Origin of the sequence: Pararhizobium sp. A13 (assembly GCF_040126305.1) — a bacterium.
Classification (GTDB): Bacteria; Pseudomonadota; Alphaproteobacteria; order Rhizobiales; family Rhizobiaceae; genus Pararhizobium.
In genome coordinates, this window is the sequence record NZ_CP149512.1 from 344918 (window position 1) to 402588 (window position 57671).

The window sequence follows — 57671 nt, forward strand, 5'->3', positions numbered from 1 at the left end:
TCCGCGCCAGGGTGAATATGGACGAGGGTCTGCTTGGGAACCGGAATATCGATCAGCGTGTAGGCTCCAGTCGTCATCTCGCCGAGACGTGCGCCGATGGAGATCAAAAGATCGCAATCCCCCATGTGCTTGATCAGTTTCGGCCCTGCTGCGAGACCCAGGTCACCAGCATAGTTCGGATGCGTATTGTCGAAAAGGTCCTGGCAACGGAAGGAGGCGGCGATCGGCAGGGTGAAAGCCTCCGAGAAGGTCCTGAGATCGGCTACGGCCTGTGCCGTCCAGCCGCCACCGCCGGCAACCACCATGGGGCGTTCCGCCTTGGACAACAGGCCCAAGAGTTCTTCGAGCTGCGGCTCGCCTACATAAGTCTCGACGCGCTTGTAGGCCGGCGTATCAGCCACCGACACCTTGTCGGTCAGCATATCCTCCGGCAGGGCAACGACCACCGGTCCCGGACGGCCGTTGACGGCGCGGTGAAACGCCTGGCTCAGCAGTTCGGGAATGCGGGAGGCATCGTCGATTTCGACAACCCACTTGGCCATCTGGCCGAACATGCGCCGATAGTCGATTTCCTGGAAGGCTTCACGTTCCATTTGGTCGCGGGCGACTTGACCGATGAAGAGGATCATCGGGGTGGAATCCTGGAAGGCGGTGTGAACACCCACGGAGGCATTGGTGGCGCCAGGGCCACGGGTAACGAAGCAGATGCCGGGTTTTCCTGTCATCTTGCCGTAGGCTTCCGCCATGTAAGCAGCGCCACCTTCCTGCCGGCAAATGATCAATTCGATGTCGTCGGCCGCGTCATGCAAAGCGTTCAAGACGTCGAGATAGCTTTCACCAGGCACGCAGAAAGCGCGCTCGACGCCATGGATTCGCAACGCATCGACCAGAACCTGGCCGCCGCTGCGGGTTGAAACTTCGGCTTTCATGGAGTTCCCCTATGCTTTTCGATCAGATGACGGCGTCTTCGAGGAATGGGCGGCGGGCCACCACCCGCTCGTAGCCGAAGGGCGAAAGGTCGAGCGTTTTGAAGCCGCCATAGGTAATAAATTCACTCAAACCACGCCCCATCGCCGGCGATTGCTGCAATCCATGACCGGAAAAACCGTTGGCGAAGAGGAAGTTCTTTACGGTCGTGTGCGGTCCCAGAATGACGTTGTGATCCAGCGTGCAGTAGTCGTAGTGACCTGCCCAGCTATTGACGACCTTGATTGCTTCGAAGGCAGGCACACGGTTTGCGAGGATCGGCCAGATTTCTTCCTCGAACTCGTCATGCATCACGTCGAAATCGTTCGGGTCGACCTCCGGGTCGTGCTTGGGATAGGTTCCCATCAGGTAGAACTTGCCTTCAGGGCGGAAGAAGACACCCGTCGGATCGATCGTCAAACCGACCTTGCCTTCAAGCGGCGCGCGGCAATCGACGACGAACAGCGAGCGGCGGCGCGGCTCCACCGGGATGTCGAGGTCGGCCATGCGGGCGACCTTCTTGCCGTTCGTGCCGGAAGTATTGACCATCGTGCCGCAGGAAATCGTCTGGCCGTTTTTTGTTGTAACGGAAACGATGCTTTCACCCTCGCGGTTCACCGCGACCACCTCGTCTTCGATATACTCGACGCCGAGCGAACGGGCTTTCTTGCGCAAGCCCTGCATCAGGCCAACGCTGTCGAACCAGCCCTCGCCCCGCTCTCCAGTGCTGCCGAGCGTGAGCCCCTTAAGATTGAGCCAGGGAAACCGGCGGCCGAGTCCTTCCGGATCGAGCAGCGTCACTTCCGCCCCGCAGGATATCTGGGTCTCGTGGTTGCGCCGCAGTACCTGCTCGCCGCGCTCGTCCTCGGCCAGGAACAAGTAGCCCGCCTCGTGAAAGCCGATTTCAGGTGTATCGTCATCCACGGTCACATGCTTCTTGAATTCGCGGATGAATTCCGTGCCGAACTGCGAGACCTGGACGTTGATCGCGTTGGAGAATTGATGGCGGATGGAGCTTGACGACAGTGCTGTCGCCGAGCGCTGGTAGGTCCAGTCTTTCTCGATCACCAAAACCGAGCCCTTGAAATCCGGATTGGTCGCAAGGAAAAAAGCGGTCGCACTGCCGACGACAGCGCCGCCGACGATCACCACATCATAGGACGTTTTTGAAGCCTGCATGGCTAGGCCTCACTTGTTTTCGTCTTCGTAATGGCCGGCGGCGCAGAAGCTGCCGCCCTGGAAGCGCACTGCCGGGTCATTCGGATCGCCCTGTGTCGTCTTTGCGAAAACTTGCTCGCGGAAGTCGTCGGCGCTGTCTTGCGGCTTGTACCCAAGAACGGCGGCCGTACGGTTGTCCCAGAAAGCTTCCGAATTGTTCGACATGCCGTAGGCTATCATGAAGCCTACGCGCGGAGCGCTAAGCGCCTTTTCCACGAGCTGGCGGCAATCGCGATACGAGAGCCAGGTGATCAGGTGGCGGCGGTCGGTTGGCTCCGGGAAAGAGGAACCGATACGCAGACAAACGGTCTCGATGCCGAACTTGTCGAAATAGTATCGTCCGAGATTTTCGACAAAGGTCTTGGACACCCCGTAGAGGCTGTCGGGCCGGGTTGGTACATTCCCGTCGATCATTTCGGTCCGTTCGTAGAAGCCGATCGCGTGAACGGAACTCGCGTAGACGATGCGCTTCACTCCGTGCTGCCGCGCGGCTTCGTATATGTTGTAGCCGCCTGTGATGTTGGCGTCGAGAATGGTCTTCCATGGACCTTCTAGACTCTGGCCACCCATGTGAATGATGGCATCGCAACCTTTGACCGCCTTCGACACCTCATCGAAGTCCGCAAGGTTCGCTGGAAAATCCTCTTCATGGGCCTCTAGGTTTTCACACGGCCCGAGGGCCGAAAGCCGGACGACCTTACCAAGACGGGTCCCGGATTTGCGAAGCTGTGTTCCGAGCGCGCCGCCGGCGCCTGTCAGGAGTGTACGTTGAAAGTCGGTCATGTATCGATCCCTGATTAATTTAGCTTCGCCAACGCATCAGCGATCCGCTCAATGGCGATGGCGAGATTGTCACGAGACGTCGCAAAAGACAGGCGGATGTAAGGTTCGACGCCGAAAGCAGCACCTGGCACTGTGGCAACCTTACCCGCCGTCAGAAGGTAGGAGGCGAGCGCCGTGTCGTTGTCAATCCTCGTTCCGTCAGGCGCCGTCCGGCCGATATAGGCCGCGCATTTCGGGAAGAGGTAGAAGGCGCCTTCCGGTGCGCGTACCTCAAGGCCCGGGATTGCACTGAACCCTTCCGTGACGATCTCGCCGCGGGCCTTGTATTCGGCGACCGCCCGGGTGACGAATTCCTGCGGACCATTAAGCGCTGCGGCTGCCGCAACCTGTGTTATCGAGGACGGGCAAGTCGTGCTCTGCGACTGCAGCTTGTTCAGCACCTTGGTGAGGTCCTTCGGACCGACCGCGTAGCCGAGGCGCCAACCGGTCATGGCATAGGCCTTGGAGACGCCGTTGATGATCAACGTCCGGTCCTTGAGATCCGGGCAGGCATTGGCAAACGAGGTAAAAGGCACCGACCCGCAGACGATATGTTCGTAGATTTCGTCCGACATGACGGCGATGCGGGGATGGCGCGCCAAGACCGCACCGAGCGCCTTCAGTTCCTCTACCGTGTAGATCGCGCCCGTCGGGTTGGAGGGCGAATTGAACAGGAGCCAGCGCGTCTTCGGCGTGATCGCCGCTTCCAGCCGTTCGGGTGTGATCTTGAAGGCATCCTCGACGCCGCAGGGGACGATCTTCGGAGTCCCCCCATGCAGGATAACGATATCCGTATACGAGACCCAATAGGGTGCGGGAACGATCACCTCGTCGCCCGGCTCCAGCGTCCCGAGAAAGGCATTGAAGAGTATCTGCTTGGCGCCGTTGCCGATCGAAATCTCGTCCATGGCATAGTCGAGGCCATTCTCGCGCTTGAACTTGGCGGCAATTGCCACGCGCAGTTCGGGTAGGCCATCGGGCGCCGTGTAACGTGTCACGCCGCGACGCATAGCGTCGATCGCAGCCTCGACAATATGCACTGGCGTGTCGAAGTCCGGCTCGCCAAGAGACAGATCGACGACGTTCTCGCCCTTGGCGCGCATGGCCTTGGCTGCCATCGAAATGGCCATTGAGGGCGAAGACTTGATGGTCGCCGCCCGCGCGCTTTCAAATGTTATCATGTTCATGCCTTTCCTCCCGCCTTGGCGTAGAGCCCGGCCTGTTCATGCGTGATGTAACCCTGCTTCAAATCGTGCTCGACGGCAGCCGCCGGACGATCTCCGGGAATGCCGAAGCCGCCGCCTCCTGGAAGCTCAAGCACGAGCTTGCGTCCCTCCGGCACGAATTGCAGTCCCTTGCCTTTCAACGTGGTACCGTCATCGAGGGAAACGGAGCCCGAGGCGCCGTCCTTGCCACCGTCGCGACCGCGTGCCGGGTGGTTCAAGCGGTCGAACATGGCGGAGAAACGGAAGCTATAGCCTTCGGCCGCCTCGATCTCGATCACCTGACCGAGACCGCCGCGTTGCGCGCCGGCGCCGCCGGAGCCCTCGCGCAACTCTTTGCGCCAGACAATGACCGGTCCTACATTCTCGGTCGCTTCGATCGGCATGGTATGGACGCCGCTCGGGAAAGCGGTGGCGTTGAGGCCGTCAAGCGCCGCGCGCGCGCCGGAGCCACCGGAGTTGAACATTAGGATTTCCGCGCCCTTGCCGCCGATCTGGTCGGAGACCGGGCGCACGCTCATATGGAGGTTCCAAAGAGCGCTGGCTCCTTCCGCCGGTACCTGGCCGGGAAGCGCCTGATGCAATGCACCGAGCACGAGGTCCGGAACAAAGTGACCAAGGACATGGCGGACTGCAACGGGAGCCGGCCGCTTGGCGTTGAGGATGCAGCCTTCCGGAGCAACAACGTCAAACGGGGCGAGCGAGGCGAAATTGTTGGGAATTTCTGGCGCGACCACGCATTTGATGCCGTAGCAGGCATAGGCCTTGGCATAGACCAGCGGCACGTTGATGCCGAACTTGCTCATGCCGGAGGTACCGTCGAAATCAACGACCACACCATCAGGGCTAATCGTCAACTTTGCGGCCAGATGCACCGGCTCGTCATAGCCGTCGAGATCGAGGCTGTAGGACCAAGAGCCATGTGGCAGGTTTTGTAGTCGCTCCAGCGTCGCCTCACGGCTGTGCTTCAGGATGAAGCCGCCGATCATCGACAGATCGTCCAGGTTGAACTCGACTAGCATGTCGATAAGACGGCGATGCCCGGTCTCGTTGCAGGCGGCAAGCGCGTGGAAGTCGCCGACCACCTTGTCGTTTTCGCGGACATTGTTGCGCACGATCTCGATCAGCGTGCGATTGAGTTCGCCGCGTTCGAAGAACTTCATGATCGGGATGAAGATGCCTTCCTCATACACCTCGCGCGCATCAGGCCCGAAGCCGCGGCCACCGATATCGACGACGTGAGCGGTCGAGGCAAAGTAGCCGACGAGCTTGCCGTGATGGAAAGACGGCGTCACGACGGTGATGTCGTGCAAATGGCCGGTGCCCTTCCAGGGATCGTTGGTAATGTAGACATCCCCCTCGAAGATGTTCTCCGGGCCGATGTCACGAATGAAGTGCGCGACGGATTCGGCCATGGCATTGACATGGCCTGGTGTGCCGGTCACCGCTTGGGCGAGCATGCGTCCTTGAAGGTCGAAGACGCCGGCCGACAGGTCACCCGCCTCACGCACGGAGGTGGAGAAAGCGGTGCGGATCAGCGTCTGGGCCTGCTCTTCTACGACAGAGATCAGGCGGTTCCACATGACCTGCATATGGATATCGATCATGGACTGATTCATGTATTGATCCTTAAAGCCGTGTTACGAGGAGGCAACCGTCGTTCTGGACGATGGCCTTGAAGGATGAGGTGAGAACAGCCGAGGTCTCCCGCTCGACAACAACAGCGGGGCCTTTGATGACGTCGCCAGGTTTCAGACTATCGCGCTCGTGAATTCCGGCTTCGAGGTAGGCGCCTTGCGAGGCCTCGAACAGGCGACGGGTCTTGGCTGGCTTCACATCGTCGCCTTCGACAACCGCGGGAACGCGCGCGACCGGCGCCAGCGGTGAGCTCGCCTTTACCGACCAACTGACAATCTCGACATCGAGGCCCTCAATGGCGCGACCGAAAAAGCGCGCATATTCTGTCTCAAACAGGGCGGAGACCCCTCCGGCGCTATCAGCATCGAAGCGATCGGTCGCAAGCGGCACGGGAATGTCCCATCCCTGTCCGGCATAGCGCATAAACAGCGTCCGCTCGATCACCGGCGCACCTGCATCGAGCCCGCCTTCCACGAAGCCGAGGGCTTCGGCTTGCATCGCATCTATCAGTCGGTTCGCCTCGGAGAAATCGAAGCTCGACAGGCTGAACACGGCGCTGCGGACCGATTCATAACCGAAAGGTGCCCGCAGGAAGCCGATCGCTGAACCGACGCCCGCACCGGGAGGAACGAGGAAGGTGGAGATACCCATCTTCTCACACAGGCGCGCGGCATGCAGAGGGCCGGCTCCACCGAAGGTAATCATGGTGAAATCAGAGATGTTCTTTCCGTTTTCCACCGTGTGGACACGGCCGGCATTGGCCATGTTCTCGTCCACCATCTCACAGGTTCCGTAGGCAGCAGCTTCGGGATCCAGTGAGATGACCGACCCGATATCGTCGGCCATTGCCTGGCGACTTGCCTCGACAGAGAGTGGTATGGCACCACCAGCGAAGTTGTCTGGATCGAGCTTGCCGAGGATCAGGTCTGCGTCCGTGATGGTCGGGTTCTTGCCGCCACGCTGGTAGCAGGCCGGCCCCGGCTCGGACGCGGCGCTATGCGGCCCGACACGAATCTGGCGCATGGCGTCAACGCTGGCAATCGAACCGCCACCCGCGCCGATCTCTACCATTTCGACCACCGGAATGGATATCGGCATACCCGAGCCTTTGCGGAAGCGGTAAGTGCGGGCAACTTCGAAGGTTTTTGCCGTCTTCGGCACCTGGTTCTCGATCAGGCAAATCTTGGCGGTCGTACCACCCATGTCGAAGGAGAGCACCGTGTCGAGGCCATGATGGCGAGCGATGTCAGCCGCGAAGATCGCCCCGCCTGCTGGTCCGGATTCGACCAGGCGAACGGGAAATTCCGAAGCGCTTTCGACCGAGACGATGCCGCCACCGGAGTGAATCATAAAGACCGGGCAGCCGACACCGATCTCCTTCAGCGAGACGACGAGACGGTCGAGATAGGATTTGATTGCCGGCTTGACATAGGCATTGGCGCAAACGGTATTGAAGCGCTCGAATTCGCGCATCTGCGGCGAGACTTCTGAGGAGATGGAGACGGAGAGGTTCGGAAGACGTTTCAACAGGGCGTCCCGCACCCGCACCTCATGCGCACCATTGACGTAGGCGTGAATGAAGCCGATCGCCACGCTCTCATAACCGCCCTCCGCGATCTTTTCGACCATGGCTGAGACCGACGCCTCATCCAGGGGCAAAAGTACCCGGCCCGCGGCATCGATCCGCTCGCGTACGACGAAGCGGTCAGCGCGTGCGATGAGGGCCGGAGGCAGTGTTATATTGAGATCGTATTGCTCAAAGCGGTTCTCGGTGCGCATTTCCAGCACATCGCGGAAGCCTTGGGTCGTGACGAAAGCCGTCTTTGCGCCGCGCCGCTCAATCAGTGCATTTGTGGCGAGTGTCGTGCCGTGGATCAGGATGTCGATCTCGGACAGGGCAATCCCCGCCGTCTCAGCGACGGCTTTCACTCCCGTCAGGATCGCCCTCTCTGGTGCGGTGTAGTCTGTCAGCACCTTCGTGGAATGGAGCGCCCCATCAAGATCGAGCGCGATGTCGGTAAAGGTTCCGCCGATATCTACGCCTACACGGCAGTTTCGTGGTGTGTTGTTCACCGTCTTGTTCCCCACTTTTCGTCCGCCTGAGGCTTCTGATCGCGTTTGAGATCGTCTTTGCGCGGCCATGCGGCCAATCCTGACCTGCCATTCTCCACCGTCGGAAGCGGCGCCGCAACATTTCCGCTTGACGTTTTTTGGATATATCACTTATCATACATGTGTCAACTGCAGAGCGAAGTAAAAAAGCAGCATTACCCACTCCGCTGCCAAGGACCAAAAGGGAGAAATTGCCTAACGTTTCTCGGCAGTTCGTCCGACCAAAAGCACTTGAATGTTGGCCGAATCCGCGTCATAGCGGAGCTGGAAGAAAAGCTCTGGTCAAAGCAGTCTCTCATATCCCAAGCCTCGGACACACCACGGCCAACGACGACGTAACTGTGATTGAATTGCATGTTGCGCGTCGCCGTTGTACCTTACGACAGTGCGCAGTGTTTAGCCGGAGTCAAAGTCCGGTCGCACGTTTCAACCCGTTGAATAAGTAGCGGCGCATCATGGAGCTTATCGTCGCCCTTGGCCTGATCGTCTTCAAGGTCGCGTTTCTGATTGCGATCCTGCTGCTGCTGCCCTTGCCGCTAACCTGGCTGGAGCGCAAGATCGCAGGGCACATGCAGCAGCGGATGGGGCCGATGCGCGTGGGGTGGCATGGGCTGCTGCAGCCGGTGGCGGACGGAATCAAGCTCTTGACCAAAGAGGACCACATCCCGGCCGAGGCCGACCGCTTCCTGTTCAAACTGGCGCCGATCCTGGCGCTCGCCCCGCCCTTTGTGGTCTTCGTCGCGATCCCCTTCGGCGAAACCGTCTCGGTCCTCGGTAACGAGATCACGCTCTACGTCTCCAACATGAATGTGGCCCTCCTTTTCGTCTTCGCGGTGATCGGGATCGAAGTCTATGGCGTCATCTTCGGCGGCTGGGCCGCCAACAGCAAATACGCTGTCCTGGGCAGCCTCAGAACCTGCGCGCAGATGATCAGCTACGAGATCCCGATGGGGTTCGCGGTCATCGGCGTGGTAATGTTGGCGCAATCCATGAGCCTGCTCGAGATCGTGCGGGCGCAAGCCGATCTCTGGAACATCGTCTACCAACCGGTCGGATTCTTCGTGTTCTTCGTCGCCGGACTGGCCGAAGCCCAGCGCATTCCCTTCGACCTGGCGGAAGCGGAAGGCGACCTGGGGGCCGGGTTCCATACCGAATACAGCGGTATCCGCTTTGCCTTCTTCATGGTCAGCGAATATGCCATCGTGTTGCTGGTATCGGTCCTGGTGGTGATCCTGTTCTTCGGCGGCTGGAACGGAGTACTGATCCCCTTGCCACCGCTCCTCTGGTTTCTGCTCAAGGTCGCCTTCTTCGTCTATGTGTTTATATGGTTCCGCTTCACTTTCCCCCGTTACCGCTACGACCAACTGATGGCGATCGGATGGAAAGTCTTGCTTCCTCTTTCGATGGCGAACATAATTATCACTGGTGTACTTTTAGGGGCCGTAGCGGCTCCGTAGCGAGGCGGCAATGTCGCGCGCACATGACAGAGTTGGAACATGGATCGGCTGGGCGTTCTTCGCCGATCTGGCGAACGGTTTGGCTCTGACGTTCGGCTACATGTTCTCCAAGCCCGTCACCATGCAGTATCCGGACCAGGAAAAATGGTTGCCCTACGCGCGCCATCGCGGGCACCACTTCCTGACGCGCGACGAAGAGGGCGAGATCAAGTGCGTGGCCTGCGAACTCTGCGCGCGAATCTGTCCCTGCGACTGCATCGAAGTCGTCCCCTACGAGGACGAGAAGGGCAACCGTCACCCGGCCAAATTCGAGATCGACACGGCCCGGTGCCTGTTCTGCGGGCTGTGCGAGGACGCCTGTCCGGCGGACGCGATCGCACTTGGCCAGCAATACGAATTTTCCAGTTTTTCCTCGCGTGATCTGGTGATCGGTCGCGACGATCTGCTCGCCAAGCCGGGCAAGGCGGCAACCGGCGGCGGCGTGGTTGCCGCGCGCTTGAATACGAAGAAGGACGTGCTCGTCGAAACGAAAGAGACGCAGGGCTACAACTGGTGGCGGAATATCCGGAGAACGTGAACGCGCGCCAGCTGTCAAACCGAAGCGCTCGGATAGGAGGCTCAGATGTTTGTCGGCGAAATCATGAAGAACAAGGGTGTCGGCGTCATCGCGGTCCCTCCCGATCAGACGATGGTGGAAGTCCTGAGGCTGTTTCGCGACAACAATATCGGCTTCGTCGTCGTCAGCCAATCGAACAGCGAATACCTGGGTACGCTGTCGGAGCGGGACTGCTGCAATGCGGTGGCGGAATATGGGGCCGAGGCGGCGATGATGCGAGTCGCGGACATCATGAACCGCAATGTGGCGACCTGTTCGACACGGGATTTGCTGCCCGTCGCGATGGGGATCATGACCCAGCGGCGTACGCGTCATGTGCTGGTCATGGATGAGGACGACGTTGTCGGCGTGGTTAGCATCGGTGATGTGGTTAAACACAGGCTCGACGAAGCGCAGCGCACGGAGCAGGATCTGCAGGATTACATCTGCGGGACCAGGTATCACTGACGTCGCCAGCTCGGTGTGAAGACGCTGGGTCGGGCAGCTTGCCGGGAGCCTTGCGGTGCCTTGGCCCCAAATCTTCAGACCCCACGCCAGATCCGACTCGGGCGGTCGACCTCAAGAGCGGCGTGCACCTTCTGGACCTCCACCGGGCATGGGTATTCGCCCCGTCGCATCAGGCTGTTGAGACGCAAGGCTCTGTAGTTTTCCGGTACGAAGACGAGGCCCTTGGGAAACCGCCTGTCGACCTTGAGCTGCGCCGTCAGTTCGCCCCGGGCGGAACGCACGACCACCTGATCGCCATCCGAAAGGCCAAGCTGCGCGGCATCCTGCGCGCTCATCGCGACGTAGGGGTCGTTGGCGACCGAATTCAGGATCTCCGACCTTTCGGAAAGATAGCCGTTGTGGAACAGGCAGTCGCCGGTGATCAGCATGAGCCGGCCGGCTGCTGTCGGGGCGGGCGGCGGCGCGAAGAACGCGCCAACCGGTGGCGCCGGCACCGCCTTGGTAAATGCGCCGTCGGCGCCAAGCCCGTCCTGCATCAGCCCCTGATAGGCCGGAACCAGCTGGGCGATCTCGTCGAAAATTTCGCCTTGTGTCGAGGGCTGCAGCGCCTGGTTGCGGAGCGCCGCGACGAAGTCGAAGATCGCCAGATTGCCTCGCGCCTCGAAACCGGGCTCACGGAATTTTCGAACCTTCTGGATCCGGCCCTCATTGTTGGTGAACGTGCCGGATTCCTCGCCGTAGCCCGCCGCGGGCAGGACGACCTCTGCCAGACCCGCCGTATCCGTGAGGAAGGCGTCCTGTACGATCAGGAGATCGGCGGCGCCAAGCGCCCGCGTCACGAAATCCCTGTCGGGATAGGCGATCAGGGGGTCGGTTCCGGCGATGTAGAGCGCGCCCATCCGCCCGCTGACGCAGAGCTCCAGCATGGCGCCGAGATCCGCGCCGGGTTCAGACGGGATTTCGGCGCGCCAGTTCCGTGCAAGAGTGCGCGTCGCATCATCGGTGACTGCCTGCAGCCCCGGCAGAGCCGCCGGCAGAACCCCCATGTCCCAGGCGCCCATCTGGTTGGCACGGTCAAAGAGAAACTGCATCGCCGGAGCCTTGCCGAGCAGGCGGAGAACCTGCAGCAGGTTGTTGAGTTGCTGCAGTGTCGCGCGCGCTTCGGGTGATCTCAGGAGGTCGACGCTAACAAGCACGGTGACGCTTCGGCCTTCCTTGAGTGCAGTCGCCAGACGATCCGGCCCGTCACTGCCGGTATTCACCGCCGGTCCGCCGATGGTCGCTTCGATGGTCGCAAAAACGTCGCCCGGCAAGGCCTGACCAGCCGCCACCATGAGCTCGGCTACCACCGCCGCAAGGCTCGCCGCTTCTCCGCCCGGCGGCACGCGAACCACCACCCGGGCATCGGCGTCCAGACGGGATGGCCGCGGCGAGAGCATGAGCAATCCGGTCTGCCGTCGCCGCGCGCCGTCCCGCAGCAGGTACTCGGTGACCGGGTTTTCCTCGGTCACGTTGCCGCCGACGACGAGCACGCAGTCGCTGGCGATCACTTCGTCCAGCGGCGCGCGGCTGTAGAAGCCTGCCACTAAGGGACCGAGCGTATCGAAGGGCGTGGACCAGCGCGTCGAACAGTCGATGCTGTTGGTCCGGAACACCGTCCGCATCAGCTTCTGGAACTGATAAAGCACCTCGTTGGGCAGGCGCGGCGAAGCCAGCCCACCGGCAGCATTTCCCTCGACGGCCGACAGCCGCCGGCGCAGATAGTCTCCCGCTTCGTCCCAGGAAACCGGCATCAGGGCGCCGTCACGACGGATCATCGGCCGCTTGATCCGGTCGCGGCTGTTGACGAAATCGAGGCCGAAGCGTCCCCGCACGCAGAGCGTTTCGCGGTTGACGCCCTCGTCCCACTTCGAGCGCACCCGCATGAACTCGCCCTTGCGCGTACCCACCGTCAGCTGGCAACCGGTGCCACAATGAGGGCAGATCGTATCGGTCTCGACCAGATCCCAGGGCCGCGCCTTGTAGCGATAGGGGAAGCTCATCAGCGCGCCGACCGGGCAGACCTCGACGCAATTGCCGCACTGGTCGCAACTCGCGAGGCTGCCCTCGAAGCCGGTGACGGCGGTATCCATGCCTTTTTCGATCGTACCCAACGCGACCGCGCCGACGACCTCCTCGCACATCCGCACACAGCGCTGACACTGGATGCAGCGATTGACGTTCATGATGATGACCGGGCTGAGACGGATGTCCTTGGAGTGGAACACACGCTTGGGATCATGGAACTCGCTTTTGCGGGGCCCGTAGGCCATCACCATGTCCTGAAGCTCGCATTCGCCGCCTTTGTCGCAAATCGGGCAGTCGAGGGGGTGATTGGCGAGCAGCATGTCGAGCATGGAAGAGCGCGTTTCCTCGATCAGCGGCGTGTTCGTCCGCACCACCATGCCGTCGGTGACCGCGGTGGCGCACGAAGGCTGCAACCGCCGCAGGCCCTCGATCTCCACTAGGCACATGCGGCACGAAGCCAGCGGCGGCAGGCGCTTCAGATAGCAGAAGGTCGGGATATCTATGCCCAAACGCTGGGCGGCCTGCAGCACTGTGGAGCCAGCCTCGACTTCCAGAGTTTGTTTATCGATCGTGACGCTAACCATGGTTTCCTCGAAGTCTATCCCAGCGCACTCCTTCAGTGAAACGGGCACCTTCGCTCCTCGATATGGGTGACGAATTCAGGTTCGAAATGCTCCAGCGCGGCCCGCAAGCCCATGGCCGCCCCGTCGCCCAGAGCGCAGAACGTGTTGCCGAAAATGCCCTTGCACAGCGTCTTTAGCTGTTCCAAATCGCCCGGCGCGCCCTGGCCCGCTTCGATCCGGCGCAGCACTTTCACGGCCCAGTTCAGCCCCTCGCGGCAAGGGGTGCACTTGCCGCAGGACTCATGGTGGAAGAACTCGATGATCCGCGTCGCGACCTTGACCATGCAGGTCGAGTCGTCGATCACGATCACCCCGGCCGAGCCGAGCATGGAGCCGATGGCGGAGAGCGAGTCGAAGTCCATTCCCACGTCCAGACCGCGCTCCGGGATCACCGGCGCCGAGACCCCGCCGGGGATCACCGCCTTGATCTTGCGCCCTGGCAGCGGCCCGCCGGCATACTCCTCGACCAGTTCACGCAACGGTATGCCCATCGGCAACTCGTAGAGGCCGGGTTTGCGCACTTGCCCGCTGAGGCAGTAGAGCTTCGGACCGGGGCTCTTCACCGGGCCGATGCCGCGGAACCACTCAAGCCCCCGCAAGACGATATGCGGCACGCAGACGAGCGTCTCGACGTTGTTGATCACGGTCGGGCTGGCGTAGAGCCCCTCGACCGCCGGAAACGGCGGTTTCAGACGCGGCTGTGCCCGCTTGCCTTCGAGCGAGTCGAGCATCGCCGTCTCCTCGCCGCAGATATAGGCGCCGGCGCCGCAGTGGATGTGGACGGCGAAACTGAAATCCGAGCCCAGAATCCGCGTTCCGAGGTAACCCTTCGCACGAGCCTCGGCAATCGCCTGCTCCAGCCGCCGGATCGCCGTCACATATTCCCCGCGGATGTAGACATAGGCGATTTCAGCCCCGATCGCGTAGCCACTGATCGCCATGCCCTCGATCAGTTGGTGCGGGTCACGCTCCATGAGGATCCGGTCCTTGAAGGTGCCGGGCTCACCCTCGTCGGCGTTGCAGCAGAGATATTTCGGCTTGCCGGCCCTTTTCGGCACGAAGCTCCATTTCATGCCCGTAGGGAATCCGGCACCGCCGCGACCGCGCAGGTTGGATTGTTTGACGAGGTCGATAATCTCGTCGGGTGTGTGTTCCCGCAGCGCTTTAGCCAGCGCCCGGTAACCACCGCCGGCCTCATAGGTTGCGAGCAGATGGCCATCCGGCACGTCCACGTTCCTGAGAAGGACCGGTTCGAACATGGCTCTACTCTCCCTGCGGTGCTGCGGCGAGGAGGGCGGCGCCAGTCGCTTGCCCCGCCACCGTCGCGCGCAGCTTGTCCAGCAGCGCGTCGATCCGCGCGATGTCGAGGTCGCCGTGATAATCGTCGCCGACCTGCATCACCGGGGCCATCTCGCAAGCGCCGAGGCACTCGACGGTAGAAAGCGTGAACAGCCGGTCAGGGGTGGTTTCGCCCTTCTTGATCCCCAGGGCCATTTCCAAATGCTTCAGCAGAGCCTCGGATCCACACAGCATACAGGAGACGTTGTCGCAGAGCTGAAGGTGAAACATCCCCACCGGGTCGGTATGGAAGAGGGTGTAGAAGGTCGCAAGTTCATAGACCCAGATCCGCTCGACACCGAGGATGTCGGCGACCTCTTCCAGCACCGGACCAGGCAGATGGCCATGCTCCCTCTGCGCGATCAGAAGCGCGGGCATGATCGCCGAGCGCTGGTCGGGATACCGCGCCGCTGCCTCTTCGATCTTTTCGCGCATGGTCATCGCATCAAATCCTTGCTACTTGTCCACCTCCGCCATTACCGGATCGAGGCTGCCGAGCACGGCGATCATGTCCGCCAGGTAGCGGGCGTTGGTGACGCCGAAGAGTGCCTGAAGGTTGACGAACGAGGGTGCCCGCACCTTCATGCGGAACGGTTTTGGCGACCCGTCGCTGATGATGTAGAAGCCGAGCTCTCCCTTTGGCGCCTCGATCGCCGAATAGACCTCGCCCTTCGGCACCTTGAAGCCATAGGCCGACAGGTCGAAATGCTGGATCAGCGCCTCCATCGAGCAGTGCACTCGATCCTTGTCCAGCGGGAAGGCGATCGTCGGCATGTCGATCTGGAACGGCCCCTCGGGCATCTGGTCGAGGCATTGCTCGATGATCCGGACGCTCTCGCGCATCTCCTCGACCCGGCACTGCCAGCGCGCATAGCAGTCGCCCTCCTTGCGGGTAATGACGTTGAAGTCGAGCCGATCGTAGATCTCGTAGGGCTCGTCGCGGCGGATGTCCCAATCGACGCCCGAGGCGCGCAGGTTCGGGCCGCTCAGGCCGAGATCGATGGCGTCCTCGGCGGAGATCACGCCGATCCCCTGCGTGCGCTTCAGGAACACCCGATTGTTATCGATCAGCCGCTCATAGTCGCGGATCCGGTTCGGGAAGATGTCGCAGAACTCCCTGATCTTGGGAAAAAAACCGTCGGGCAGGTCCTCGCGCACGCCACCGACTCGGCAGAAGGAGGTGTGCATCCGCGCGCCGCTGATCATCTCCAACAAGTCCATGATCATTTCGCGCTCGCGCATGACGTAAAGCAACGCGGTCATGGCGCCCAGGTCCAGCGGCAGCGCGCCAGTGATCAGGAGATGTCCGGAGATCCGCGCCAGCTCGGCCATCAGCACGCGGATATATTGCGCGCGGATCGGCGCTTTGATGCCCAGGAGCTTCTCTACCGCCAGCGCGAAGGCCAGGTTGTTCGACGGTGGGCAGAGGTAGTCGAGCCGGTCTGTCAGCGGAAAAATCTGGGTGTAGGTGAAGCTCTCAGCCAGTTTTTCTGTGCCGCGGTGGAGGTAGCCGATATGCGGGTCCACCCGTGCGACATACTCGCCGTCCAACTCGAGGACAAGCCGCAGCACCCCATGCGTGCTGGGATGCTGCGGGCCGAGATTGAGAAGCACCTCCTTGGTGTCGAGCGCTTCGCCTTGCGGCCTTCTCAGTTCCGTGACTTCGGTCATTTCAAGTTCCCGGCGTGGAGCGGCCTCCCCTATGGAATGTTCTTGGTGGCAAGGTCTGGCTGCGTCGGCGGCGGGCCTTCGACACCAAACGGGTTCAGCTTGTCCTTGTAGCCGCGGAGCGGAAAGTCCTTGCGCTGCGGGAAGCCCTCGAACCCTTCCCACATGTAGATCCGGCGCAAGTCGGGGTGGCCCTCGAACCTTATCCCGTACATGTCCCAGGCTTCGCGCTCATGCCAATTGGCGGTCCGCCAGACCCCCGTCACCGACGGGACCCGCGGCGGATCGCTAAGGCGGCACTTGATGCGAACGCGCCATTTGTTCGGCAGCGAATAGAGGTGGTACACGGCCTCGTAGCGCGGCACCTCGGGGTAATGATCGACCCCGCAGATGTCTGACAGGAAATTGAACCGCAGCGCCGGGTGTTCCTTCAGAAACCGGCAAAGCTCGACGATCATTTCGGGGGGAGCGGCGAAGGCATGAACACCATGCGCAAAGCCAAGATCGTCGATCGCCTCGCCGAAACGCTCCGTAATCGGAGCGCGGTTGAGGGGTGTCTCGACACTCATGGCACCGCGACCCGGTCCAGAGGTGTCCCGGCTAGCGCTCGGGATTTTTTGATCTTCTCCTGAAGCAGTAGGAAGCCATGCATCAGCGCCTCGGGTCGCGGCGGGCAACCGGGCACATATACGTCCACCGGCACGAAGGTCTCCGCTCCCTGCACCACGGCGTAGGTGTTGTAGACCCCGCCCGAGATAGCGCAGGTGCCCATCGCGATAACCCAGCGCGGCTCCGGCATCTGGTCATAGAGCCGGCGCACGACGGGAGCGAATTTCCGCGTCACGGTGCCGGCGATAATCATCACGTCGGACTGGCGGGGCGAAGGCCGGAACACCACGCCGAACCGGTCGAGATCGTAGCGCGCACAACCCGCGGAGATCATCTCGATGGCGCAGCAGGCAATACCGAACGTCTCGGGCCACAGCGCCGATTTTCGGCTCCAGTTGATAACGCTCTCGGCCGTGGTGAACAGCACACTGTCGCGGATTGCATTGTTTACGCCTCCCATTCCAGCGCTCCCTTCAGCCAGGCGTAGGCAAAGCCTACAAGAAGCAGCAATATGAAGACGAACATCTCGACATAACCGACCAAGCCGATGTCTTTCAGGACGACGGCCCACGGAAAGAGGAACATCGTCTCGACATCGAAGACCACCAACAGGATCGCGAGAATAAAGAACTGCACCCTGAAGCGCCCCCCGGCGGCCTCGCCAGCCGGGTCCATTCCGCATTCATAGGGCATGTTCTTTTCGGGATAGGGATTGGACGGACGCAGTAGCGAGGAGACAAATAGCGTCGCCCCGGCCACCAGAACAATTCCGGCAACCATGACAAGAACCGGGAGGAATTCCGTTGCAGCCATATCGCGTTGCCCCGGTCACCCACCGAGGGCTTTCCTCAGGCCGCGCAACCGACCCCATTCAGGACCGGTAATGCGTCGCCTCGGAAAGGGACTTGGGCTATCCTTTCTTGAACTACCAGTCTATTCCGTCGGGCGGATCATTGCAAATCCAATCGATTAGCCGCCAAAAGCCGAATGTTGGGCAAGCCTCAGAAACCACGCCGGAAATAAGCCGATGCCGATGGTGCCTAAGGCGGTGAAGGCGAGCGTGGCTCGGACCAAGGGCGTCAGCGCCGGGTCAAACGCCCTCGCCGGCTCGCGCATGTAGATCACCATGACGATGCGGATGTAAAAGTATGCGGCAACAACGCTCAGCAGCACCGCGATCACCGCCAGCATGACGAAACCTCGCTCAACGAGGGCGACCAGCACGTAGAACTTGGCGAAGAACCCGGCCGTCGGCGGAATGCCGGCCAGCGAGAACAGATAAAGCAGCATCAGAAGCGCCAGCCCGGGATGCGACTTGGCGAAACCCGCGTAATCTTCGATAACCTCCCCTGAGAAATCGCCGTTCCGCATCATGATGACGGTGCCGAAAATGCCGAGATTCATGAAACAGTAGATCAGCATGTAGAGCATCACGCTGGCGATCCCGTCGGCACCGCCGGCCACCACGCCGAAAGTGGCGAACCCGGCATGGGCGATGCTGGAATAGGCCAAGAGGCGCTTGAAATTATCCTGCACCAGCGCCACGAAACTGCCGAGCGCCATCGTCACCACCGCAATCACCGCGACGATGATCCAAACGTCCGAGGCTGCGACCAGCGGGTTGAGGAACACCCGCAGGATCACTGCGAACCCTGCCGCCTTGGGCCCCACCGACATGAAGGCGGTGATTGTCGTCGGCGCGCCTTCATAAACGTCCGGTACCCACATATGGAACGGCACCGCGCCGACCTTGAAGACCAGCCCCGCGACGATGAAGACCACCGCCAACAGCAATCCTGGATCGCGCGGATCGCCGGTCACGGCCTGAGCCATCCCGTCCAGTTGCGTCGTGCCGGTGAGCCCGTAGACCAGCGAAACGCCGTAAAGGAATATCCCGGTCGAGACTGAACCGAGGATGACATATTTCAGCGCCGCTTCGTTCGATCGGCGCTCTCGCCGCAGGAAACCGGTCAGCACATAGGTGCAGAGCACCATCAATTCGAGGCCCACGTAGATCGACAGGAGATCGGTCGCCGAGGCCATGATCATCATTCCCGAAAGCGCGAAGAGCAGCAGCACATAGTATTCGCTGCTCCCGATCCCTTCGATGTCGGCATATTTTCGCGAAAGGAGGAATGTCAGAACGGTGGCCAAGTAGAACACGAACTTGAAGAAGACCGCGAAGCGGTCGGCGATGAACATGCCCGTGTAGGCCGTCCGCACCTCGCTCGCCAGCAAGAGTGTCCCCAAGGCGGCAATCAGCACCACCGCGACGGAAGCCCAGACAAGGAAATGTTCTTGCCCCTTCCGCACAAACTGTCCCAGGATCAGCAGAATGCAGGCCCCGGTGACCACCACGATCTCGGGCAGGCTCGCCAGGACCGACTGGAAAAGCGCGGCGGCGGTCATTGGCCGCTCCCTTTATCATGCACCTGCGCCAGCAGATGCTTCACCGAGGCGTCGATGATGTTGAGAAGGGGTTTCGGATAGAGCCCGACCCAAAGCACGAAGACGGCCAGCGGCAGGATCGCGGCCATTTCGCGGGCGTTCACATCGCGTATCTTGAACCGGGCGCCGACGCTGGCCGGACCAAGCGCGACCTTCCTATACATGCCAAGCAAATAGGCCGCTCCCAGCAATGCGCCCAAAACGGCGGCCGCGCCGACGGCCAGGTTGGCCGCAAATCCGCCCGACAGCACGAGCAACTCGCCCACGAACGAATTCGTTCCCGGCAGCGCCATCGCCGACAGGGTGAACAGCGCAAGAGACGCCGTATAGACCGGCGCCGCCTTCATCAACCCGCCATATTCCGCTATGCTGCGCGTATGTGTCCGCTCGTAGATCAGGCCGACGAGCAGGAACAACGCGCCCGTTGTTACGCCATGATTGAACATTTGCAGGATTCCGCCCTCGAGCCCGCGGAGGTTCAGCGCAAAAATCCCCAGCGTCACGAAGCCCATGTGGCTGATGCTCGAATAGGCCACCAGCTTCTTCAGGTCGTCCTGCGCCAGCGCCAGCAACCCGCCATAGACGATCGCAAGCGCCGAGAGCACCAGCATCAGCGTCGAGTAATGCACCGACGCCTCCGGCAGCATCGGCAGCGAGAACCGCAAGAATCCATAGGCGCCCATCTTCAGGAGCACTCCGGCAAGGATGATGCTGCCCGCCGTCGGCGCCTGCACATGGGCGTCCGGCAGCCAGGTATGGACCGGGACCATCGGCACCTTGACCGCGAAGGCAATCAGGAAGGCGAAAAACAGCCAGGACTGGATCTGGAACGGCAAATCCTGCGCTGTCAGGGCGAGGATGTCGAAGGTCTCACCGCCGTGGAAATAGAGCACGATGACACCGATTAGGAACAGGAGGCTGCCCGCCAGCGTGTATAGGAAGAACTTGAACGCCGCATAGACTCGGCCTTCGCCGCCCCAGACGCCGATGATCAGGTACATCGGGATCAGCATCGCCTCCCAGAAGACGTAGAACAGGAACAGATCCAGCGCGCAGAACACCCCCAGCATCAGCGCCTGCATGACCAGCAGACTGACCATGAACTCCTTCACCTTGCGGTCGATCGCGACCCACGAGGCAAGCACGCAGATCCAGCCCAACAGCGCGGTCAGGAACACGAAGAGCGCGCTTATCCCGTCGATGCCAAGCGCATAAGTGATCCCGAGCGCGGGCACCCACGGGTGCGTCTCGGTGAACTGCATCCCGTGGGTCGTGGTGTCAAAGCTGGCCAGCATAGCGATGCACAGAGCAAGGTCGATGACGGTGACACCCAGCGCTGTCCACCGCACGGCATCGTCGCTGCGCAGAAACATCAGAACCGCTGCCCCGGCGGCAGGCGTGAATACGATGAGACTAAGTAGAGGCAACTCCATAACACCCCCTACCGCCACGCCACGGCGAAGACGACGGTGGCTGCGATCACACCAACGACCATCGCCAGTGCGTAATGGGTCACGACGCCGGTCTGGAGCCGCCGCAGCGCGCCGCCGCAGCGCAGGATCGCGCGGGCGACGCCGTTTACAACGGCGTCCACACCGGTGAGATCGACCGACAGTCCCGCCCGTGCCGCCCCATGCAGGAAGGGCAGCGCCGCGGTCTCGGACACGTCGCTCACCGTCTTCTCGTAGCGCGCCAGCGGTTTTTCGGCGAGCCACATGAAGTGTCGCGCGCCCTTGCGGTAGAACCAGTCGGTGTCGATGCTGATCGTGTTCTCGGGATCGAGCGCCCTGAGGAACACGACAAAGCCCAAGGCGGTGAACATCAGCACGCCGAGGCTCTCGGTGACATGGACCCCGGTGTAGGGTTCGAAGTCGACCGGATAAGGCAGAAGCGCGTAAAGTGGCTGGGGGAACACCCCGATCGCGATGCACAGCACCGCCGCCATGCCCATCGCAACGAGCATGTTGCGGGGAGGTTCCCGTGCCTCCAGCCTCTGGTCCGTGCCGAAGAACATGTAATACGGGAGCTTGAGTCCGGTGTGCAAGAACGTCCCCGACGACGCCATCGTCAGTGCAAGAACCACCAGCGCGCGGTGATCGTGTCCGGCGGCGGCCACCACCATCGACTTGGTGACGAAGCCCGAGAAGAATGGAAATGCCGAAATCGCAAAAGCGCCGACCATGTAGAGCGCAACGGTCAGCGGCATGGTCCTGTAAAGTCCGCCAAGCTCGGTGAGCTTGCGCCGCCCGGTGACGTAGATCACCGCCCCCGCGCCCATGAACAGGAGCGCCTTGTAAAGGATATGTGCGAAGGCATGGCTGACAGCCCCGTTCACCGCCATCTCGGTCCCGATGCCGATGCCCGCCACCATGTAGCCCACCTGACTGACGATGTGATAGGCCAACAGCCGCCGGCAGTCGTTTTCCAGCACCGCGTAGATGACGCCGTAGAGTGCCATCGCCGTACCGAGCCAGACTAAAAGCTCGGTTCCGGGAAACGCCCGGGCCAGCACATAGACGGCGGTTTTGGTGGTGAAGGCGCTCATGAACACCGCCCCGGTGACGGTTGCCTCCGGGTAAGCATCGGTCAGCCAGGCGTTGAGCGGCGGCACCGCGGCATTGAGGAGGAACCCGGCGAGGATCAGGTAGGCGGCGACGCCCATCTCCCCCCCGATCGGGCCGAAGAGCAGCGAACCTGCGGCGAGCCCGTGGAGAATGACGCCACCGAGCAGAACGACGCCGCCAGTGATGTGGACCATGAGGTAGCGGAAGCCGGCAGCGACCGCCTGCCGGCCGCCCTGGGCAAAGACCAGATAGGCAGAGGCAAACGCCATACCTTCCCAGAACAGGTACAGGGTCAGATAGTCGCCGGCAAAAACGACGCCAAGCGCGCTGCCGACGTAGACGAACGCAGCGACGTGCTGGCCGGCGCGCGTCAGGTGCAGCGCGTAGACCATTCCGATCAGCGCCATAATGGTGAAAACGGTGGCGAAGACGATGCTCAGCTTGTCCACCTTCGCGATGAGGATTTCCTCCCCGATGAACGATGCCGCGCCGTAGCTGCCCGGCGGCATCGTGAGCACGGCGAGGATTGCAAGCACCGGGATCAGTAGCAGATAGGCCGTACGGGTCGCGCCCTTCAGAAAGGGGATCGGCAGGGCGCCGAGAATGAACAAAAGGGCGGGATGGACGAAGTCAGTCATAATAGTCCTCGCGCCGCATGAGCCCACCCCGATGGCCGAGGAACTTGGAAACGAAAATCAGCAGCACGCAGGATAGGAAGCCGTAGACGGCCGACCAGCCCGGCAGGCGGTCCCACAGGTATTCGGCGTGTTCGCGGGAGACCAGGAAGTCGGCGATGACGATCAGAACGAGCACCAGATAGAACAAGCGGCGTCGCTGGTTCGCATATTTTCCGTCACCAAAGAAATCGACCACGCGCGTTATCATCTGACAACTCCTTCCGCCAGGGCGAGGAAATAGTCGGGGAAGATGCCCATCGACACCGACAGGATGGCGGTCGCAACCAGCGGGATCGTCATCATCGGAATTTCACGGACCGTCGTCGGGCTCTCCTGCGCCTCCGTCCCGAAAAAAGCGACATAGCTGACCGGCAAGAAATAGGCGGCGTTCAGGACCGAGCTCACCAAGAGCACGATCAGAAACGCGGTTTCCCCCGCCTCCACCGAGCCCCGCGCCAGATACCACTTGCTCACGAAACCCGCAGTCGGTGGCACCCCGATCATACTGAGCGAGCCGACGAAGAACGCCCCCATCGTCCAGGGCAGTCTGCGCCCGATACCGGCCATGTCGCTGATGTTCCGCTTGCCAGACGCGCAATAGATTGACCCGGCGCAGAAAAAGAGCGTGATCTTGGAGAACGCATGAACCGCAATGTGGATGATCCCGCCGACCATCGCGACCGGCGAGAGCAGAACCGCCCCAAGCACGATGTAGGAGAGCTGGCTGACCGTCGAATAGGCGAGCCTCGCCTTCAGGTCGTCCCGTGTCAGGGCGTAGACGGACGCCATCAGGATCGTGAACGAGACCAGATAGGCCGTGACGATGCCGAGCTCCAGCCGGTCCACCAGTCCCGTGCCGAAAACATGGAACACCACCCGCAGCACGCAGAACACGCCCATCTTGACCACGGCCACCGCATGCAGGAGCGCACTGACCGGTGTCGGCGCCACCATCGCGGCTGGCAGCCAGGCGTGCATTGGCATCACCGCAGCCTTGGCGAAGCCGAAGAGGTAGCAGAAATAGACGACCGTCAGCATCGGGGCCGAGGCATCGACGCGCGAGAGCAGCCCCCCCGCCACAAAATCGAGCGACCCCGCAATGTGGTAGGTCAGCGCCAGCGCGGCGAGAAGCACGCTTTTCGACGCGCCCATCAAATAGACGAGGTACTTGCGGCTGCCCGCCCATCCCTCTTCGTCCTCGTGGTGGTAAACGAGCGGATAGGTCACGAGGCTGAGCACCTCGTAGAAGATCACCAGCGTGAACAGATTGGCGGCGAAGGCACCTCCGACCGCAGCCGCGAGACTGGTGGCAAAGCAGGCAAAGAATCGAGTCTGCGCGTGCTCGTTCAAGTGCCGCATGTAGCCGATGGAATAGATTGCGGCCACGATCCACAGCAGCGACGAGACTGTGGCAAACACCATGCCGAGCGCATCGACGCGGAAAGCGAAGTCAATCCCCGGCAAAATCTCGAACAGGCGCAGATCGACTGTCCTGCCCGCCAGCACTGTGGGCGCCATCGAGGTGACAATTGCGAACATGGCGACCGCCGCCAGCGGCGAGACGACATCACGGAGTTTCTCGCGGTTGTTCAGAAAGAGAACCGCAAGGGCCGCCAGGCCTGCGACGGCGACGGCAAGCAGCGGCCGGATCGATATCACCGGGTCCAAGCCGCTATCCTTTCATCATGGTCACTTCGTCGACCTTGAGGGTGGATTTGTTCCTCACGAGGGCGACCAAGATACCGAGAGCGACGGCAACCTCCGCCGCAGTGATTGCGATGACGAAGATCGCGAAGATCTGCCCGCGGAAATCGCCGTAGTAACGCCCGAAAGCGATAAAGTTAATATTGACCGAGTTGAGCAGCAGCTCCAGTGACATCAGCACGACCAGAATATTGCGCCTGACCAGCACGCCCGCCGCTCCGATCACGAACAGGACCACTCCGAGCAAAATATACCACCAGAGAGGAACCATCACCGCTGCTCCTTCCGCGCCAACACGATGGCGCCGACCAGGGCGGCGAGCAGGATGACGGAGGCGACTTCAAACGGCAGCAGATAGTCGGCGAAGAGTGTCGTGCTGAGCTGCCTGATCTCATCGCCACCGCCCACAGCGACGGGCTCAGTGACCGAAAAACGGTTGCTCCAGAGCACCAACACAAACATCTCGACCCCAAGCAGGACGAGCAGCACCAGAGCCGGCAAGTTGCCACCCGGCAAGAACCGCTGCAACACCGCTTCGCGTACATCGATCATCATGATCACGAATAGAAACAGGACCATGATCGCGCCGACATAGACGAAGATCTGGATGACCGCGAGCAACGGCGCTTCGAGCAAGACGAAGATTGCCGAGATCTGCAGGAAACACGCCATCAGCGCCAATGCGCTGTGAACCGGATTCCGCGCCAGGACCACCGTCAGGGCCGTAATCACGGACACCGTAGCGAACAGAAGAAAGAACCCCTGATCCATCGACGCCGACCCTCCGACGCGAACCGTCATCCGGCGCGAGACGGCCGGATTTGAGATAGCGCCGCACTCACAAATTGTGCCCTAATATCGGATTTTTCACAAGATTATTGTCATCGGCGGGGCAAAGCCAGGCTGATGTGGCGAAGGCCGCTCGCGAAAGCGCGCTCTTTTGATGGATGGTACCTCAGGCAGAATCGGGCACTATCCAAATCATCGTCCAGCTGAGAGACGCGACGAGCCCGCCGCGTCGCCCTCACTCGGAAAAACGAACTCCTCAGTTGAACCAAGATGCGACAGCCGACCAAGCCAAGGTGAGGGCATGGTCGATCACCGCGATCCCCATGACGACGACGAACACGACCCCGAATACGGTCGCGATCCCGTCGATCGCCTTGCGATCATCTTCGACGACAATGATGCGCCTATCGTCACCAGACATCAGACCTGTTCCTACCGTTCCCGATCATCATGTTCATTTCGCGCCTTCGTGTCGCCGTCGATCCGGCGGTTTTGCACGTCTGCCTCCCGTCCGGATCCACCCGCTGGAGCACCGCGCTCCGGATTGGCAGCCGGCTCGGATCGTTCGGATCTTGCTGCGGTCTTTTCGCGGTCGGCTTTCTGCCGTTGACGTTCGACCGCCTGCAACATATTCCTGAGCGCCTCGTCGACGTCGGCGACGTCGCGGATCAGCCCGTTGCCGGCAGCCCCGAGCTCGGCTGCCTTCAGCAACTGCGTATCGAGCGCCTGCTTCAACGCCCGGATCGTGTCAGGCGCCCCGGTCTCCGCCCGCTCCAGTGCGTCGCGAGACCGTTCGACATCAACGAGAACCGTGTTTGCCGCTTCGGCAGCCGCGCGGCCGTAGCGTGCAACCGCATCGTTCCATCGTTGTCTTTCATCTTCGCGGTCGCTGCCAGCCGTGCTGCGATCCTGCTGATCGCCGCCGCGATCTCTGTGCTCGACGAGTTCGACGAGTTCTCGCCGCACATTGACATGCTCGCGGGCCGCCGTCGCGATCTCGTCGAAACCGGCGCGCTCCGCCGCCGGCATTATCCGTTCCGCCTGCAACAGTGCGGTCTCGACCCGCTTCTCGTAAGCCTCGAATTCAGGTCGTGTCATGTGGCGCATATCGTCACCCTCCGAAACAAGTTCGACCAACGTCAGCAAATCTGTTCTGAATTGCGCACCAGAATTGGATTTCTCACCCTGTCCCGACAGCTGCGGGTCAGCCGCCACGCCGCGATCGTCAAGCCGGCTCAGCTGAGCGTCAACAAACTCTCGTACGGGCTGAGACAGCTGCGACCGCCCGAATTCGAGCCATTCCTGTTGGGCGGCTCTGGTATAGGTCTGGCTGCGAGCGGTATGGGGAATGCTGCTTTGCAGATCTGCCCGCTTCGCGTCGTAGCGCCGCTGTGCCGCCTCACTGGTTGCCTCATGGTCGGTGCGACCGATGGTGTTCACCGGCCGCACCTGGTTTTTGGAATAGGCCGCCGGGCTGGCCCGATCCCGGCGATCGGTCATTTCCATGGCAATGCCGTGCATCCGGGCCTTCTCGGCCATCGTCAGCCGCCATTGCCGAAACGTCGAAATGGTCGTCTCGATCCGGTCGCCGCCATCCGAGCGCATCGCGACGATGGCATGCACATGCACATGCGGACGTTTGCCCCCCGCCTCCTGCGCCTTGGGATCGCTTACAGCGTCGTGCAGCGAAAACACATACCGGTGGCCGGCAAACTGGCTCCCGAGAAAGTCGCGGGCCGCATCCTGGAAGGCCGTCACATCGGTGCCCGCCCGTGCCGACAGGATGAGATGCATGACATCGCGCGGCTTGCGGCTATGCAGCTGATGCCGCCATTCCAGCTGGACGAGATCGCCGGCTTGTTTGGCGTCGGAGATCGACCGCCCCTGCTCATCCTGAACATTGCCCGTGTGGGTTTCAACAAGCGACCGCAGACGGCTGGTGCCGTAGTCCGTGCCATTGCCATAGCCGGTGAATTGGAACTTTGCGCTCGCGTCTTCGGCAAGGCTCGCATCCAGACGCTGCTGCACGATTGCGCTTGAAGCACAGCCATTCCTTCGATATCGAAGCCACTACCATCCGAGCGCTCGCTCACCGCAAAGGCAAAGGCACGGTCGCCGAGACCCTGCGTCACGATCTGCCGCGCCCGCGCGAACACGTCATCACCGCCACGGCCGTCCTCTGTGACGGCGACATGAAACAACCCGATGTCCCGGCTCTCGGCCCGGTTGTTCATCAGGTGATCCCACTCGCCGCCCACCGCGGAAAGCTGGTCACGCCCCCGGAGCTGCTCGCCGCGTTCGTTCTCGACCACGACATCGCCGTTGCGCGAGACATAGGTGATCATCGCCGCCACTCGCCCGCCGCCGCCGAACGATGCCATCTTCACCACGGCCGGCTGACTGCCGGAGGCAAGGCCGGCAAATCGCGCCCGCATCGGCCGATCGGCGCGACGATGCATGCCGGCTCCCAATCCCGGGCGATCCCTTCCTCCCGCCCGGAATCCGCCTCCCCGACCTTTCGATCCACCTACCAGCTCCGAAGTGCCGGCAGCCCCTCCCCGACGGCGGCGCTCGTCCTCGTCCGACGATGGCCGCCGCCCCAGCGACAGATCATGGAGAAAGGCTGCCTTGCGGCTCTCCCATTCGGCGGTGAACGCTCCCAGGAAAAACTCCATCAGGCTCTCCCCACCCGCATTCGAGCGCCACGCGCGGCGAATGACCGGAGCTCAAGCAGCAGTGCGGCGACGGCACGCTGACCATCAGCGATCACCGCCCTCTCCGCCTCGGGCCGACCGGGTTCTCTCCGGTTTGCCGCCCGCGCCAGCTGGTTGAGGTTGACGCCGACGGCTTGGAGATCGGACAGAAGCAGGCCAAGGATGGCGCGATCCTCCGGCGTCAGGAAGGGACGCACGCCGGCCCCCTCCAGCGTCAGCGACCGCATGAACGCCGAAATCGTCAGTCCCGCCCTTGCGGCAGCATCGTCGATCCTGGCCATGTCGCTGGCGCTGAAGCGGGCGTGAACCACCCTGTTCTTGCGCTCGGTTCGCCCGTCCCGTCCAGAGCCAACACGAGCGCCGGCGGTACCGCTTTCCCTGGGTGTCAACGCGCGCATCGGACCTTCCTCGAAGCCGGCCGCAGGCCCATCGACGGCCCGTCCGTCGATCGTCAGCAAATTTGTATCACAAATTTGCGTATCCTGCCAAAAACGATAGTACCGATTCGGTAACATATGTTCAAGTCGATACATAACGATCCACGCCCGACCTCCGGCCGTCGACAGCCATGCGCGCGCCGCACAGCCGAACCGATCGCCGCAGGCCAGGTGCAAGGACCGACGCGACCAGCACCACCTACATCCGCCATAACGATTTGATTTGTATGAATGTAGTGATCAACCCTACATCCACTCGCTCCAATGCGACAATGTGTTTGTGGTGTGCAATTGGGGAGTGTGGAATATAGTCCACACTGTAGGCCGGACCTGTAGTTCAAAAACATCCGCGTCATCGATATGAATATGATGTATTCACCATTTTCTTGCCTGGATCCCGGCGTTCGAGGCATGAGTGCAGGGAATAGAGCCGCTCCGGAGGGGGCACCCAAGAACCTTCACGCTCACCCAACCGAAGGCGCTCAGCTCTCCGTTCAGCCGACCTTGTTCGGCAGTCATAAAGGATTCGCCGCGGGCGGTCAGGCAAGGGTCAGGACCTTCGACATGGCGCTGGCGCGGCTGGAGGGTTCGGAGCGACGCAAGGGTCGGCAGGAAGAATGCCTTCCTGAACCGGCCGATCGGCGGCCCAGATAGAACGACCGTCCGATGACGTCGGTGTTGAACTCGTCCAGTGTGGTGTACGGTCATTCATCAAAGATGTGAATCGATTGGTCGCAATCGATTCACATATGTCGTTGGACGGCGAGTCCGGTTCAGGCGACGCTGGCCTCATGCACCGGCATCGTTATCGCCTCCATGTCCAACGCATCGACGCCACCAAGAACATGGCGCGCTTTTATCTGCTGTCGATCGAGCCAACACTGTTCGGCAATATATCCCTGGTTCGAAACTGGGGCCGGATGGGAACGCGTGGCCAGGAGCGCGTGCATTTCTTTGAAAATGAAAAGGAGGCTCTTACCCTCTTCCTCGATATTCTCCGCGAGAAACGGAAAAAGGGCTATCGACCCGCGCCGCGCTGTGGAAATCATCGCCTTTGATTGCAGTTTTCAGTATTGGGCCGATGACAACTATATCCGGTGGTGACAAGGATTTGCGGTCAACATGAGGGGAAAACATCAGTGACAACGACGAATGAAATCGCGGATAAAGTCGCAGGCGATCATGGCCTGACTAAAGTTCAGAGCAAGGCCATCGTGGAGGCCGTGTTTGCGGCGATCACCACGGCCGCCACCTCGGGCGCCGAAACATCGATCCCTGGCTTCGGCAAGTTCAAAGTCAAGGACACGGCGGAGCGCGAAGCGCGCAATCCGGCGACCGGCGCCACGATCAAAGTGGCCGCGGCAAAGAAGCTGGCCTTTACCCCGGCCAAGGCATTGAAGGACACGCTGAACAAGTAATCCGTCGGATCGCAGGGGGCCCCGCCTTTTGGCAGGGCCCTCGCTGCCATTAGTCCCGGTTAGACCGGGACCAGATCAGGGAGAGGCCTTCCTCGCCTTCGACCTCGATAAGGGTTGCGTAGATCGGAGCGGGGAAGCTCGGATCGTCGAGCTTGACCGAGAGGTAGTCGCGGCCTTCGTTCGACGTCTTCTTCCAGGCGGCGCCGAACTCGACATTGCCTGCGAAGATACGGAAGTCAGGGCCTTTCTCGGTGGAGCGCTCGACTGCGCGGATTGTTGCCTTGACGTTGAGGTTGAGGGTCTTGATGGTGCCGTTGAAGCCGTTGCCCGAAGCGGAGAAAGAGCCGATGGTTGCCATTGTCGTGTTCCTTTTCTGTTATTCGGGCCGCGCCCATCGCGGCCTCATATGAGGAGCCACTCGTCAAGTTGCTGTTTCGAGCCGCGGGTGGCGGGTTTTGGTGACGCCCCAGGTGCGGGGCGTCGTATCGAGCGCGGTCAGTCGCCAGAACGGCGGTTCGGCCGCGACCAGATAAGGCTGAAGCCCTTGCCATCTTCGTCTTCGACCAGATTGGCGTAGAGCGGAGCGGTGAAGCTCGGATCGTCGAGTTTGAGACCGAGATAGTTGCGGCCCTCGTTGGACTGCTTGGACCAGGCGGCTCCGATTTCGATGCGACCGACGAAGACGCGGTGACTGGGAGCGTTTTCGCCGCTGGAGCGCGTATCGGAAACGATGCGGACGTTTTTGGTCTGGAGGGAAAGAGTGACGATCTCGCCGCTGAAGTCGTTGCCGGATTGTTGGAAGGTTCCGATGGTAGCCATTGTCGTTCTCCTGACTGGGTTGCCGAAGCCGCCCCTTGCGGCCTCGATAGCGGTCGTGAGGCGCCGATCGGGCCGACTGCATCCCAACGGGACCGCAGCGCTAAGCGCAGGGCGGCGAAAGCCGAACTTGTTGTCTCGCGAGGAATGCGGCGAAGCCGCAGGGGAAGAAGTTCGGCGAAGCCGTTGCAGGATCAGGACAGATTGGCGTCAGACCCGCCTGAAGAGAGGTCGTAAGGGGCGGCTTCCGGACACCGGTCTCGCGAGAACGATGCTGGGCAACGGTTTTCCAACTATGAGCCGGCACTGGTGGCGCGTCGGAGTTCGCCTTTTGAACCTGCGGTCTGAGCCCGTTCCTTGATCCGCGCCCTGCACGTATCAACCTCATATCCGGTCGCCGTTTGAACGGCCGCACCATAATCCCGCCTGCGGCGGCTAGGGCTCAGGAGGACGAGACCATTCTCGATGACGGCGTTTGAAGCCATGCCGCGTTTCGGTCGTCCACCTGGTTCCGGCGAGGCTGATCAGGCCTGTGCCGAACTGGTATGCGCTTAAACGGTCACGGTCTGATCACCGCGCCCTCGATCACGACGCCCGCGCTGGCGTACTTCCACAACGCCACAACCAGCTTGCGCGCCAGCGCCGTGATCATCACCTTCTTGAAGCGGCCGCCATTTTGCGCGACCCGTTCATTGAACCAACGACTGAGCGTTGATGCTGGCTGATGCCTTAGCCAAAGCCAGGCCATTTCCAACAGGGTCGATCGAAGCCGAGGATTCCCGGACTTGCCGATCCCTTGTTCCCGGTCAATCGATCCGCTCTGCCAAGGCGTTGGCGCTAGCCCTGCGTACGCGGCGACCTGCCGCCGATTGTCGAAGCGTCGGAACAAGCCCTCACCCCAGAGAACGGCGGCAAACTCGGGTCCGATACCGACGACCTTCGACAGCAACACCACCTGGCGAGCAGATTGCCGTTCCTCCGCAAGCATGTCGTCGCGCTCTGCCTCGACATCCTTGATCTGGTCGATGAGCAGCTCCATTCGGGCCAGCTCGCGTAGAACCTGCCGCTTCATGTGTAGCGGCAGAGCCCGTCCATCGCCCGTACGAAGGGTCTCCAGCTGCTCGTGTCGATCACGTCGCAGGGGATCGTAGCCGGTGATGCCCTGTGAGAAGAGCAGACCCTTGATACGGTTGCTATGTCGGATACGCTCTTCCATCAGAACTTTCCGCTCTCGGACGATGCGACGGCGATCTTCTTCATCGGGGGTCGGCACCCGCAACATCGAGCAGACCCGCGGCTCTCCCCGTTTGAAAGCGAGCAGCGCACGGATCAAAGTCTCGCCGTCTAACCTATCGGTCTTCACCCGCCGCTTGCGACGTGATGTGGCAATCGAGGCTGCGTCAACGACATGACTCTCATAGCCCTCTGCTGTCAGCGCCCGGTGGACCCAAAATCCATCGAGACCAGCTTCCTGGATGATGATGAACGGATATTGGCGGCCGGTTCGATCGTGTGCTTTTCGGCGCAGTAGCCCAAGTTGGGCAAATAGAGCGGCGATGTCGCCTCCGGCAATAATATGCCGAGACATCTTCTCACCGGCGCCGGGCGAGATAGACGTGAGCAGCCATGTCTTTTTGCTCAGTTCGATTGAGGCGTAAATTGCTGCGAGCTCAATGTGATCACCTGCTTGGACCTTATCTCGCGTCATCGTCCTGCTCCTTTCCGCAACGGCATTGACGTCAACCAGATCACAACAGATCGCCGCCACTACTCATAGGATCTCGATGGCTGTCGATCAGACCGGGGACGATCGGCACGCACCCGCAGGGCCGAAACGCAAGTGGAGGACGGCTGGGCCGAGGCTTTCTTGGCTCGCGAGGAATGATGGCGATCCGGGGTTCCCGCGTGACCTGTCACGTGGGGTGGTCGCTGGCAGGGGAAGAAAACGAGGCGGCCGTTGCGGACGCCGACCGAGCCGAGCATCGCGAGGCGGTCTTCGGTCAGACATGCCCCATCGAGACCGTAGAGGGCGAGCCAGCTGACAGACGGACAAGAATATGGCAAATGGCATCATCTGGCGGTGATCGGTTGCTCCAACACGCCAAAGTGGCCTATGCCAAGCTCAATCGCCGTCTCGAAGCACCGCTGGCTGGGACCAAGCCCTTCCTTTCTACCTCTTGGTTGCCACTTGATCCTGCACCGGGGGCTGTCCAGTAGCTAAATGGCCGACTGCTGTGGCGGGCTGATTGCTCGCCTGAAGAACTTGGCGCAGACATTTGAGGCTTACGAAGCCGAGCCAGCGGTTGCGCTCAGTGGTGTAGCCACTCGGACGGCCGGCGATCTTGGGAACCAACCCATGCCTCAGTTTGCGGTACTTAGTACGGCGCGCGGTCAGACTCCAATGGAGATAATATTGCAAATCTTGAGGTTAAGTCGGCGCAAACATTCTACATAACTGTATCCGCCGATCAAGATTCTGCAGAAATACGCGAATTATGCCGTCCAGCCTGAAATCTGATCTTCAGTGGCAACGACCTTGCCATAGGCAAAAGCAAGTGCTGACATGAAGGCAGCGTGGACCTGAGCGGCCGGCACCACATTGCCGTTGAATTCGATGTCGCGTGTCGCGCAAGCGTCTTCCACGATAGTGGTGTTATAGCCGAGGTCGACCGCGGCACGGCTCGTCGCATCAATACACATATGGCTCATCGCGCCTACGATGACGACATCCTCGATGGTCTCTGCATCCAAGACTTCCTTCAACTCCGTTTGACGAAAGGCGTTTGGATAGTTCTTGGTAATCACCAGCTCGCCATCAACGGGTTCGACGGCCGGAATGATCTCCGCCCCTTCCGTGCCAACAGCGAAAAACGGCGCGTCGGCCGGGCTCTCGTGCCTGACATGAATGACCTTGTCACCTGATGAACGGGCGGCCTCGACCACTCTGACTGCGTTGGCAATTGCCTTATCGATACCGACAAGCGCGAACTTGCCATTGGTCAGATAGTCTTTTTGAAGATCGATAACGATCACTGCGCGCTTGTTCATTGGCCCCATCCATTCTTGCCGTTGCAGATGACGTCTAGATATTTTATCCACGACTAGCGCATAATCGGCGAATTCGACAAATTCAGAGGCGATATGGCCATCTCTCAAAAACTACCCGAAATCGGGATCGTGTCCTATCCTGGCGCACAGGCTGCGTCGGTGCTCGGAATGACGGACATTCTGATTTACGCCGACGGGTGTGCCAGGAAGAAGCTTGCAGGCGACAGACCTTTGTTGCGCGTCAGCCATTGGCGGATGGACGCGGAGGAAGTACCCGTTCGCATCTTCGACACGGTCCCAGATGCGCAGGAAAGCCCGACCGTTCTCATCATCCCGCCAGGCCTCGGCGATCCGATACCAAGGGAGATTGCCTCCTCGTACGCCCGATGGCTATGTTTGCAGCATGCGGCGGGCACTTGCCTGTCCTCCATCTGCAAGGGCGCGTTTCTGCTCGGCGAGACAGGTTTGATCGCAGGGCGAACTGTGACAACGCATTGGACCTATGAGGAGGCGCTTTTGTCGCGGTTTCCCGATGCCAGGGTGAATACCGACAGGCTAATCATCGATGATGGTGACATCATAACTGTGGGGGGCATGATGGCTTGGCTCGACCTCAGTCTGAAGTTCATTGATCGTTATCTTGGGCCTGTCGTGATGATCGAAACCGCCCGTACCTTCCTTGTGGACCCTCCCGGTCGCGAGCAAAGTTACTACAGCGCCTTTTCTCCTCGGCTCAACCATGGTGACATGCCGATTCTGAAGGTTCAGCATTGGCTTCAGACAACTGGAGCCAGGGAGACAAGCCTTGCCATTCTGGCTGCGCAAGCGGGATTGGAGCAACGGACGTTCATCCGGCGCTTCCGGAAGGCGACCGGGCTCACGACAGGCGACTACATCCAGCGCATCCGGGTCGCGAAAGCTCAAGAGCTGCTGCAGTTCACCAAAACCTCGATTGAACAGATCGCTTGGGACGTCGCCTACACAGACCAAAGCGCGTTCCGGAAAGTATTCGGCAAAATCGTTGGGCTCACACCAGGTGAATACCGCCAACGGTTTGGAACATAGGGGTCGTTTGCGGGAGGGGGCGAAAATACTACCTTAAGCCTCCCCCGAGAAAACCGCCCGGCTTGGTCGGATGGGATGCAGTTAGTTTCTGACGCCCAATGCAAGGCGGCAGGCCAATCCTGCGAAGACTGTCGCGAGACGATACTGCGGCAGCTTCCTGAACCGGACCAAACCGGTGACACGACGTCGACAGCGCCGGCTGGGCAATATGCACCCGGGCCGCAGCTCGACCGAAATGGAGCTCGTCGGCAACGGCGACGAAATAAGTAAGTTGGCGCAGTTCCATGCAAAAACCTTGTAACCAAGTGCATGTTCACCGTTGGTCGCGACACGGACCCGACGGCCAAAAAAGCGCGCAAGGCTTCAATCGGAGCCGCGAATCGTTGCAACCCTCATGCTCAAAAGGTAAGTTAAGGATGTTTAGCATCTAAAACTTTTGTTTTCAATACCAAACTTTCGAAAAAAGAAGGTTACATTGATAAAACCAGCTCAATGTCGCGCTGCCCGAGCTCTCCTTGATTGGACCCAAAGCCAACTGGCCGACCGTACCGCGATTAGCGCTGTGTCCCTCCGCGCCTTTGAACGGGGTGGCGAAATGCGTGAGAGCAATTTGAGACTCGTGCGGTTCACGTTTGAGGCTGCGGGGATCGTGTTCGAGCAGGAAGGCGAAATGGTTCAAGGAGGAATTGGCGTGCGCTTGAAATCCAGCAATACCTAGTCCGTCGGTGAGTTCCATAAGGTTTCGCGACAGGAGAGACCGTACCGATAGGATCGTTGGCAGGCTACGACGCCACTGGCCATAGGAGGGGCTGCCCCATGGACGATAGAAGAACAGCGTTTCGTCAGTTGCATGAGGAGCCGGGAGCATTCATCATTCCGAACCCTTGGGATATCGGAACCGCGCGGATACTTGCAGCGTTGGGCTTTCGAGCGTTGGCAACAACGAGCGCCGGCATGGCATTTTCATACGGTGTTGCCGAGGGACAAACGTCTCGCGAGGATACTTTGAATCATTGCCGTGCTCTAGTATCGGCAACTCCCCTCCCAGTTTCGGCCGATCTCGAAAAGGGATTCGGGGATAGCCCGGAGAGTTCAGCCCAAACCATTCGCGCCGCCGCTGATTTGGGTCTTGCCGGTTGCTCACTCGAAGACCACACGGGCAACCCCGAGGAACCGATCTACGATTTCTCCTTTGCCGTTGAGCGCATCCAGGCGGCCGCGGAGGCTAGGTCAGCCCTTTCTCATGATTTTGTTCTCACGGCCCGGTGCGAGAATTTCATGTGGGGGCGTCCCAACCTGGACGATACTATCAAGCGTCTTCAGGCTTTCGAAGCGGCTGGCGCTGACGTGCTGTACGCACCAGGTCTCAAGGACTTGGACACGATCCGCCTTGTCTGCGAGTCCGTATCGAAACCGGTCAACATCGTCATGGGCCTTCCGGGAACGACATTCAGCGTTGCGGAACTGGCGTCTGTCGGGGTCAAAAGGATCAGCGTCGGTTCAGCGCTGGCGCGTCTCGCCTACGGGGCGTTTGCAAACGCCGCACGGGAGATGGTCGCGAGCGGGACGTTTGAGTTCGCGCAGCAGGCCATGGGGTTTGCCGAACTTGAGGGCTTTTTCACCGGCGTTGCCAAGCCGTGACGTGTCGTGTTCAAATTATGCGACCGACTTTTGCGACAATTGTACTGATGATTGTGGCTTACCGAAAACCGCAATGGCGGAACAGACGCCAGCGAACTGCAAGGTCGCTCCGGTCGCCTCGGCGACGGTCGGCCATCTCCCCTCGAACATAAAGCCGTAGACGAGGCCGAAGATCGTTTCTGCAACGATGAGCTGGGCAGAGAGAGCCAGAGGCAGTCGCCGCGAGGCGACGACCCAGCACCAGGTCGCAAACCATGATCCCGCCAATCCCATCACCAGTGCCCATCCGATAAAGCGGCACAGGTCTGGTGACGCAATCGTGGCCGATGATCCGAAGGATGTCAGCGGCAACAGGAAAAGGCTTCCGAGGGCCGCACCGATCCCTTGAAGACCAGTCCATTGTAATCCGTCAGGCGCATCGGCCGACCGCATGACGGCGGCGTTCACCATCCCGTAGATGATCCATATCGTCAGCGCGACGGTGCTCGCGAGGATGCCGAGCAGGACCGACCTCATTCCGGAGACATCGGTCGCGCCGATCGTCGCGATGTTTACCACCGCCACCCCGACCCCTATCAACAGAAGCGGAAGCGCGAGGGCTTGCCACGGTGCGGAACGATCACGAAGGTTGGCGATGATCGCTAGGAAAACGGGCATCGTGCCGATGATGACCGGCGGGATCGCAGCTCCTGCGAGCTGCACGGCGAGAGCCGCACTGACGAAATAACCCACATATCCAGCACCGCCGAGAAGCAGACCGATCACGAGCCGGTCGAGCGAAATCCCGGTCGGGCGAAATCGCCGGTCGAACATCAGGACAGCACAGGCAAGGCCGAAGATGCCATAGCGGGCGACGGTTAAATCCCATGCCGTAAACGGCACGACGGCGCGGGGCGCAACGAAGGTCAGGCCCCACAAGGCGCAAGTGGTGAGTCCGGCTATGATCCCGATCGGCATGCTTGTCTCCCTGTTCGGGCAAGGATGCAATGCGATCTGATCGATTCATATGGAAATTCAGTGGACGTTTTGCTAAGTTGCCTTCCATGTCAAAGGCAAAAGCGTTTGAAAACCTTCAATCTGGAAATTCAACTCTCGACGAGACGGATGCGCGGATTCTCGGCGCGCTCGATTCCGACGCCCGCTTGTCGATGAGCGAGCTTGCGCGTCTCGTTGGCATGTCGGCGCCGAGCGTTTCGGAGCGCGTCCGCAGATTGGAATCATCCGGCGTCATTCGCAGCTTCACGATCGATGTCGATACCAGAGCGATCGGCTACCAGATAAGGGCCATGGTGCGGATCAGGCCGCTTCCCGGTAAGCTGCATCTTGTTGAGCGGCTGATTCAGGAGCGGCCGGAGTTCATCGAATGCGACAAGATCACCGGCGACGATCCCTTTCTTGCCCGCCTGGTCGTCCACTCGATTGAGGAGATGGACGATGTTCTGGAAGCGCTGTCCGAACATGCCGTCACCAGCACGGCCGTGATCAAGGGAACATCGGTCAAAAGGCGCCTGCCGCCTCTGTAGCAAAATCAGGGCGACGGCTTAGCAACGGACTTCGCACCAACCGAGCCTCCGCGCGGCAAGGTCATACTGAGCCACATACTGTTGCCTTCCCGCACCGATCATAACAAATCGCACGGAACTGCCTGCCCACTCCCCTTTGCCTTGATGTTGGAGTGGACGGCCCCTGAACGGCATCGAAATGTGCCAGAATGAGCTGTTAAGATCTCAATCGAAGGGGCCGCCCATGGACAAGATTATTCGTATTGGCATGGATACGTCAAAGCATGTTTTTCAGTTGCATGGCGTGAATGCTGGAGAGAAACCAGTCTTGCGCAAGAAAATGCGACGCAAGGAGATGATCGACTTCTTCACGACCTGCCCGCCAACTTTGGTCGCGATCGAGGCCTGTGGTGGTTCGCATCATTGGGCACGGCTGCTCACCTCATTCGGACATGAGGTAAAAATGATCGCGCCGCAACTTGCCAAGCCCTACGTCAAGCGGAACAAGAACGACGCGGCCGATGCGGAGGGGCTCTGCGAGGCAATGAGCCGCCCAACGATGCGGTTTGTTCCCGTTAAGACAGTTGACGAACAAGCGGCACTCATGCTGATCAGCGTCCGTACCCGTCTCATAGCCAACCGCACCCAACTCGCCAACGCAATCCGGGGCTACGCCAATGAGTTTGGTGTCTCCGCAGCCAAGGGGCTGGCGCATATCCCTCTGCTGCTTGAAAAGGTACAAGCCGACGGGACTGTGCCAGAGCTCGCACAGGAATTGTTCATGAGCCAGGCCGAGGAATACGCCCAGCTGGAAAAGAAGATTGCTGATGTGGAGGCCAAGGTAAAGGCATGGCAGCGTAACGACGAACGCAGCATACGTCTCAACACCATTCCCGGCATTGGCCCAATCGGTTCGGCTCTTTTGATAATGAAGACACCCGCTCCGGAGCTCTTCAAATCTGGTCGCCAGTTCGCGGCCTGGATAGGGTTGACGCCAAAGGATCACTCGACCGGCGGCAAGCTGCGGCTCGGTGGTATCACGCGAGCCGGCGATGAAGCTCTGCGGGCCGTCCTGGTGGCTGGAGCAACCGCTGTCATTCATCACGCGCGGCGATCTGGCAAGGCTTCTCGATGGCTGGCGGAACTGCTCAAGCGCAAGCCGCCTAAACTTGCAGCTGTCGCACTCGCTAACAAGATGGCGCGCGTGGCCTGGAAGCTCATGGTCTCTGGAGAGACATACAGCGCACAATCAGGACCAGCTTTGACGGGATGCGTCGCATGAAGATTGGGAAGCAAGAACCCGGGACATCCTGATCTTCGCCACGTGTTGGTAATACGACAACTTGCAAGATAATAGCAGATGGTGTGATCGATCGATCCGGGACACAGGATACCCCGGGGATCCCTTTGGCCCCTCAAGGCCGCCTTGATGTCTGGGACCTGTGTTGCGGAAACCATCTTGGCCAGCGTTCATGTGCGAACGCAACAACAGGCCGGACATATGGACGCAAGCGATCAGATCAAATCATCTCAAAATATCTTGCGAGTCGGGGGCCGTCCACATAAGGGATCAGAACCAACGACCCTGTTGTTACAAAAGCATCCCGTCGAGAATTCCCCATTGGCCGAGATCGACTCGGCCTGGATGGAATGACCGATTTGGGGCCGAAAGCCGTCGGTCGGCTTCCGGGCTCCGATTTTCGAAAGCAGACCTTGAGCCTGGCGGACGCGTGATCTGACGCGAAGTGGACGTTCGGTCGCCCTCGGCCGAACGCACGCGCCGACGACCCCCTTCGTAAGTCCGAAATCCTTGGTTTCAGTCCCATCATTTCAGCTATAAGGTGGGAGACATCGCCCAAAGGGGATTCAAGGCCAATGCCCCCAGAGAAGAAGGACCGTTCGCCTGTTGCGCTGGAACAGCGCGACATAAGCGCCGACCAGCGCATGTTCTCACCTTCCGTTGCGCGAAATTCGGCGCCGATCCTCGCGGTCCTAAAACGTGTCCTTCCAACACGTGGCGCCGTGCTGGAGATTGGATGCGGGACCGGCGAGCACGCCGTGTGTTTTGCGGGAGCAATGCCCAACCTCACCTGGCAGCCGAGCGATCCGGATGCCGACGCCCGCACCAGCACGTCTAGCTGGATCAAATTCGCAGGGCTGAAGAATGTGCTGGCACCGCGGGATATTGATGTGTGCTCAGGACAATGGGGCGTCGAACAAACGGGGCATTTTGACGCCATCGTGTCGATCAATATGATCCATATCGCGCCATGGGCGGCAAGCTTAGGATTGTTCGCAGGAGCTGGCCGTTTGCTTCACGCTGGTGGGCTTCTTCTTCTCTACGGCCCATTCATGCGCGACGGGGCACACAACGCCCCCTCGAACGCAGCTTTCGACGCGGCTCTAAAGGAGCGCAACCCATCCTGGGGTGTGCGTGATATCGCTGATCTTGAACAAGTGGGTGAGGCCGCTGGACTTAATCTCCGCGAGACGATCGAGATGCCTACCAACAATATGTTGCTGGTCTTCTCCAGCGGTAGTGCCTGAACGACAAGCGGGCGCGAAAGAGACGTGGGCCTATAGCAGCATTCGGGCGCTTTGCTGCCGTTCGAGGTCGATCCGAGGAACGTGCGGTATGTGCTAGAATGCGGCCGAAGGCGGAACGCGACAGACGCACTGCGAGGGGCGGTGTGATCGAACCGGAATTCGCGCGACCGAGTGCCAACGTTGTGCTCTTGGAAGGGGAGACGAGGACTATGCCGACACCAGAGCAACCCAGTCTAATAGTTCGACAGAAATCCCCACAGAACACCGAGTTTCCGTTTGCGTCGCTCTCCGATTGGCTGATCCCAACCGAGCTGTTCTTCGTGCGAAACCATTTCCCCTCGCCGGACCTCGATGCGCGAGACTGGAGATTGCGCGTTGGCGGGGCGGTGGAGCGGCCGATCGAACTTGACCTCGACAGCATTAAGGCGATGCGGAGCACGACTTTCACCGCCGTCGTCGAGTGCGCAGGGAACGGCCGCGTCTACTATGTGCCACCGAAGGAGGGGTTGCAGTGGCAGAACGGAGCCGTCGGCAATGCTGCGTGGACAGGTGTTCTTCTGCGCGAGATTTTAGAAATGGCGGGCGTTAAGCGAACCGCACGTGAGGTTCTGCTCGTAGGCGCAGACAGCGGCGTCGTCGACACGAACAGGAAAACGGCTTCTCCCGGCCCCATCGCTTTTGCGCGCAGTTTACCGCTTGAGAAGGCCATCGCTCACAGCACGATCCTTGCCTATTCGATGAACGAGGAGCCGTTGACGCGCGATCACGGCTACCCGCTACGCGCGGTCGTGGGTGGCTGGTTCGGCATGGCTTGGGTCAAGTGGATCACACATATTACGGTTGTGGAACAACCGTTCCTTGGCTACTGGCAGGCGCGCGACTATTTCCGTTGGGAGCGCAGCCTCGGGGAACCCAGGCTGGTCCCCCTCGCGGAGATGGAGGTCAAAGCGCAGATCGCGCGTCCCGTGCAGGGGGCGCGTCTCATCGCCGGCCAACCGTATCGGATTTTCGGAGCCGCCTGGAGCGGAGAGGCTGTTATCCGGCAGGTGCAGGTCTGCACCGGAGATGGTAGGGGCTGGCGCGAGGGAAGGCTCCTCGAAACAGAACGTCCCTTTGCATGGCGCTTGTGGGAGTACATGTGGACCCCTGAAGAAGTGGGGCGATATATACTGCGATGTCGCGCGATCGATGGGGCGGGGTGCGTGCAGCCCGACCTCCAGCGTTCCGACTGCGAGAGCTACGCGGCCAATTGGATCGTTCCGGTGGAGGTTACGGTCGTTCCCGAGCCACAGACGTACGAGGAGGAATTCGTGATCTAATCACCCGCATGGGGCGGAATGGCGGCTTGGCGCAACTGCGACCCGCGTTGTCACTGCGTCATGTCCGTTTTGCAGCAACGGCGGCCGGTGGCTCGATGACCACGATGAGGGCGCCTTGCCGTCTGGAGCCTACGCTGCCACGGCCTTCGGGGCCTTTACCGTTGCGAAAAGCGGCGATGCGAGAAGATAAAGTGCTGCACCCACCAGCCATATCGTGCCGATCCAGATGCTTTTGGTCGAAAAGAACACTGCAGTGGTCAGCACCGGCCCCACTATGCCTGCCAGGCTCATCAGGCTGGCCAGCACACCCTGCAACTGGCCCTGCTGGTCATCGCTCACGCGGCTGGTCACCAGCGATTGCAGCGCCGGCATGGCAACGCCGCCCAATGCAAACAGAGGCGCTACCGCGTAACCCATCCAGCTCTGGTTGGCGAAGGCCATCAGCACATATGCCAGCATGTCGAAGGCAATGCCGATCATCAACGTGCCCAGGTCACCAAAGCGGCGCGACAGCGGTCCGACGAGAAAGGCCTGCGCCAGGGCGCCGCTGATGCCGAAAGCCGACAGTGACAGGCCCATATGCACCGAATCCCAACCGAACCGTTCGGCGCCATAGAGCACCCAGATTGTTCCCGGTATGGCTGCCACCAGACCGAATACGACAGAGACGGTTACAAGTGGTAGGAGCGGCTTGAAATTCCAAAGCCACACCAATGGCGCCAGCGGATTGAGTTCCTTGAACGCGAACTTGCCCGGACTAGCCTTTCGACTTTCCGGCAGGACAAACAGCGCGATGAGCAGGTTGAGGCCATTGAATAGGGCTGCCACAAGAAACGGCGAGCGGAGCCACCAAGCGCCCATGACGCCGCCGATGACGGGACCGATGATAAAGCCCAGGCTCATCACGGCGCCAACCGTCCCAAACCGCTGCGCACGCTGCTCGGCTGGGGTGATGTCGGTGATGTAGGCGCTTGCCACCGCCATATTGGCGCTGGTTATCCCCGCCATGGCCCGCCCCACCACGAGCACCCAGCCGAGCGGGGAAAGTGCCATGACGAGGTAATCGAGCAGGGTGCCAGCCAAAGAGAGCAGCAAAACCGGGCGCCGGCCAAACCGATCACTGAGCGCACCAAGGACCGGCGAGAAGACAAATTGCATGATGGCATAGACCGCCAGCATGATCCCATAGAGCAGTCCGATGTCGCGGCCACCTGTCACCTCGACCAGCAGGTCCGGCAGGATGGGAAAGATCAAGCCTGCGCCAATGGCATCGAGGGCAACGGTTGAAAGAATAACGATTAGGGCCTTGTTCATGCTGGGACATCCCGATAAACTTTATCAGTGATAAATTTATCGGTGATAAGCTCCCTTATCGATGATAAGTCAAGAGGTGTTCTATCCATGGCAATCGGACGTGATCGCATTATCGATGAGGCCCTGCTGCTGCTGGACGAGGTGGGCATAGACAAGCTGTCCACCCGCAAGCTTGCAGAGCGGCTGGGCGTCCAGCAGCCGGCGCTCTACTGGCACTTCCGCAACAAGTCGGAATTGCTCGACGCCATCAATTCCGAGATGCTGCTGCGCTATCACAGCGATCGCCTGCCCAAACCCGGACAGGATTGGGTGACGTTCACGCTGGCCAATGCCCGCAGCATTCGTAAGACGCTGCTCACCGTGCGCGATGGCGCGCGGCTGACCGCAGGCACACGGCCTTCCGTCGCCGAATTTGCCGATGCGGAAAAGGTCTTGCAACTCTATGTCGATACTGGATTTTCGGCAGAGGAGGCGTTTGGGATCGCCATTTGCGTCACGCGCTATGTGGTCGGTTATGTTCTTGAAGAACAAGGAGAGCGCGAACGGGAACAGATGGACCAAAACGCACCCAATACCCACTTCGTGGCGGAACTGGCGCCGTTCCCCCTGCTCGCAAAAGCCCTTGAGACTTTCCACAGGGTTGGAACGGTCAACACTGAAGCCGTGTTCGAGAGCGGGCTAAGTTACCTGCTGGCCGGCATGCAGGAGAAATTGCGGGCGAAACAGGTAGGATAACCCGGAAACGCTCAGACTAGCGTACTACCGCGTCCACCGCAGCACATTATAGGCCGCCGCTACGTTTCAAGAGAATGACAGCTTTCTTGCGTCACTCAGCTCACCCAGAACGTCTGAAATGACGGCGCAAAGCAGAGGAAAATATCCAGCGCAGCATAGCCCGTCTCCGGCCACGTGTGGATGCTGATATGCGATTCGGCCAGCAGCGCGACGCCGGTCACACCACCGCCGGTGCCAAACTGATGCAAACGAGTGTCCAGCACCGTCGCGCCGCAAGCCAATGCCGCTTCCCGCATCGCCCCATCGATAAAGCTGGCGTCGTCTAGTCGTTGCGCGCCCCAAAAATCGAGCAGGATGTGCGTCCCAGGCGGATAGTCCGTAGGCTCCAACACCTCGGATGTTTCGGGTGGCATGCGGTCTCCGTGATTCGATGGCAAGTGCTGATCGCTGTTGGCTAGAGCAAACGCGCACCGATTGGTAGTCACCCGCCTGCCGTGATGCCCTTGGTGGCTCCAAGGCGCAGCATTAGGCTGCCATAGCGGCAGTTGGCAGGCGTGGAGGTCTTGGCTTTGTCAACCTTCTGAGAGTTGCGACGAGCGGGCGTTCGTCGCATGACCGAGAGATCAAGACCGAGGCTTCTTTGGCGTTTGACCAAGCCCGGCTGCCCTTGCCAGTTCCGAGCGCCTGGCAGCATAAGCGGGTGCGATCATGGGATAGTCGTCGGGCAGAGCCCACTTCTGGCGATATTGTTCCGGCGTCATCTGGTATTTGGCCATCAGGTGGCGCTTCAGCGATTTGAACTTCTTGCCGTCCTCGAAGCAGACCAGATAGTCGTCCTGGATTGACTTGCGCACTGATATCGGTGGCTTTGGCTTCTCAACGATCGGCTCTGCCGCCTTTTCGTGGCCGATTCCGTTTAAGGCCGCATGGACATCTCCAATTACCTTCGTGATTTCGCCGCCTGGAATAACGTGGTTGCCGACATAGGCCGCGACGATCTTTGCCGTGAGCGTCACGAGAAGGTCATGTGCGGGCAGCGTCTCAGGCATGCGGTGCGGTTCTCCAAAAAACATTGACGGGACGGCTCAGATAAGGCTGGCGTTCGTTGAAACGCGTGGCGGGTAGCGCCGGCACGTCGCCGGTTGCGCCGGCGTTTCGCTTTGTCATTTTGAGGAAGTCCCTCGCCTTCCAGCAAGCCGCGGCCTCCCCCGACACCGTGGCAACATTTCTGGCGTCGTGGTCTCGTGAGCTCTGCGAGAGAAACCGATTTATTTTGGGAACGTCCGCCTTACAAGAAAAAGGTCAGTGGTCGCGCACTTTCCTGCGTGATCCGGATAGTTAGCGTTGGCGAGGGATATCAGTTCAAACGCGGATGTCCGTCGCAAGTCGCGGTGTCGGGGCGATCGGCAACAGCTTTTGGCTAGGAGTGCCACGCGTTAACTCTTTGAGGAGGCGCTTTAATAAAATGTGAAACCTGAGGGCCTCAACCAACTCCGCTAGTTCATGAGCCTCCGAAACAGTCGCGCGAAGCGGCGGAACTCTTCCTGCTCATCCTCGAACCAGGCGTCGAGCGCACAGTAGGCGACCGCCGTCGCTGCTTCACTGCCATAGAGCGCGTGTGCCTGGTCGATGATGGCATCATCGACCAGCTTGCCTTGGTCGGCGGGTTGAGGGCTTGTTGACTGCGGTCTTTTGGACCGGGATGGATTACGCGACACCATCGTCTCCCTGTGTCTGAAGTGACTTTGAATGATCGCCGGCCGGACACTCGTCGCCGACGCCCGCGTGGTTCGGACAAACAGCTGGACCCCGAGTTCTCGCTCCAGCGCCTGGATCTGCGTCAACAACGCCGGTTGGGCGACATGCACCCGTGCCCCTGCCCTGCCGAGGTGCAACTCCTCGGCGAATGCGACGAAATAGGTGAGTTGGCGCAGTTCCATATCATTGACCCATGGTGGTCGCTGGGTCGAACGAAATGCAATCCCAGCTTCGCGGTCAGAATACTTATTTATGTATAGAATAGCCAGTTATTTGATTATGGTCGCAGTGATCATGTGGACGAATGACACCACGTGACCTTTTGGCTTGGAATGTTCGGAAGCTCCGCGTTCGCCGAGGGCTTTCGCAGGAGCGCCTCGCATTTGAAGCTGGTCTTGAGCGGGTTTCGATCTCTCAGCTTGAGCGCAAACAAGTCAATCTAGGAGTAGATTCCCTAGGGAAAATTGCAGCCGCACTTAAATGCAAAGTCTCTGAATTACTATTGGAGCCTGCGGACGGTGAGAAAGCACCAGAGAACCTTCGCCGTGGACGTCGGAGCTGACGATCAGGGTTTCGGCGCCTTGATGCAGCAAAAACGCTACGACGGGTTCGAACCCTAAGCCCGCGGAAGGCAACGGGTCTAAAGCCGTTCCATTGGAGATATTATGCGATCCTGCGAGCACAGAACGAGAACACCTGGCGCGACATAGGTACTAGGGGAGCATGAGGAATTGTGGGGCCTTTCGTTCTTTGCCGGTTCAAATCTGACCGCCCTGTGAAAAATCACAGGACAAACTTTAGACCATTCACGGCAATTTCGTTGGCGCCCCACAATTCCTCATGCTCCCCACCGTTGCAGACATCCGGGAGGCGCTCGAAAGCGCAGGCGTTATCTTCATCGATGGAGACTATTCAGGATCAGGCGGACCTGGCGTTCGCTTAAGCAGCAATCACCCCTGACTAGATTCGCTTCGACACGTGTCCCTGTCACAGGGTCAATGTGGATCGCTACACCTTCATTGCAATGGACTTGCACCATCTACTCCTTGCCGGTCTCCCGGCGCACCTTGTTCCCACCCCTTTAAATGCCAAGCGACACATGCACATCCGATATCATCGTTGCCCGCGGCTGAGGCCACTATCACACGATTGCCTAGTGAGCTGGTTCCGAGTTTTTCGGAGAAACCGAACCCCGTATTTTCGAGAATTGAACACTGTTCACTCCATGCAATGCATCGGTGGATAACGCAAATCAGGCTCGGCCCCAAACCCGACCAGGATGCCATCAGTCGATGATGTGATAGCCCCCATCCACGTAAAGCACCTGCCCCGTGATCAGGCGCGCGGCGTCATGCGCGAGAAAGGCCGTTGCGACGCCAACATCATCAATACTGACGAGCTCTCGGGCCGGCGCCTTCGTCTTTGTCTTTTCCAGCAGTTCATCGAATTCGGGAATCCCCGATGCGGCGCGCGTCGCCAGCGCGCCTGGCGAGATGGCGTGGACACGAATGTTCTTTGGTCCGAGTTCCGCGGCGAGATAACGAACAGCGCTCTCGAGGGCAGCCTTTGCCACGCCCATGATGTTGTAGTTCTCAACGACCTTTTGCGAGCCATAATAGGTCATCGTAAACAGCGTACCGCCTTTCTTCATAAGCGGCTCAGCGAGATGGGCCATGCGAATGAATGACCAGCAGGAGATTTCCATCGTCTTCAGAAAGCCTTCGCGCGGCACGTCGACGACGCGGCCAACCAGCGTATCCCTCGGCGAAAAGGCGATGGAGTGGACGACGAAATCGAGTTCGCCCCACGTCTCTGAAATAGAGTCAAAGACCGCCTCGAGCTGGCCGTCAATGGCCATGTCCATCGGCATGAAGATCGGACTTTCGACCTCACGTGCGAGAGGCTCCACGTGTGGCTTGGCCTTGTCGTTGAGATAGGTAATTGCGAGCTCGGCGCCGAAGGCGCGAAAGGCTCGGGCACACCCCCAGGCTATCGAACGATCATTGGCGATACCGACGATCAGCCCTTTTCTGCCCCTGAGAAGCTGCGCATTGACGACCGGAATGGACATTGGTTGCTTCTCCCGTGAAGGTTTGACTTCAAGACGCTGTGATAAGTGCAAGCGTATGGCGCGCAATCATCAACTCCTCATCAGTCGGCAGGACATAGAGCGCGACGCGGCTCGCCTCGGTGGAAATCAGCATCGCGCCTGCTTCGTTGGCCGCGGGATCAAGCTCGGCGCCAAGCCAGGTCAGACGCGCGGCAATGCGAGCCCGAATAGTTGGAGCGTTTTCTCCCACGCCGGCCGTGAAGACGAACGCATCCAGACCTCCCAGCGCACCGGCGAGCATCCCGGCACTCAGCGCACAGCGGTGGACTAAATGATCGATCGCTAGGCTCGCGCGCGGATCGTCGCTGGCGAGCAAGTCGCGCATATCGCCGGAAATGCCCGACAGTCCCCTGAGACCAGACGACCGGTAGAGAAGGTCCGTGACCTCCCTGGTGCTCATGCCCTTCTGGTCGATCAGGTAGAGAACGACACCTGGATCCATCTGGCCTGGCCTGGTGCCCATCGGCAGGCCGTCGAGAGCCGTGAACCCCATGGTCGTCTCAAGACTGCGGCCGTTGCGCAGTGCGCACATCGAAGCGCCGCTGCCAAGATGCGCAACGATGATGCGGTCCTGCGCGACGGCGGGCGCCACCTCGGCCAGCCGCTCGGAAATATATTCGTAGGAAAGGCCATGGAACCCATAGCGCCGAATGCCGTCCTCGTAGAAGGCCCATGGCAAGGCGTAACAGTCGGTATGGGCAGCGTGGCCACGATGGAAGGCCGTGTCAAAACACGCGATTTGGGGAACATCCGGATCGATGTCCATGGCAAGGCGGATTGGTGCCAGATTGTTGGGCTGATGCAGCGGTGCAAGCTTCTGTAAAGTCGCGAGCTTGTCGAGAATGTCATGGTCGATCAGGATCGGCTGCGCATAATCCGGCCCGCCGTGAACCACGCGATGGCCGATGGCTCTGAGCGTAACGCCTTCGAGCGACTGCAGCCAGGTGCGGGTCTCAGTGATGGCAGCTGGCAGGTCCTTCACCACTCCCGGCTCATAACTGCGATCGACCAGCGCCGTGGTGTCGGCGGCGGTGGCGCGCAAACGGGGCCGGGTTCCTATGCCATCCATCTGCCCGCGAACGCGGCGCTCCAATCGCGTGCCGGCAACCTCGAAGATCTGGAACTTGAGGCTTGACGAGCCGGCGTTGACTACAAGGATCGCGTCCATGCGTCAAGCCGCCACTTGCGTCAGCCGCCGGCGGGCGGCCGCGTAAAGGGTCGCGACGGCGCACGAAGCAAGGCGGCTGCGCACCGAATCCGCCCGCGACGTCAGCACGATCGGTACGCGCGCGCCAAGCACAATTCCGGCCGCGTCGGCATGGGCGAGGAAAGTCAGGTTCTTGGCCAGCATGTTACCGGCTTCAAGGTCAGGCACGACGATGATCTGCGCCCGGCCCGCCACTGGTGACGTGAGCCCCTTGATCTGAGCGGCTTCAACGCTTATCGCGTTATCGAACGCAAGCGGGCCGTCGAGCACTCCCCCGGTGATCTGGCCGCGATCGGCCATCTTGCACAGGGCCGCCGCCTCGATAGTCGAGGGAATCTTCGTTGTAACCGTCTCGACAGCTGACACGATCGCCACCCGCGGCTCGCCGAGACCGATCGTGACCCAGAGGTCGATCGCGTTCTGCACGATATCGCGTTTGACATCCAGATCGGGAAAGATGTTGATCGCCGCATCGGTGATGAAGAGCGTGTCGGCATGGCCGGGGACGTCCATCACAAACACGTGGCTGATGCGCCGTTCGGTTCTAAGCCCGGTCGCAGAAGCGGTGACCTCGCGCATCAGTTCGTCGGTATGGAGGCTGCCCTTCATCAGGAGTTCGCCCTTTCCCTCCCGGATCAGGGTCACCGCCTTTGCCGCAGCGGCGTGGCTATGCGGCACGTCGATGATCTCGTGCGCCCGCAAATCAAGCCCGTTGTCGGCCGCCACCTGGCGAATCTTCGCTTCAGGCCCGATCAGCACCGGAACGATCAGACGATGCTCGGCGGCTTCCAGCGCGCCGCGCAGCGAGGTTTCGTCACAGGGGTGCGCCACGATCATGACCGCGGACGGGACCTCCTGCGCGGCCGCTATCAGGCGGTCGTATTTCGATGGTTCATGGGTCGTCGCGGTCGTGTCAGCCAATGGAAAACTCCTACTGTCTTGATCATGCGCTACGATTGCGAGGCGCGGCGCGGGCCGGCATGGGCGTCGGCTCGCTGCTCACCTCTCCCTTTCCAAGATCAAAAAGCTCGGTCACCCGCTGGAAGCGCTCGGCCGCCGTGTCACTCAACGCCCCGGACGCCTCAAGCACGCCCCGAAGAACCTCCAACGCGGCCCGGCGCTCGTCGATCTCCTTCGGAAGCATCGTAGGGATAGCGGCCAGCGCTGCCGTCTCATCGTTCAGCAGGATGTAATACTGTTCCCGCACCAGTGCTTTGAACGCCGCCAGGTTCAACCGGCTAGCGCCTTGATGGTCACGCCGGATCCTGCGGATCGCCTCGAATCCGCGTTCGTCAGCCCCGCCACGACGCGCCATGCTGACGAACAGCAGCGACCGCACCAGAGCCTCAAGGGGACCGCCTTGGGGTATTTTTTCTCTCAACGCTACGGTTCGGGCTTCGACCAGCGCGCTGGTCAGCATGCTCTTTGGTGCCTGGCGCGGCGGGCGGTTGGACTGTGGATCGACGCCGAGTGCAGCCTGCAGCGCAGGCGAACCATAGACCACGCCGAAGGTTTCCTCTGCCAGCCTTTCGGACATCTTGCGCCAGCTTTCCAGTCCCTCGACGATCTGCCCGGAAACCTGCTCCTGGAGGGCGAGGAAGGGATTGTCCGCATCTGCGGGACGACGGTCCTCGCGAACAAGCTCCGCCGCCCCCTGAACCCAGGCGAGAAATGGGTTGGACGGGCCAAACATCTCGTAGCTCAGGCGAAGCGGATGCAATCGCCGCATCGCCTCTGCCCATGACGGGTTCACGGCGGCTTTCACCGCAGGCTGGAAAAAGGCGCGGTACAGCGCAAGGTTGATCTCCGAGAGCCGCGCCGCGGCGGCAAACCGGTTATCGTCCTGAATGTCGTTGCCCCCGAGAGCGCGGATGTCGTCGAGGGTGCGTCTTTCGCAGCGCATGACCCACTCGCCGGTCACCAGCTCCGGATGCTCCATCGCCTCTCCTTTCGGCTCGAGGACCGCTTCGTAGAGGCCCGGGGGGAGCACGTCGATGAGATCGATGTTGGATGCGAACTCGTCATGCTCCTTGCGGGCGACACCGCCGGAGACGAAAATCCCCAAATGACCGATCTTTTCGTGCACGACGTAGACGATGGTCTGACCAAGCGAACGAATTTCATCGACACTGTCGTAGAGGTCGAGAATCCAGTCGAGCGCCTGCTGCGGCGGCGTTATGTTATCTCCCTTGGAGCAAAAGACGACGATCGGCGAGCGGATCGTACGCAGGTCGACGGCCGTCCCATCAGAGGTGCGGATTTCTCCCGCAGCGAGCTTGTTGCCGATGAACAGTTCATCGACGATAAACTGCATTTCTTCCGCATTGAGCGTGACATGCCCTCCCCACCAGCGCTCGAAACCAAGATAGCGTTCGGCCTCCGTATCGACCTTGGAATAGAGGTTATACTGCTTGGTCCACAGGGTATTGGCCGGGTTCTGGTTCTCGAAATTTTGGACAAGCCAGGCGCCGTCGAATTTTCCAGCGCCAAGATCGCCGAACAGTGCCGTCAGCCAGCTCCCGCCGAGAAGCCCACCGGAATAGCGCATAGGATTTTGTCCATGCACGCCGGCCCAGTAGGCGAGTGGCGAGCCCGCGACAATGATCGGTCCGAACAACTCCGGCCTCAGCGCGGCGAGCATCATCACCGCCCATCCCGCCTGACAGTTGCCGATGACGCAGGGCTTGCCGTCCGCCTCGGGGTGGCGAGCAACCACGATTTCCAGAAATTGCGCCTCGGCGCGCGCGATCTTCTCGATGGTCTGGCCGGGCATGGGGTCGGGCAGGAAGCCGATGAAATAGCAGGCATGCCCTGCCTTCATTGCCACGCCGATCTCGCTGTCGGCCTTGAAACCGCCGATACCCGGGCCGTGCCCAGCCCGCGGATCGACGACGACAAAGGGGCGTTTGAGCGGATCGATCACGATCCCGGCGGGTGGAACAATGCGAACGAGGCCGTAGTTGACCGGCTCCGCGAAGGTCCGGGCGTCGGAGATGAGCTCGGCTTCATAGTCCAGCACGTGCGGCGCTCTTTGCGCCGCGTGCTCCTCATACTGCTCGGCACGCCGACGCATCACGTCAAGAAACAGAATCCAACGTTGCCATGCGTCGACTGAATAGTTCGCGGATGTGTCGGCAAATGCCGGAATCGACGATACGCTTGATAGCTCGGACATCTTGTCCACTCCTTTGCAACCGGATCAGGATCAGTCGGCAGGCCTGAACGACATTGCCGCAGTGCTGGAAGTACAAAGCTAGCTGAATAGATGGGAACGCGTGCACGATACACGATAGCACCGGATTGTTACATTCATTTTATAGCTGGGCCAGTTCACCCGGATCGAGTGCCCGTTCCTCCTCTACTTTCATCGAAAGGTGACGCTCGGGAGCGAATGCCTCAGCGACCTAAAACTGGCAGCAGGCTATTCGCCACCAAAGAATAAGAGCGAGCGGGTTTTCGCCTCACACAATTTACGACTCGTCGTCACGAGCTGATTGTCGAATTGTCGCAACAGGTTTAAGTTGTCCCCGCAACGGTCGAGTGCAGAAATCCATGCAGGAGTTCGAACCGAGATGCGCGTCAAAGATGTCATGACGATAAAAGTCGTCAGAATATCACCTGACCACAGTGTCAGGCAGGCCGCCAAGATGATGCTGGATAATCAGGTCAGCGGCATCCCGGTCGTCGACGACGACGGACGTCTGCTCGGTATCATCAGCGAAGGCGATTTGATCCGAAGGACGGAACTGGGAAGCGAAGCGACCGTATCGCTTGCCGAGAAAGCCATGCCTGCCGAAGAGAGAGCCAGCGCCTATGTCAAACGCAGCTCGTGGAGGGTCGGCGACGCGATGACGAGCAATCTCGTGACCATTGACGAGGACGCCTCGCTTACGCGCGTAGCCCAGCTGATGCAGGAGCGCGGCATAAAGCGCATTCCCGTAACAAGAGCTGGCGAACTGGTCGGCATCGTCAGCCGGGCGGACCTGTTGCAGGCAATTCTGGTGGCCAAGCCGGATCAAACCGCAGCAGGCGATGAGGCCATTCAGCTCAGCATCGCGGTCCGCCTTGCAGAAAACACCGGTCTGGAAGGCCTCGACGTGAAAGTGACTGTAGCCGACGGGATGGTTCATCTGTGGGGTAACGTCGAGACGCCTGAGTGCAGGAGAGCCGCGCGGATCGTCGCAGAGAGTGTTCGCGGCGTCAGAGGCGTTGTCGAGCACTTTTCGCAGCCTTTCCCGTCTGGATAGAAATATCCCGTACGGGGTGAACTTTGCTGCTCGAAAATTGCGCGCGGACGCAATGAACTATTGAAAGCGGCGTTGAAGGGGGAGGTAATGGCACAGACCATACAGACGGCAGTTGTCCGAGCCTTCCGAGCAGTGCTCGAAATAAACGAGGCGCAGGCCGCAAGCCCGAGATCGCGGAGATGACCCGCGGATACGCAGCGTTTCCAACGCGCTTCCCACTCTACAACGCGCCGGATGATCTGCCGCCGCAATATGGCTGCGGCCCGATAAAGTTCAACGGGAGCAATAACGCGCTCTATGAACGCCACCTGCTTTTCGACAACGCCCTGTCCCCCTCTGAAGTCGGAGATCGGGAACGATATGAGGCTATCGCCCGGTCCGTTCGCGACGTCCTCTCTCAGCGCTGGCAACAGACGGAAGAGACCTATAGCCGGGAAAATCCGAAGCGGGTCTATTATCTCTCGATGGAATTTTTGATCGGCCGGTCGCTGAGCAACAATATCCTCAACCTGCGGCTTGATCCGATGGCCCGTCGGTTCTTTGCGGAAAATCAGCTGGACGAGCTTGCCATACTGGCACAGGAGCCCGACGCGGGACTAGGCAACGGCGGGCTTGGGCGGTTAGCGGCATGCTTCCTGGATTCCATGGCAACCATGCAATTGCCGGGCATGGGCTACGGCTTGCGCTTCGAATACGGTATGTTCAAGCAGCAGATCGTGAATGGCTGGCAATGCGAGCAGCCCGACAACTGGTTGCGCAGACCGGATCCCTGGGAGGTGGCGCGCCCGCAATTGGCGGTCACGATCGAGTTCGGATGCTCCTTCGAAGTGCGCGGAGGAAACCTGAAAGCGACCGCCGGCGCTTCGACGCTGCTTGGCATACCCTATGACAGGCCGATTGTCGGATATGGGGGAAAGACCATCAACACTTTGCGACTGTGGGCTTCGGCAGCCACCAACAGTTTTGATTTCCAGGGATTCAGCGCCGGTGAATTTGTCAGCGCGCTAGCCGAGCGCCTGACGGCGGAGACTGTCACCCGCGTGCTCTATCCCGATGATTCCACCAGCATGGGCCAAGGCCTGCGCTTCGTTCAGGAGTACTTCCTGGTAGCGTGTTCGCTGGCGGATCTTGTGCGGCGCTTCCGCTTGAACAATTCCGACTGGAACTGCTTGCCCGACAAGGTCGCAATCCAGCTCAACGACACGCATCCTTGTCTGACCGTTCCCGAGCTGATGCGCATCTTGCTGGACGACGCAGGCCTGGATTGGGAGCTTGCCTGGGACATCACGAAGCGGATGCTCGCATACACGAACCACACGCTCCTTCCGGAAGCCTTGGAGAAATGGCCGCTTCGGTGGTTTGAACTCATGCTCCCGCGTCATCTCGAGATCATACTGGAGATCGACCGCCGGCTGAGGGAAGAGATCGTCACGCGCTGGCCTGAGGACAATGACCGTGCCGAGCGTGCAGGCATTGTTGAGCGCGGCGCCGGTCACCTGGTACGGATGGCGCATCTCGCGATTGCAGGTTCCCACAGCACCAATGGCGTTGCTGCGATACACTCGAGGCTGCTGCGGGACGTAACGGTGAGGGATCTCGCCGAACTGTATTCGGACCGTTTCAGCAACAAGACAAACGGCGTTACACCGCGCCGTTGGCTGCTAATGTCGAATCCCGGCCTTGCCAATTGCATCACCAATGCCATCGGTGACCGCTGGATCACGAACATGGCCGACCTCGAGCTGCTGAAGCCCCTTGCCGAGGATGGTGAATTCATCGCTGCCGTCGGCATGGCCAAGCGCCAAGCAAAATTGCGGTTTGCCGAATGGTTGAAGTCACAGGCCGGTATCCAGGTTGATCCGGACACGATCTTCGACAGCCAGATCAAGCGGATCCACGAATACAAGCGACAACTATTGAACGGTCTACGAATAGTCGCGCTCTATAACCGGCTCCGCGAAAACCCGCACGTCGACATGCAGCCGCGTACGTTCTTCTTCGCCGGAAAGGCCGCGCCCGCCTATCAAGTGGCAAAGCTCATCATCAAGTTTTTAAACAATCTTGCAGACACGATCGATGGCGATCCCGCCGTCCATGGTCGCCTCCGGGTTGTATTTCTTCCCGAATACTGTGTCTCGATGGCTGAGCGCTTAATTCCCGCGAGCGACGTGTCAAACCAGATCTCCACAGCCGGATACGAAGCAAGCGGCACCAGCAACATGAAATTCATGATGAACGGCGCTTTGACCATCGGTACGCGTGACGGTGCAACGATCGAAATGGCCGAGGCAGCAGGCGAAGAAAATTTCTTTCTGTTTGGGCTGACAGCTGAGCAAGTCGCCGCAGGCCGCGACTGGTACAATCCCTGGTGGCATTATGAGAACGAGCCTGAGACGCGCGCCGTTCTTGACCTGATCTTGTCCGGCCATTTCACCCGCCACGAACCGATGATTGTCGATGCCTTGCGCAACATACTTTTGATTGGCGGTGACACATACAGGCACCTGGCGGATCTCGGCTCATACATGGCGGCGGACCTGCGTCTTCAATCACTCTACACCAAGCAGGAAGCCTGGACACGAAGAGCAATCCTTAACATCGCCAGCTCAGGAAAGTTTTCCAGCGATCGCACCATCGCTGAATATGCCAACGAGATCTGGCACGTCAGTCCCTGTCCCGTTCCATAGAGAGCAACTGCGCGGTGCGCTTCGGCTCGAATTTCACTTTGCCCAGGGCCCACGTTTGTGCAACAGGAGTATGCCATTCGCAATCCAATGGGTTTTGCTGGTTATGGCGAACATTGCTGGGGGTTAACCGCGTGCGACGGGCCCGGCTGGGGCAAGCGGACGATAGACGGTGTCGATCGGGAGTTCTTCGACTATATCGCCCGTGGCGCTCCCTTCGGACCGGATGACGGGACCGTCGCGCCATGGGTCGTCGTGGCATCCCTGCCGTTCGCGCCGGAGATCGTCGTGTCGACCGTCCGCAACTTTGCGAGGATGAACCTCGGCATGACCCGGCTTTACGGTTTCAAGCCGTCGTTCAACCTGACATATGCCGTCGAGGACAGTCGGACCGGATGGTGGACAAGTCCCTATCATTTCGGCATCGACCAGGGGCCGGTTGTTCTAATGATCGAAAACTACCGGACGGGTCTGATCTGGAGTATCATGCGACAATGCCGACCGATTGTGACCGGGCTGCGCAGGGCGGGGTTTGCTGGGGCTGGCTTTAGGTTTGCGCCACGAAAGCATCTGCAAAAAACCGAGACCTTTTGGCCTTTGCATACGCGTAAGCTCAGCATTGCGGTGTCCCGATAGCTTTCCGCCTGTTGGATTTCGTCGAAGTGCTCAAACCGCAGGATCTGGTTCCGTCAGTCCGTCAGGCAAAGGGACGTGGTAATCCTGGCTTTCGGGCGGCAGTCACCAGCCGAAACATGTCAGGGACGTGGGACGCCGATGCGCCCCAGTTGAACGGTCCTGGATGAATGCAGAGGTGGGGATTTGAGGTCTCGACCCAATTGCCGATCGTCTATTGCAGGGGAAAGGATACACTCATGCGCAGGATGTTCGCCTATCTGACGATTGCTTCATTCTTCTCGACATCGGTCTTTGCCGACCCCGCGGTCCTGACGGCCAATGTGAACTTCCGAGCAGGCCCCGGAACGGACTTCGACGCCTTTGGCCTCATTTCGCAAGGTGAACAAGTCGATATCAAGGAATGCGATTCCGGCGGCACCTGGTGTGCCGTAACCTATTCCGGAAAGAACGGTTTTGTCAGCGGCAAATACCTCAACCAGTCCGAAGCTAGCGCGCCCGCCTGGCCCCGAATCTTCACGACCGATACCGGAGCGACCATCACGCTTTTTCAGCCGCAGATAACCGATTGGCCGGATTTCACCCGCCTCGAAGCTCTGATCGCCACGGAACTGAAGGTGGCGGATGCCAAGCCGATTTACGGCGTCATCGGCGTTGCCGCCAAAACCGTGGCTGATGACGAAACAGGAAATGTCGTTCTTACCGAGATCAAGACCACCCGCTTGGATTTTTCGACGCTTGAGCGCAAACAACTCGCGAAGCTTGCGCTGGAAGTCGGGAAACTTTTGCCGACGGATCCGATCACGGTCTCCCAGGAGCGCCTGACGGCGAGCATGACGGCTTACAAGCGGCTTGCGAACGTCAACGGCATCAAGGCTGATCCGCCACCAATTTTCACCAGCGAAACGCCGGCAATCCTCGTCCAGACGAATGGCAAGGCCATCTTCGCGCCGGTCAAGGGCGTGAAAGGCCTGTCCTTCGTCGTTAATACAAACTGGGACATCTTCAAGGTCGATGCAGAGAATGCCTATTACCTGCGCGACGAAAAGAACTGGCTAAAGTCCGCCAGTCTGGATACCGGCTGGATCGAGGCGGACACCGTCCCGAGCCTCGTCTCCAGCCTGCCCGACGATGAAAACTGGAAGGAAACGAAAGCAGCGCTTCCGCCAACCGCTTTTGCCGACAAGGTCGTCCCGAAAGTCTTCTATTCGGCAAAACCGGCCGAACTGATGATTTTTGACGGCAAGCCGGTACTCGAGCCGGTTGCTGGCACAGGCCTCGAATGGACATCCAATACGACAAGCGGTGTCTTCTACCACACGGCCAGCAAGACATGGTACACGCTCTTATCGGGCCGCTGGTTCTCGTCGGCCACGCTCGACGGCCCCTGGACCTTCGCCACGCCCAATCTACCTGAGGACTTCCTGAACATCCCGGACGATGCGCCCTATTACGCCGTTCGCGCTTCGATACCTGGTACCTCGGAAAGC

General features: G+C 60.2%; 52 protein-coding genes and 6 pseudogenes (2 of these 58 running past the window's edge). 19 read left to right on the plus strand and 39 right to left on the minus strand.

The features are described from left to right. The 6 genes in view from WI754_RS30220 to WI754_RS30245 are tightly spaced (at most 22 nt apart) and all read right to left on the minus strand, a layout consistent with a single transcriptional unit that may run on beyond the window. Positions 1-929: the 5' portion of a thiamine pyrophosphate-binding protein gene (locus WI754_RS30220; protein ID WP_341486361.1), read on the minus strand. The gene continues 757 nt to the left of window position 1, outside the view; 929 of the gene's 1686 nt are visible here — the first part of the coding sequence; it begins with the start codon at positions 927-929; its stop codon lies off the left edge, out of view. 22 nt (positions 930-951) lie between these two features. Next, positions 952-2145, minus strand: coding sequence for an FAD-binding oxidoreductase (locus WI754_RS30225; protein WP_341486362.1), 1194 nt, complete (start codon positions 2143-2145; stop codon positions 952-954). Between the two features lie 9 nt (positions 2146-2154). Then, positions 2155-2967, minus strand: a complete 813-nt coding sequence (locus tag WI754_RS30230) for an NAD(P)-dependent oxidoreductase (RefSeq protein ID WP_341486363.1) — start codon at positions 2965-2967, stop codon at positions 2155-2157. A gap of 14 nt (positions 2968-2981) precedes the next feature. Continuing rightward, complete coding sequence (locus WI754_RS30235) at positions 2982-4193, minus strand: pyridoxal phosphate-dependent aminotransferase (RefSeq protein ID WP_341486364.1); 1212 nt, start codon at positions 4191-4193, stop codon at positions 2982-2984. After that, positions 4190-5848 carry a hydantoinase B/oxoprolinase family protein gene (locus WI754_RS30240; RefSeq protein ID WP_341486365.1) on the minus strand — a complete coding sequence of 553 codons (1659 nt, stop codon included), beginning with the start codon at positions 5846-5848 and terminating at the stop codon, positions 4190-4192. The genes WI754_RS30235 and WI754_RS30240 overlap by 4 nt, the downstream gene beginning before the upstream one ends. 10 nt (positions 5849-5858) lie before the next feature. Continuing rightward, the gene (locus WI754_RS30245; RefSeq protein WP_341486613.1) at positions 5859-7940 is read right to left on the minus strand and encodes a hydantoinase/oxoprolinase family protein; all 2082 of its coding nucleotides are present in this window, start codon (positions 7938-7940) and stop codon (positions 5859-5861) included. A gap of 494 nt (positions 7941-8434) precedes the next feature. Between WI754_RS30245 and nuoH the strand changes: the two genes are divergently transcribed. The 3 genes from nuoH to WI754_RS30260 are packed head-to-tail and all read left to right on the plus strand — an operon-like array spanning position 8435 to position 10499. After that, positions 8435-9436 (plus strand): NADH-quinone oxidoreductase subunit NuoH, encoded by a 1002-nt coding sequence (nuoH, locus tag WI754_RS30250; protein ID WP_341486366.1) that lies wholly within the window; start codon positions 8435-8437, stop codon positions 9434-9436. A 10-nt stretch (positions 9437-9446) separates the two neighbouring features. Further along, a complete protein-coding gene (locus tag WI754_RS30255) occupies positions 9447-10013 on the plus strand; it encodes an NADH-quinone oxidoreductase subunit I (protein ID WP_341486367.1) in 567 nt (188 codons plus the stop codon). Positions 10014-10058: 45 nt separating this feature from the next. Beyond that, entirely contained in the window at positions 10059-10499 is a 441-nt protein-coding gene (locus WI754_RS30260; protein WP_341486368.1) for a CBS domain-containing protein, read from the plus strand. Positions 10500-10573: 74 nt separating this feature from the next. On the opposite strand, the gene nuoG is transcribed toward WI754_RS30260, so the two are convergent. From nuoG to WI754_RS30340, 16 genes are all read right to left on the minus strand, one after another. Continuing rightward, positions 10574-13150, minus strand: coding sequence for an NADH-quinone oxidoreductase subunit NuoG (gene nuoG, locus WI754_RS30265; protein WP_341486369.1), 2577 nt, complete (start codon positions 13148-13150; stop codon positions 10574-10576). 32 nt (positions 13151-13182) lie between these two features. Then, positions 13183-14448 (minus strand): NADH-quinone oxidoreductase subunit NuoF, encoded by a 1266-nt coding sequence (nuoF, locus tag WI754_RS30270; protein ID WP_341486370.1) that lies wholly within the window; start codon positions 14446-14448, stop codon positions 13183-13185. A gap of 4 nt (positions 14449-14452) precedes the next feature. Next, entirely contained in the window at positions 14453-14968 is a 516-nt protein-coding gene (nuoE, locus tag WI754_RS30275; protein WP_341486371.1) for an NADH-quinone oxidoreductase subunit NuoE, read from the minus strand. Between the two features lie 15 nt (positions 14969-14983). After that, positions 14984-16198, minus strand: a complete 1215-nt coding sequence (nuoD, locus tag WI754_RS30280) for an NADH dehydrogenase (quinone) subunit D (RefSeq protein ID WP_341486372.1) — start codon at positions 16196-16198, stop codon at positions 14984-14986. Positions 16199-16227: 29 nt separating this feature from the next. Next, complete coding sequence (locus WI754_RS30285; protein ID WP_341486373.1) at positions 16228-16764, minus strand: NADH-quinone oxidoreductase subunit C; 537 nt, start codon at positions 16762-16764, stop codon at positions 16228-16230. Further along, positions 16761-17264 carry an NADH-quinone oxidoreductase subunit B family protein gene (locus tag WI754_RS30290; RefSeq protein ID WP_341486374.1) on the minus strand — a complete coding sequence of 168 codons (504 nt, stop codon included), beginning with the start codon at positions 17262-17264 and terminating at the stop codon, positions 16761-16763. Before WI754_RS30290 ends, WI754_RS30285 begins: the two co-directional genes overlap by 4 nt. Beyond that, positions 17252-17617, minus strand: a complete 366-nt coding sequence (locus WI754_RS30295; protein WP_341486375.1) for an NADH-quinone oxidoreductase subunit A — start codon at positions 17615-17617, stop codon at positions 17252-17254. Before WI754_RS30295 ends, WI754_RS30290 begins: the two co-directional genes overlap by 13 nt. Before the next feature lie 156 nt (positions 17618-17773). Beyond that, positions 17774-19213, minus strand: coding sequence for an NADH-quinone oxidoreductase subunit N (locus WI754_RS30300; RefSeq protein ID WP_341486376.1), 1440 nt, complete (start codon positions 19211-19213; stop codon positions 17774-17776). Then, entirely contained in the window at positions 19210-20685 is a 1476-nt protein-coding gene (locus tag WI754_RS30305; RefSeq protein WP_341486377.1) for an NADH-quinone oxidoreductase subunit M, read from the minus strand. Before WI754_RS30305 ends, WI754_RS30300 begins: the two co-directional genes overlap by 4 nt. 8 nt (positions 20686-20693) lie before the next feature. Next, complete coding sequence (locus tag WI754_RS30310; protein WP_341486378.1) at positions 20694-22454, minus strand: Na(+)/H(+) antiporter subunit D; 1761 nt, start codon at positions 22452-22454, stop codon at positions 20694-20696. Next, a complete protein-coding gene (locus WI754_RS30315) occupies positions 22447-22701 on the minus strand; it encodes a hypothetical protein (RefSeq protein ID WP_341486379.1) in 255 nt (84 codons plus the stop codon). Before WI754_RS30315 ends, WI754_RS30310 begins: the two co-directional genes overlap by 8 nt. Beyond that, on the minus strand, positions 22698-24161 hold the full coding sequence (locus tag WI754_RS30320) for a monovalent cation/H+ antiporter subunit D family protein (RefSeq protein ID WP_341486380.1): 1464 nt from the start codon (positions 24159-24161) through the stop codon (positions 22698-22700). The genes WI754_RS30315 and WI754_RS30320 overlap by 4 nt, the downstream gene beginning before the upstream one ends. Before the next feature lie 4 nt (positions 24162-24165). Continuing rightward, entirely contained in the window at positions 24166-24468 is a 303-nt protein-coding gene (gene nuoK / locus WI754_RS30325) for an NADH-quinone oxidoreductase subunit NuoK (RefSeq protein ID WP_341486381.1), read from the minus strand. Continuing rightward, positions 24468-24968: an NADH-quinone oxidoreductase subunit J gene (locus WI754_RS30330; RefSeq protein WP_341486614.1), complete on the minus strand. Its 501-nt coding sequence runs from the start codon at positions 24966-24968 to the stop codon at positions 24468-24470. Before WI754_RS30330 ends, nuoK begins: the two co-directional genes overlap by 1 nt. Positions 24969-25242: 274 nt before the next feature. Next, entirely contained in the window at positions 25243-25407 is a 165-nt protein-coding gene (locus tag WI754_RS30335; RefSeq protein WP_341486382.1) for a hypothetical protein, read from the minus strand. 11 nt (positions 25408-25418) lie between these two features. After that, positions 25419-27014 (minus strand): hypothetical protein, encoded by a 1596-nt coding sequence (locus WI754_RS30340; RefSeq protein ID WP_341486383.1) that lies wholly within the window; start codon positions 27012-27014, stop codon positions 25419-25421. An 8-nt stretch (positions 27015-27022) separates the two neighbouring features. Between WI754_RS30340 and WI754_RS30345 the strand changes: the two genes are divergently transcribed. Further along, on the plus strand, positions 27023-27742 hold the full coding sequence (locus WI754_RS30345; protein ID WP_341486384.1) for a hypothetical protein: 720 nt from the start codon (positions 27023-27025) through the stop codon (positions 27740-27742). Here the strand turns inward: WI754_RS30345 and mobC are convergent. Beyond that, on the minus strand, positions 27661-28158 hold the full coding sequence (gene mobC, locus WI754_RS30350) for a plasmid mobilization relaxosome protein MobC (protein WP_341486385.1): 498 nt from the start codon (positions 28156-28158) through the stop codon (positions 27661-27663). The two genes, WI754_RS30345 and mobC, sit on opposite strands and share 82 nt — an antisense overlap. 698 nt (positions 28159-28856) lie before the next feature. Between mobC and WI754_RS30355 the strand changes: the two genes are divergently transcribed. Beyond that, a complete protein-coding gene (locus tag WI754_RS30355) occupies positions 28857-29195 on the plus strand; it encodes a WGR domain-containing protein (RefSeq protein WP_349438076.1) in 339 nt (112 codons plus the stop codon). Between the two features lie 81 nt (positions 29196-29276). Continuing rightward, a complete protein-coding gene (locus WI754_RS30360; RefSeq protein ID WP_341486387.1) occupies positions 29277-29555 on the plus strand; it encodes an HU family DNA-binding protein in 279 nt (92 codons plus the stop codon). Positions 29556-29604: 49 nt separating this feature from the next. On the opposite strand, the gene WI754_RS30365 is transcribed toward WI754_RS30360, so the two are convergent. From WI754_RS30365 to WI754_RS30380, 4 genes are all read right to left on the minus strand, one after another. Beyond that, complete coding sequence (locus tag WI754_RS30365) at positions 29605-29913, minus strand: DUF736 domain-containing protein (protein WP_341486388.1); 309 nt, start codon at positions 29911-29913, stop codon at positions 29605-29607. Between the two features lie 137 nt (positions 29914-30050). After that, on the minus strand, positions 30051-30374 hold the full coding sequence (locus WI754_RS30370) for a DUF736 domain-containing protein (protein ID WP_341486389.1): 324 nt from the start codon (positions 30372-30374) through the stop codon (positions 30051-30053). 556 nt (positions 30375-30930) lie between these two features. Next, positions 30931-32079: an IS110 family transposase gene (locus WI754_RS30375; protein ID WP_341486390.1), complete on the minus strand. Its 1149-nt coding sequence runs from the start codon at positions 32077-32079 to the stop codon at positions 30931-30933. 785 nt (positions 32080-32864) lie between these two features. After that, the gene (locus WI754_RS30380) at positions 32865-33419 is read right to left on the minus strand and encodes a cysteine hydrolase family protein (protein WP_341486392.1); all 555 of its coding nucleotides are present in this window, start codon (positions 33417-33419) and stop codon (positions 32865-32867) included. A gap of 93 nt (positions 33420-33512) precedes the next feature. Between WI754_RS30380 and WI754_RS30385 the strand changes: the two genes are divergently transcribed. Beyond that, a complete protein-coding gene (locus WI754_RS30385; RefSeq protein WP_341486393.1) occupies positions 33513-34484 on the plus strand; it encodes a GlxA family transcriptional regulator in 972 nt (323 codons plus the stop codon). A gap of 81 nt (positions 34485-34565) precedes the next feature. Here the strand turns inward: WI754_RS30385 and WI754_RS30390 are convergent. From WI754_RS30390 to WI754_RS30400, 3 genes and pseudogenes are all read right to left on the minus strand, one after another. Next, positions 34566-34649 (minus strand): annotated as a pseudogene (locus WI754_RS30390) (LysE family translocator); the annotation flags it as partial. Positions 34650-34671: 22 nt separating this feature from the next. After that, positions 34672-34770, minus strand: a pseudogene (locus tag WI754_RS30395) (LysR family transcriptional regulator); the annotation flags it as partial. 156 nt (positions 34771-34926) lie between these two features. Then, complete coding sequence (locus WI754_RS30400) at positions 34927-35220, minus strand: hypothetical protein (RefSeq protein ID WP_341486394.1); 294 nt, start codon at positions 35218-35220, stop codon at positions 34927-34929. An 80-nt stretch (positions 35221-35300) separates the two neighbouring features. Between WI754_RS30400 and WI754_RS30405 the strand changes: the two genes are divergently transcribed. Beyond that, on the plus strand, positions 35301-36125 hold the full coding sequence (locus tag WI754_RS30405; RefSeq protein WP_341486395.1) for an isocitrate lyase/phosphoenolpyruvate mutase family protein: 825 nt from the start codon (positions 35301-35303) through the stop codon (positions 36123-36125). A 15-nt stretch (positions 36126-36140) separates the two neighbouring features. On the opposite strand, the gene WI754_RS30410 is transcribed toward WI754_RS30405, so the two are convergent. Further along, positions 36141-37082, minus strand: a complete 942-nt coding sequence (locus tag WI754_RS30410) for a DMT family transporter (RefSeq protein ID WP_341486396.1) — start codon at positions 37080-37082, stop codon at positions 36141-36143. A gap of 86 nt (positions 37083-37168) precedes the next feature. Between WI754_RS30410 and WI754_RS30415 the strand changes: the two genes are divergently transcribed. The 4 genes from WI754_RS30415 to WI754_RS30430 all read left to right on the plus strand — a co-directional run bounded on the left by WI754_RS30415 (position 37169) and on the right by WI754_RS30430 (position 41493). Continuing rightward, entirely contained in the window at positions 37169-37648 is a 480-nt protein-coding gene (locus WI754_RS30415; RefSeq protein ID WP_341486397.1) for an Lrp/AsnC family transcriptional regulator, read from the plus strand. A 223-nt stretch (positions 37649-37871) separates the two neighbouring features. Continuing rightward, positions 37872-38909 (plus strand): IS110 family transposase, encoded by a 1038-nt coding sequence (locus WI754_RS30420; protein ID WP_341486398.1) that lies wholly within the window; start codon positions 37872-37874, stop codon positions 38907-38909. Between the two features lie 593 nt (positions 38910-39502). After that, positions 39503-40174, plus strand: a complete 672-nt coding sequence (locus WI754_RS30425; protein ID WP_341486399.1) for a DUF938 domain-containing protein — start codon at positions 39503-39505, stop codon at positions 40172-40174. Between the two features lie 209 nt (positions 40175-40383). Beyond that, positions 40384-41493 (plus strand): sulfite oxidase, encoded by a 1110-nt coding sequence (locus WI754_RS30430; RefSeq protein WP_341486400.1) that lies wholly within the window; start codon positions 40384-40386, stop codon positions 41491-41493. A gap of 129 nt (positions 41494-41622) precedes the next feature. On the opposite strand, the gene tet(30) is transcribed toward WI754_RS30430, so the two are convergent. After that, a complete protein-coding gene (gene tet(30), locus WI754_RS30435) occupies positions 41623-42807 on the minus strand; it encodes a tetracycline efflux MFS transporter Tet(30) (protein ID WP_341486401.1) in 1185 nt (394 codons plus the stop codon). A gap of 87 nt (positions 42808-42894) precedes the next feature. Here tet(30) and WI754_RS30440 point away from each other — a divergent pair, with 87 nt between their 5' ends. Continuing rightward, the gene (locus tag WI754_RS30440) at positions 42895-43542 is read left to right on the plus strand and encodes a TetR/AcrR family transcriptional regulator C-terminal domain-containing protein (protein ID WP_341486402.1); all 648 of its coding nucleotides are present in this window, start codon (positions 42895-42897) and stop codon (positions 43540-43542) included. Positions 43543-43667: 125 nt separating this feature from the next. On the opposite strand, the pseudogene speD reads toward WI754_RS30440, so the two are convergent. The 3 genes and pseudogenes from speD to WI754_RS30455 all read right to left on the minus strand — a co-directional run. Beyond that, a pseudogene (gene speD, locus WI754_RS30445) lies at positions 43668-43955 on the minus strand (adenosylmethionine decarboxylase); the annotation flags it as partial. 210 nt (positions 43956-44165) lie between these two features. Then, positions 44166-44591 carry a MucR family transcriptional regulator gene (locus WI754_RS30450; RefSeq protein WP_341486403.1) on the minus strand — a complete coding sequence of 142 codons (426 nt, stop codon included), beginning with the start codon at positions 44589-44591 and terminating at the stop codon, positions 44166-44168. Between the two features lie 732 nt (positions 44592-45323). Continuing rightward, a pseudogene (locus WI754_RS30455) lies at positions 45324-45482 on the minus strand (LysR family transcriptional regulator); the annotation flags it as partial. A 122-nt stretch (positions 45483-45604) separates the two neighbouring features. On the opposite strand from WI754_RS30455, the gene WI754_RS30460 reads away from it, so the two are divergent. Further along, entirely contained in the window at positions 45605-45862 is a 258-nt protein-coding gene (locus WI754_RS30460) for a helix-turn-helix transcriptional regulator (protein ID WP_341486404.1), read from the plus strand. A gap of 287 nt (positions 45863-46149) precedes the next feature. Beyond that, positions 46150-46260: pseudogene (locus tag WI754_RS30465) on the plus strand (transcriptional regulator); the annotation flags it as partial. Positions 46261-46585: 325 nt separating this feature from the next. Here WI754_RS30465 and fabI read toward each other — a convergent pair. From fabI to WI754_RS30485, 4 genes are read right to left on the minus strand one after another with little or no spacing between them, the layout of a single operon-like run. Further along, positions 46586-47371, minus strand: coding sequence for an enoyl-ACP reductase FabI (gene fabI, locus WI754_RS30470; RefSeq protein ID WP_341486405.1), 786 nt, complete (start codon positions 47369-47371; stop codon positions 46586-46588). Between the two features lie 28 nt (positions 47372-47399). After that, positions 47400-48578 carry an acetate/propionate family kinase gene (locus tag WI754_RS30475; protein ID WP_341486406.1) on the minus strand — a complete coding sequence of 393 codons (1179 nt, stop codon included), beginning with the start codon at positions 48576-48578 and terminating at the stop codon, positions 47400-47402. A gap of 3 nt (positions 48579-48581) precedes the next feature. Then, the gene (locus WI754_RS30480; protein ID WP_341486407.1) at positions 48582-49538 is read right to left on the minus strand and encodes a phosphate acetyltransferase; all 957 of its coding nucleotides are present in this window, start codon (positions 49536-49538) and stop codon (positions 48582-48584) included. A 22-nt stretch (positions 49539-49560) separates the two neighbouring features. Next, entirely contained in the window at positions 49561-51792 is a 2232-nt protein-coding gene (locus WI754_RS30485; protein ID WP_341486408.1) for a DUF3141 domain-containing protein, read from the minus strand. Positions 51793-52189: 397 nt separating this feature from the next. Here WI754_RS30485 and WI754_RS30490 point away from each other — a divergent pair, with 397 nt between their 5' ends. From WI754_RS30490 to WI754_RS30505, 4 genes and pseudogenes are all read left to right on the plus strand, one after another. Next, positions 52190-52864 (plus strand): CBS domain-containing protein, encoded by a 675-nt coding sequence (locus tag WI754_RS30490; protein ID WP_341486409.1) that lies wholly within the window; start codon positions 52190-52192, stop codon positions 52862-52864. Positions 52865-53043: 179 nt separating this feature from the next. Beyond that, positions 53044-55551 (plus strand): glycogen/starch/alpha-glucan phosphorylase, encoded by a 2508-nt coding sequence (locus WI754_RS30495; protein ID WP_341486410.1) that lies wholly within the window; start codon positions 53044-53046, stop codon positions 55549-55551. A gap of 51 nt (positions 55552-55602) precedes the next feature. Next, a pseudogene (locus WI754_RS30500) lies at positions 55603-56082 on the plus strand (glucoamylase family protein); the annotation flags it as partial. 338 nt (positions 56083-56420) lie between these two features. Continuing rightward, on the plus strand, positions 56421-57671 hold the 5' end (the start) of the coding sequence (locus tag WI754_RS30505; protein ID WP_349438077.1) for an SH3 domain-containing protein. It continues 1302 nt past the right edge of the window; only the first 1251 of its 2553 coding nucleotides appear in the window; the start codon lies at positions 56421-56423; its stop codon lies beyond the right edge, outside the window.

Coding starts and splice junctions, on each gene's coding strand:
- WI754_RS30370 (WP_341486389.1), bottom strand. CDS start 30,374: ATGGCTACCATCGGAACCTTCCAACAATCCGGCAACGACTTCAGCGGC.
- WI754_RS30315 (WP_341486379.1), bottom strand. CDS start 22,701: ATGATAACGCGCGTGGTCGATTTCTTTGGTGACGGAAAATATGCGAAC.
- nuoD (WP_341486372.1), bottom strand. CDS start 16,198: ATGACCGAAGTCACGGAACTGAGAAGGCCGCAAGGCGAAGCGCTCGAC.
- WI754_RS30405 (WP_341486395.1), top strand. CDS start 35,301: ATGGACGATAGAAGAACAGCGTTTCGTCAGTTGCATGAGGAGCCGGGA.
- nuoG (WP_341486369.1), bottom strand. CDS start 13,150: ATGGTTAGCGTCACGATCGATAAACAAACTCTGGAAGTCGAGGCTGGC.
- WI754_RS30285 (WP_341486373.1), bottom strand. CDS start 16,764: ATGAGTGTCGAGACACCCCTCAACCGCGCTCCGATTACGGAGCGTTTC.
- WI754_RS30430 (WP_341486400.1), top strand. CDS start 40,384: ATGCCGACACCAGAGCAACCCAGTCTAATAGTTCGACAGAAATCCCCA.
- WI754_RS30495 (WP_341486410.1), top strand. CDS start 53,044: ATGACCCGCGGATACGCAGCGTTTCCAACGCGCTTCCCACTCTACAAC.
- WI754_RS30290 (WP_341486374.1), bottom strand. CDS start 17,264: ATGGGAGGCGTAAACAATGCAATCCGCGACAGTGTGCTGTTCACCACG.
- WI754_RS30305 (WP_341486377.1), bottom strand. CDS start 20,685: ATGGAGTTGCCTCTACTTAGTCTCATCGTATTCACGCCTGCCGCCGGG.
- WI754_RS30385 (WP_341486393.1), top strand. CDS start 33,513: ATGGCCATCTCTCAAAAACTACCCGAAATCGGGATCGTGTCCTATCCT.
- WI754_RS30475 (WP_341486406.1), bottom strand. CDS start 48,578: ATGGACGCGATCCTTGTAGTCAACGCCGGCTCGTCAAGCCTCAAGTTC.
- WI754_RS30420 (WP_341486398.1), top strand. CDS start 37,872: ATGGACAAGATTATTCGTATTGGCATGGATACGTCAAAGCATGTTTTT.
- WI754_RS30230 (WP_341486363.1), bottom strand. CDS start 2,967: ATGACCGACTTTCAACGTACACTCCTGACAGGCGCCGGCGGCGCGCTC.
- WI754_RS30490 (WP_341486409.1), top strand. CDS start 52,190: ATGCGCGTCAAAGATGTCATGACGATAAAAGTCGTCAGAATATCACCT.
- nuoK (WP_341486381.1), bottom strand. CDS start 24,468: ATGGTTCCTCTCTGGTGGTATATTTTGCTCGGAGTGGTCCTGTTCGTG.
- WI754_RS30375 (WP_341486390.1), bottom strand. CDS start 32,079: ATGACGCGAGATAAGGTCCAAGCAGGTGATCACATTGAGCTCGCAGCA.
- WI754_RS30380 (WP_341486392.1), bottom strand. CDS start 33,419: ATGAACAAGCGCGCAGTGATCGTTATCGATCTTCAAAAAGACTATCTG.
- WI754_RS30300 (WP_341486376.1), bottom strand. CDS start 19,213: ATGACCGCCGCCGCGCTTTTCCAGTCGGTCCTGGCGAGCCTGCCCGAG.
- WI754_RS30295 (WP_341486375.1), bottom strand. CDS start 17,617: ATGGCTGCAACGGAATTCCTCCCGGTTCTTGTCATGGTTGCCGGAATT.
- WI754_RS30255 (WP_341486367.1), top strand. CDS start 9,447: ATGTCGCGCGCACATGACAGAGTTGGAACATGGATCGGCTGGGCGTTC.
- WI754_RS30460 (WP_341486404.1), top strand. CDS start 45,605: ATGACACCACGTGACCTTTTGGCTTGGAATGTTCGGAAGCTCCGCGTT.
- nuoE (WP_341486371.1), bottom strand. CDS start 14,968: ATGACCATGCGCGAAAAGATCGAAGAGGCAGCGGCGCGGTATCCCGAC.
- WI754_RS30440 (WP_341486402.1), top strand. CDS start 42,895: ATGGCAATCGGACGTGATCGCATTATCGATGAGGCCCTGCTGCTGCTG.
- WI754_RS30365 (WP_341486388.1), bottom strand. CDS start 29,913: ATGGCAACCATCGGCTCTTTCTCCGCTTCGGGCAACGGCTTCAACGGC.
- WI754_RS30335 (WP_341486382.1), bottom strand. CDS start 25,407: ATGTCTGGTGACGATAGGCGCATCATTGTCGTCGAAGATGATCGCAAG.
- WI754_RS30330 (WP_341486614.1), bottom strand. CDS start 24,968: ATGGATCAGGGGTTCTTTCTTCTGTTCGCTACGGTGTCCGTGATTACG.
- nuoF (WP_341486370.1), bottom strand. CDS start 14,448: ATGTTCGAACCGGTCCTTCTCAGGAACGTGGACGTGCCGGATGGCCAT.
- WI754_RS30425 (WP_341486399.1), top strand. CDS start 39,503: ATGCCCCCAGAGAAGAAGGACCGTTCGCCTGTTGCGCTGGAACAGCGC.
- WI754_RS30225 (WP_341486362.1), bottom strand. CDS start 2,145: ATGCAGGCTTCAAAAACGTCCTATGATGTGGTGATCGTCGGCGGCGCT.
- WI754_RS30450 (WP_341486403.1), bottom strand. CDS start 44,591: ATGCCTGAGACGCTGCCCGCACATGACCTTCTCGTGACGCTCACGGCA.
- WI754_RS30410 (WP_341486396.1), bottom strand. CDS start 37,082: ATGCCGATCGGGATCATAGCCGGACTCACCACTTGCGCCTTGTGGGGC.
- WI754_RS30260 (WP_341486368.1), top strand. CDS start 10,059: ATGTTTGTCGGCGAAATCATGAAGAACAAGGGTGTCGGCGTCATCGCG.
- nuoH (WP_341486366.1), top strand. CDS start 8,435: ATGGAGCTTATCGTCGCCCTTGGCCTGATCGTCTTCAAGGTCGCGTTT.
- WI754_RS30310 (WP_341486378.1), bottom strand. CDS start 22,454: ATGACTGACTTCGTCCATCCCGCCCTTTTGTTCATTCTCGGCGCCCTG.
- WI754_RS30415 (WP_341486397.1), top strand. CDS start 37,169: ATGTCAAAGGCAAAAGCGTTTGAAAACCTTCAATCTGGAAATTCAACT.
- WI754_RS30235 (WP_341486364.1), bottom strand. CDS start 4,193: ATGAACATGATAACATTTGAAAGCGCGCGGGCGGCGACCATCAAGTCT.
- WI754_RS30240 (WP_341486365.1), bottom strand. CDS start 5,848: ATGAATCAGTCCATGATCGATATCCATATGCAGGTCATGTGGAACCGC.
- WI754_RS30485 (WP_341486408.1), bottom strand. CDS start 51,792: ATGTCCGAGCTATCAAGCGTATCGTCGATTCCGGCATTTGCCGACACA.
- WI754_RS30400 (WP_341486394.1), bottom strand. CDS start 35,220: ATGGAACTCACCGACGGACTAGGTATTGCTGGATTTCAAGCGCACGCC.
- fabI (WP_341486405.1), bottom strand. CDS start 47,371: ATGTCCATTCCGGTCGTCAATGCGCAGCTTCTCAGGGGCAGAAAAGGG.